General features: G+C 30.7%; 39 protein-coding genes, 4 pseudogenes and 1 riboswitch. Of the genes and pseudogenes, 31 read left to right on the top strand and 12 right to left on the bottom strand.

The features are described from left to right. Positions 1-157 precede the first annotated feature (157 nt). Together KPL50_RS22885 and KPL50_RS22880 are read right to left on the bottom strand one after the other, a co-directional pair. The gene (locus KPL50_RS22885) at positions 158-847 is read right to left on the bottom strand and encodes a radical SAM protein (protein WP_216300846.1); all 690 of its coding nucleotides are present in this window, start codon (positions 845-847) and stop codon (positions 158-160) included. Between the two features lie 18 nt (positions 848-865). Then, positions 866-1231 (bottom strand): annotated as a pseudogene (locus tag KPL50_RS22880) (phenylalanine--tRNA ligase beta subunit-related protein); the annotation flags it as partial. Positions 1232-1274: 43 nt separating this feature from the next. Continuing rightward, a riboswitch (guanidine-I (ykkC/yxkD leader) is annotated at positions 1275-1370 on the bottom strand. Positions 1371-1786: 416 nt separating this feature from the next. On the opposite strand from KPL50_RS22880, the gene KPL50_RS22875 reads away from it, so the two are divergent. The 3 genes from KPL50_RS22875 (at position 1787) to KPL50_RS22865 (ending at position 3475) form a co-directional block, all read left to right on the top strand. Beyond that, complete coding sequence (locus KPL50_RS22875) at positions 1787-2068, top strand: metal-sensing transcriptional repressor (protein ID WP_216300845.1); 282 nt, start codon at positions 1787-1789, stop codon at positions 2066-2068. Between the two features lie 18 nt (positions 2069-2086). Beyond that, positions 2087-3139, top strand: a complete 1053-nt coding sequence (locus tag KPL50_RS22870) for a DMT family transporter (protein WP_216300844.1) — start codon at positions 2087-2089, stop codon at positions 3137-3139. Positions 3140-3322: 183 nt separating this feature from the next. Next, positions 3323-3475, top strand: coding sequence for a hypothetical protein (locus tag KPL50_RS22865; protein ID WP_216300848.1), 153 nt, complete (start codon positions 3323-3325; stop codon positions 3473-3475). Between the two features lie 57 nt (positions 3476-3532). On the opposite strand, the gene KPL50_RS22860 is transcribed toward KPL50_RS22865, so the two are convergent. After that, positions 3533-3904, bottom strand: a complete 372-nt coding sequence (locus KPL50_RS22860) for a helix-turn-helix domain-containing protein (protein WP_216300843.1) — start codon at positions 3902-3904, stop codon at positions 3533-3535. Positions 3905-4081: 177 nt separating this feature from the next. Here KPL50_RS22860 and KPL50_RS22855 point away from each other — a divergent pair, with 177 nt between their 5' ends. The 13 genes and pseudogenes from KPL50_RS22855 (at position 4082) to KPL50_RS22795 (ending at position 12880) form a co-directional block, all read left to right on the top strand. Next, positions 4082-4687 carry an FMN-dependent NADH-azoreductase gene (locus KPL50_RS22855; protein ID WP_216300842.1) on the top strand — a complete coding sequence of 202 codons (606 nt, stop codon included), beginning with the start codon at positions 4082-4084 and terminating at the stop codon, positions 4685-4687. 156 nt (positions 4688-4843) lie between these two features. Continuing rightward, entirely contained in the window at positions 4844-5275 is a 432-nt protein-coding gene (locus KPL50_RS22850) for a hypothetical protein (protein ID WP_216300841.1), read from the top strand. Between the two features lie 102 nt (positions 5276-5377). Continuing rightward, on the top strand, positions 5378-7960 hold the full coding sequence (locus KPL50_RS22845; RefSeq protein WP_216300840.1) for a RyR domain-containing protein: 2583 nt from the start codon (positions 5378-5380) through the stop codon (positions 7958-7960). Positions 7961-8237: 277 nt separating this feature from the next. Further along, positions 8238-8398: pseudogene (locus KPL50_RS22840) on the top strand (DUF255 domain-containing protein); the annotation flags it as partial. Between the two features lie 236 nt (positions 8399-8634). Beyond that, a complete protein-coding gene (locus tag KPL50_RS22835; RefSeq protein ID WP_216300839.1) occupies positions 8635-9312 on the top strand; it encodes a hypothetical protein in 678 nt (225 codons plus the stop codon). A gap of 380 nt (positions 9313-9692) precedes the next feature. After that, a pseudogene (locus tag KPL50_RS22830) lies at positions 9693-9836 on the top strand (DUF255 domain-containing protein); the annotation flags it as partial. A gap of 282 nt (positions 9837-10118) precedes the next feature. Further along, the gene (locus tag KPL50_RS22825; protein ID WP_216300838.1) at positions 10119-10445 is read left to right on the top strand and encodes a hypothetical protein; all 327 of its coding nucleotides are present in this window, start codon (positions 10119-10121) and stop codon (positions 10443-10445) included. A 3-nt stretch (positions 10446-10448) separates the two neighbouring features. Next, positions 10449-10676, top strand: a complete 228-nt coding sequence (locus KPL50_RS22820; RefSeq protein ID WP_216300837.1) for a DUF3885 domain-containing protein — start codon at positions 10449-10451, stop codon at positions 10674-10676. A 145-nt stretch (positions 10677-10821) separates the two neighbouring features. Then, on the top strand, positions 10822-11037 hold the full coding sequence (locus tag KPL50_RS22815; RefSeq protein ID WP_216300836.1) for a hypothetical protein: 216 nt from the start codon (positions 10822-10824) through the stop codon (positions 11035-11037). Between the two features lie 72 nt (positions 11038-11109). Further along, positions 11110-11313: a hypothetical protein gene (locus tag KPL50_RS22810; protein WP_216300835.1), complete on the top strand. Its 204-nt coding sequence runs from the start codon at positions 11110-11112 to the stop codon at positions 11311-11313. Between the two features lie 90 nt (positions 11314-11403). Beyond that, positions 11404-11823 (top strand): hypothetical protein, encoded by a 420-nt coding sequence (locus KPL50_RS22805; RefSeq protein ID WP_216300834.1) that lies wholly within the window; start codon positions 11404-11406, stop codon positions 11821-11823. A 263-nt stretch (positions 11824-12086) separates the two neighbouring features. After that, complete coding sequence (locus KPL50_RS22800; RefSeq protein ID WP_216300833.1) at positions 12087-12434, top strand: hypothetical protein; 348 nt, start codon at positions 12087-12089, stop codon at positions 12432-12434. A gap of 290 nt (positions 12435-12724) precedes the next feature. Beyond that, the gene (locus KPL50_RS22795) at positions 12725-12880 is read left to right on the top strand and encodes a hypothetical protein (protein ID WP_216300832.1); all 156 of its coding nucleotides are present in this window, start codon (positions 12725-12727) and stop codon (positions 12878-12880) included. Between the two features lie 116 nt (positions 12881-12996). On the opposite strand, the gene KPL50_RS22790 is transcribed toward KPL50_RS22795, so the two are convergent. Beyond that, complete coding sequence (locus KPL50_RS22790) at positions 12997-13734, bottom strand: hypothetical protein (RefSeq protein ID WP_216300831.1); 738 nt, start codon at positions 13732-13734, stop codon at positions 12997-12999. 214 nt (positions 13735-13948) lie between these two features. On the opposite strand from KPL50_RS22790, the pseudogene KPL50_RS22785 reads away from it, so the two are divergent. The 3 genes and pseudogenes from KPL50_RS22785 to KPL50_RS22775 all read left to right on the top strand — a co-directional run bounded on the left by KPL50_RS22785 (position 13949) and on the right by KPL50_RS22775 (position 19162). Continuing rightward, a pseudogene (locus KPL50_RS22785) lies at positions 13949-16021 on the top strand (thioredoxin domain-containing protein). 523 nt (positions 16022-16544) lie between these two features. After that, a complete protein-coding gene (argS, locus tag KPL50_RS22780; protein ID WP_216300830.1) occupies positions 16545-18254 on the top strand; it encodes an arginine--tRNA ligase in 1710 nt (569 codons plus the stop codon). A gap of 200 nt (positions 18255-18454) precedes the next feature. Next, the gene (locus KPL50_RS22775) at positions 18455-19162 is read left to right on the top strand and encodes a ribonuclease H-like domain-containing protein (protein WP_216300829.1); all 708 of its coding nucleotides are present in this window, start codon (positions 18455-18457) and stop codon (positions 19160-19162) included. A gap of 49 nt (positions 19163-19211) precedes the next feature. On the opposite strand, the gene KPL50_RS22770 is transcribed toward KPL50_RS22775, so the two are convergent. From KPL50_RS22770 to KPL50_RS22760, 3 genes are read right to left on the bottom strand one after another with little or no spacing between them, the layout of a single operon-like run. Beyond that, positions 19212-19373 (bottom strand): FeoB-associated Cys-rich membrane protein, encoded by a 162-nt coding sequence (locus KPL50_RS22770; protein ID WP_216300828.1) that lies wholly within the window; start codon positions 19371-19373, stop codon positions 19212-19214. A gap of 41 nt (positions 19374-19414) precedes the next feature. After that, entirely contained in the window at positions 19415-21178 is a 1764-nt protein-coding gene (gene feoB / locus KPL50_RS22765; protein ID WP_216300827.1) for a ferrous iron transport protein B, read from the bottom strand. Positions 21179-21211: 33 nt separating this feature from the next. After that, on the bottom strand, positions 21212-21436 hold the full coding sequence (locus KPL50_RS22760; RefSeq protein ID WP_216300826.1) for a FeoA family protein: 225 nt from the start codon (positions 21434-21436) through the stop codon (positions 21212-21214). Between the two features lie 236 nt (positions 21437-21672). Here KPL50_RS22760 and KPL50_RS22755 point away from each other — a divergent pair, with 236 nt between their 5' ends. The 5 genes from KPL50_RS22755 (at position 21673) to KPL50_RS22735 (ending at position 26799) form a co-directional block, all read left to right on the top strand. Next, positions 21673-22350 carry a ribonuclease H-like domain-containing protein gene (locus tag KPL50_RS22755; RefSeq protein WP_216300825.1) on the top strand — a complete coding sequence of 226 codons (678 nt, stop codon included), beginning with the start codon at positions 21673-21675 and terminating at the stop codon, positions 22348-22350. A 118-nt stretch (positions 22351-22468) separates the two neighbouring features. Continuing rightward, on the top strand, positions 22469-24193 hold the full coding sequence (ade, locus tag KPL50_RS22750; RefSeq protein WP_216300824.1) for an adenine deaminase: 1725 nt from the start codon (positions 22469-22471) through the stop codon (positions 24191-24193). 314 nt (positions 24194-24507) lie between these two features. Beyond that, positions 24508-24918, top strand: coding sequence for a prepilin-type N-terminal cleavage/methylation domain-containing protein (locus KPL50_RS22745; protein ID WP_216300823.1), 411 nt, complete (start codon positions 24508-24510; stop codon positions 24916-24918). A 300-nt stretch (positions 24919-25218) separates the two neighbouring features. Further along, complete coding sequence (locus tag KPL50_RS22740; RefSeq protein ID WP_216300822.1) at positions 25219-25995, top strand: A24 family peptidase; 777 nt, start codon at positions 25219-25221, stop codon at positions 25993-25995. A gap of 165 nt (positions 25996-26160) precedes the next feature. Beyond that, a complete protein-coding gene (locus KPL50_RS22735) occupies positions 26161-26799 on the top strand; it encodes a hypothetical protein (protein WP_216300821.1) in 639 nt (212 codons plus the stop codon). 451 nt (positions 26800-27250) lie between these two features. Here the strand turns inward: KPL50_RS22735 and KPL50_RS22730 are convergent, their stop codons facing one another. Further along, positions 27251-28480 (bottom strand): 6-phosphofructokinase, encoded by a 1230-nt coding sequence (locus tag KPL50_RS22730; protein ID WP_216300820.1) that lies wholly within the window; start codon positions 28478-28480, stop codon positions 27251-27253. A gap of 291 nt (positions 28481-28771) precedes the next feature. Here KPL50_RS22730 and KPL50_RS22725 point away from each other — a divergent pair, with 291 nt between their 5' ends. The 3 genes from KPL50_RS22725 to KPL50_RS22715 all read left to right on the top strand — a co-directional run bounded on the left by KPL50_RS22725 (position 28772) and on the right by KPL50_RS22715 (position 32899). Continuing rightward, positions 28772-31099, top strand: coding sequence for a VIT and VWA domain-containing protein (locus tag KPL50_RS22725; RefSeq protein ID WP_216300819.1), 2328 nt, complete (start codon positions 28772-28774; stop codon positions 31097-31099). 230 nt (positions 31100-31329) lie between these two features. Beyond that, positions 31330-32076, top strand: coding sequence for a SprT-like domain-containing protein (locus KPL50_RS22720; protein ID WP_216300818.1), 747 nt, complete (start codon positions 31330-31332; stop codon positions 32074-32076). Positions 32077-32317: 241 nt separating this feature from the next. Further along, positions 32318-32899: a GerMN domain-containing protein gene (locus tag KPL50_RS22715; RefSeq protein ID WP_216300817.1), complete on the top strand. Its 582-nt coding sequence runs from the start codon at positions 32318-32320 to the stop codon at positions 32897-32899. A gap of 601 nt (positions 32900-33500) precedes the next feature. Here the strand turns inward: KPL50_RS22715 and ltaE are convergent. Beyond that, positions 33501-34538, bottom strand: coding sequence for a low-specificity L-threonine aldolase (gene ltaE / locus KPL50_RS22710; RefSeq protein WP_216300816.1), 1038 nt, complete (start codon positions 34536-34538; stop codon positions 33501-33503). A 255-nt stretch (positions 34539-34793) separates the two neighbouring features. Here ltaE and KPL50_RS22705 point away from each other — a divergent pair, with 255 nt between their 5' ends. From KPL50_RS22705 to KPL50_RS22695, 3 genes are all read left to right on the top strand, one after another. Then, a complete protein-coding gene (locus tag KPL50_RS22705; RefSeq protein ID WP_216300815.1) occupies positions 34794-36140 on the top strand; it encodes a DNA repair exonuclease in 1347 nt (448 codons plus the stop codon). An 11-nt stretch (positions 36141-36151) separates the two neighbouring features. Continuing rightward, the gene (locus KPL50_RS22700; RefSeq protein WP_216300814.1) at positions 36152-39055 is read left to right on the top strand and encodes an ATP-binding protein; all 2904 of its coding nucleotides are present in this window, start codon (positions 36152-36154) and stop codon (positions 39053-39055) included. 122 nt (positions 39056-39177) lie between these two features. After that, a complete protein-coding gene (locus KPL50_RS22695) occupies positions 39178-41175 on the top strand; it encodes a DNA topoisomerase (RefSeq protein WP_216300847.1) in 1998 nt (665 codons plus the stop codon). Positions 41176-41286: 111 nt separating this feature from the next. On the opposite strand, the gene KPL50_RS22690 is transcribed toward KPL50_RS22695, so the two are convergent. Next, positions 41287-43029, bottom strand: coding sequence for a phosphoenolpyruvate carboxykinase (locus KPL50_RS22690; RefSeq protein WP_216300813.1), 1743 nt, complete (start codon positions 43027-43029; stop codon positions 41287-41289). Between the two features lie 326 nt (positions 43030-43355). Here KPL50_RS22690 and KPL50_RS22685 point away from each other — a divergent pair, with 326 nt between their 5' ends. Next, positions 43356-44252, top strand: coding sequence for a DMT family transporter (locus KPL50_RS22685; protein ID WP_216300812.1), 897 nt, complete (start codon positions 43356-43358; stop codon positions 44250-44252). A gap of 520 nt (positions 44253-44772) precedes the next feature. Here the strand turns inward: KPL50_RS22685 and KPL50_RS22680 are convergent. Together KPL50_RS22680 and KPL50_RS22675 are read right to left on the bottom strand one after the other, a co-directional pair. After that, positions 44773-45060, bottom strand: a complete 288-nt coding sequence (locus KPL50_RS22680; RefSeq protein ID WP_216300811.1) for a helix-turn-helix transcriptional regulator — start codon at positions 45058-45060, stop codon at positions 44773-44775. Positions 45061-45063: 3 nt separating this feature from the next. Beyond that, positions 45064-46323 carry a D-alanyl-D-alanine carboxypeptidase family protein gene (locus KPL50_RS22675; protein ID WP_216300810.1) on the bottom strand — a complete coding sequence of 420 codons (1260 nt, stop codon included), beginning with the start codon at positions 46321-46323 and terminating at the stop codon, positions 45064-45066. Between the last annotated feature and the right edge of the window lie 346 nt (positions 46324-46669).

Raw genomic sequence — 46669 nt, 5'->3', positions numbered from 1 at the left:
ATTAGTATTACCATAAAAATAAAAAATTAGTACAGGAGTGAATTCCCATACTAATTTCAGTTGAAATATACTTGTCTAAAATTATTTACACAAATCTATAAACATTCTCTGTTAAGAACATTGGGTCGTACATTAAGAAGGTTGCTCATTAGTATAGTTAAATATTTAGTAATACTTTTGAAATTTCATCAAGTCTTTCGTCAGATATGCCAAGTTTTTTCTTGAATTTTTCATCATTCATTCTTTCAACAATTATCTTATCTGGAGACAATTCACTAATAATATTTTTTATCTTATCAATAGACTCCTCTGTATCATTATAGCCCTTAATAATAGTTACTTCTAAAATAAATTTTCCTTCAAATTGTTTATTAAATGAGATCATATTTGAAATATATTCTTTTAGTGTATATCCTTCAATTGGTCTTTGGACTTTTTGAAAGTCTTCTTCTGAAATTGCTTTTATCTCTCCAATAACTTCATCACACTTATTGGCTATACGTATATATTCATCTCTACCCAATAAATAACCGTTAGATAGTAGCCGTACAGGTACTCCCTTACTTTTGATTAGGTCAATAATATCACTAATTTTGCTATTTACAAGGGCTTCTCCCTTTGAGTTAATAAAAACTAATTCTACCTTATTATTTTCTATCATACTTTCTAATTCTCTTAATGAGTCATCCGTTTCATCAAATGATTGTTGTGTATCTACTTTATTGTATGACCTTCCAATAGGGCAGAATATGCAGTCAAAATTACAATGCTTTTCAGGCAGTATATTTACTTCCAGTACCCTTTTATCATCTTCAATATAAATCTCTTTATAACTAAAACCACCCATTACTATATCCTCCTAAGATTAATCTATTACTACTTCCTTATTATTGATATCTAAAATTGAAATTTTGCTTGTTCCACCTAAATTGTCTAGTACTGCGTTTGCTAGTTCTTTTAATGCATCCTGAAATTCTATTAATCTACTTTCATCAGTTAATTCAATACATAAAAAAGCATTAGTTGTATTTTCAGTAAGCATTGTTCTTACTGCTTCACGCCAATTCCAGTACCTGCAAATTGCTCCCTCATTATCCTTATATATTATCTCACCTTCATATGGTGGTTCACTTTTATCCGTTCCTAATGTAACAAAATTTTCATTTCCAACTGCATTAGTCAATCTTATATCAGAAGCAAATGTATCGATATCCTCACCACATATCATGGCTTATTAAAAAGAAATAAATAAGCCTATAGAAATATTATTAAATATCTCCCAGGCTTTTATCCTTCCGTGTACACAGTAAACTGTGTGTTTTCTCTCGGAGCAGCCAATTATAAATTGCGGAACCCTAGAAAACTAAACTATATATTCTTATAATTAATAGATTGGTAGGTAATTCACGCAATGTACTTGTCATTGGTGTCATGTAACCTAAACACTGCAATTTATAAAAAATGAAGACCATTGAAACTAAAAGGCTTTTAGCTGAGTTTGTATTAACTTTAAGTTTTTATATAAGTACTAACATAATTGTTGGTATTATTTTTTTGTGTTTTTTTTAAACAATTAAATATAAAAATAATAAAAGTACGTCATAAGTATTTTAATATAGCAAAACAATAGGGCATAAATGGTAATAGACTATTTATACCCTATTGATAAATCTATGTATTAGATGTTCATATAAAATTTAGTTTTAATGTTAATATTGGAATCAAAACAAAATAATGGTATAATTTCATTAACCCCCTATGGGGGATATTAAATGGAGGTTTAAATATGTGTGAACAACATAATCACGAACATGAAAATACTAAGGCGGTTATCAATAGGCTATCTAGAGCCATAGGGCACTTGCAATCTGTTAAAAAGATGGTAGAGGATAATAGAGATTGCAGTGAAGTTCTTATTCAAATTGCAGCAGTAAAATCGGCAGTTAATAATATTGGGAAAATTATTTTACAAGACCATATAAATACCTGTGTTGTAAATGCAGTAGAAACTGGAGATAAGAAGGTACTAGAAGATTTGAATAGTGCTATTGATAAGTTCATAAAATAATATTTGGGGGTATTTAAAATGGAAAATAAACAATATAAGGCAACTACTTTTGCTATACTAGCAGCGGCATTATATGGTATTAGTTCACCCGTATCCAAACTACTGTTAAAAGAAATCCCCCCTACACTGATGGCATCATTTCTATATCTAGGAGCAGGAAGCGGAATAGCCATTGTTCAATTTATTAAACATAAGAAATTTAAAGAGAAAACTGAAGCGAGACTTACTAAACATGAACTTCCATATATAATTGGAATGGTTGTATTAGATATTGCAGCACCTATATTTTTAATGTATGGGCTTACCATGACATCTGCTGCTAATGCATCACTACTTAACAATTTTGAAATTGTTGCAACCGCTCTAATTGCTTTATTAATTTTTAAAGAATCTATTAGCAAAAGACTGTGGGGTGCTATTGCTCTAATTACTGTATCAAGTATTATTTTATCTGTAGAAGATTTAAGTAGTTTTTCCTTTTCTTTTGGTTCAATTTTTGTATTGATTGCATGTACCTGTTGGGGACTTGAAAATAACTGTACAAGAAAATTATCTGTAAAAGACCCATTAGAAATTGTTGTAATTAAAGGATTTGGTTCTGGAATTGGGTCTTTACTAATTGCATTTATATTAGGTGAACAAATAAATAATATCCCTTATATCATATCAGCCCTCCTACTCGGATTCTTTGCTTATGGATTAGGTATATCCTTTTATATCTATGCTCAAAGAGAATTGGGAGCAGCAAGAACAAGTGCCTATTATGCTATAGCACCATTTATTGGGGTGGGGTTATCACTGATAATTTTTAGAGAAATACCAACATTCTCATTTGTTATAGCTTTAGTTATTATGATTATAGGTACGTATTTTGCCTCAACAGAAAAACATAAACATAATCATAGTCATAATGTAATAACTCATGAGCATAGCCATAGTCATGATGAGGGTCATCATATCCATACTCACGATAAAACTATTATCGGAACGCATAATCATATTCATAGTCATGAGGAATATATGCATTCACATAAGCACACACAAGATATTCATCATAGTCATGCTCATTAAAATTAATTTTACTTCAGCCAATAGAGTATAAACTATTTATACTATTAATTAATTTATTATACTTATGCTTATGATATATAGTCACATAGTAGGACATAATTGTAAACACTAAACAAGGTGTAAAATAATTTTAAGGTTAGACTGGTTGTTAATTTGCTAAAGGCGGATATTGAGAAATAATAGATGAAACCTGCTATTTTCTTGCAATTGATTTTGATGATGAAGGTTGGGAAAAAGATAACTTTTTCGGTTGAACGTTCAAGAGCTGGAAATGGGGCACACATAGGGTTCTTTTTTATGGAAAGGATAACTGCTTTAGCTGCTAATGGTTCATGAAAAACACTTGTCATTGGTGTCATGTTCATAAAAGATATTACGCATTAATTCCATATTTCATTTATTAAGACCCTCTTCTAGATACTCAGCTCCAAATTTATGAAACGTTTCTAGAATAGGAATTAGTTTTCTACCAACATCTGTTAAGCTGTATTCAACTTTATGTGGTACAACAGGGTAGACTTTCCTGTGTATAAGATTGTCTTCTTCCAAACTTTTTAACTGTCGTGAGAGCACTTTTTGAGAAACATTAGGTAGTTTTCTTTGAATATCGCTGAATCTGAGTTTAGAATAACTCAAGTACCACAAAATCAATATTTTCCATTTGCCGGAAATCATGTCCTGAATTAGAACCATCGGACACTTTTCATACTGAAGGCACTTTTCTTTCATATAACATTCTTCATGTCTATTTGTTAACAGCTCCATTTTAAACACCTCGCTAGTTAGTGATGACTTTTTTGTCACTGTATGACAAAAAAGTGCGTACTTGATTAAAAAATATTATAATATTACAATATAATAGTATCATAGAAAATTGATCAAAGATAGCTATCAAAAATTGATTTGTAAATATTATAATAAATTTTAAAGGGGTAGAAAAACATGAGTAAAGTATTATATATTAAAGCAAATGCAAAACCAGAAGGAACATCAAGAACTTTTAAAATTTCCGACAAATTTGTTGAAGAGTATAGAGAACTAAATCCCAATGATGAAATTATTACTCTGGATCTTTATAAAGAAGATATTAAATTTTTATCAGAAAGTGATATTAACTCTGTCTTTGGACCCAAAACTGAAGAAAGTAAAAATCATCCAATTCTAAAATATGCATATCAATTCGTTGAAGCAGATAAATATATAATTTCAGCACCAATGTGGAACTTAGGTGTACCTGCAATACTTAAGGCATATATCGATTATGTATGTGTTACAGGAATTACATTTAAATATACTGCTGAGGGACCAGTTGGTCTATGCCAAGGGAAAAAAGTGGTTCATATTGTCGGAAGAGGTGGAGCATATTCAGAGGAACCAGCTGCAGCGTATGAAATGGGAGAGAGATATTTAAGAACAATCTTTGGTTTCTTTGGGATAACTGATTTTACTACAATAACAGCAGAGGGTCTGGATGTTATTGGTGAAGATGTAGAACTAATTGTGGAAAACGCAATTAAAAAGGCTCAACAGCAAGCAAAGGATTTTTAGTTTACTTTAAAATTTTAATATTAACAAAGAATGGATAGTTAAATTCAAGCTATCCATTATTTATTAATATTACTCATTATAGATAGTAAATATGTTATAGCAACATAAAATATCCTACTTGACAATGGTAGAGTATAATTAAGAAAGAGGGAAAATATGGATTACATTAATAATGAAATTAGTAACTTACAACAAATATGTTTGGACTGTAAAGATTACGAAACACCTCAGTGCATTAAATCAAAATGTAATGTTGGATTTGCTTTAAGCGTAGTAAATTCAATTCAAAAAAATGGACTGACAATGGTTAAGGATGGATTGCAACTTATACCCAAAGAAGATATGAAACATTATGATAATATAATGGTGGCAAGATGTATAGCATCTATATGTAAAATATGTAAGGAATGTATGGAAGGTCATAATGAAAATTGCAGCGTTTCATTGGCAAGAAGGTCTATTGAAAGCATAGTCTTAAAGGAAATAATTGATTACCCTGGTAACATACTTTCATATATTATTAAAGTTGCAGAACAAAATCAGAATTTTGCTAATTTGATCAAGAATGAAATTCAGTTATTAGATTAAGTATTTGATATCAATATACAACAATTACCATTGTAAATTTAGAATAATTAAGATAAAATTTTAGACAAATAACTTATGAAAAATGTAAATAGGAGTTTAAATATGGAAAATAAAAATATAAAAATTGTTGTATCAGGAGATATATGTGTGAATTTGTTGCAGCGGATAACATATCCTCAAAGTAATACAGGTTTGAATTGGCAAACTCAGTTAAATATGCGAAGTACTTTAAAACCAGGGCAAGCTTTACTTCTATCAAAACTTGTATCTTTGGCAACAGGAGCATCTGTACTTTCACCACAGATGCATGATATAGAATTAATTCTACCAGGAGAGTATCTTAGTTCTACTGCAGAGGTAGAGCTTTTTCCTACATTTGATGATAAAAACAATAATGAAAAAGTTTATAGAATAAGTCGTTTTATGGGTTTTACAGGCCCGGTGTCTGGTGTACCGAGGTTACTTCCTATTATTAACGACGACCCGAGTGTAGATATAATTATATTAGATGATGAAAATAATGGCTTTAACTCTAATAAAGAATTTTGGCCTTTAGCTTTAAAAACATCCGGAACATCACCCATAATCTTATATAAAATGATTAATCCAATTGATTCTAGTGCTCTTTGGAAACACCTGCAAAAATTTCATAACGAAAAGACAGTAGTAATTATAAACGGTGATGATTTGCGTTCGAAGGGAGTTAACATAAGTAAAAGTCTTTCTTGGGAAAGAACAGCACAAGATTTTGTTTGGCAAATTAATAATAATCCAAATCTTGCTTTTCTCGCAAATTGTCGCCATCTTATAGTACCTTTTGGTCTTGAAGGTGCCATCTATTATAGAAATCAAGGTGTACCTGAAATTAGATTGTATTTCCTACCATATGAATTTGAAGGAGGCTTTATTAAAGACTCCCAAGGTAAAATGTATGGACTTACCTCAAGTTTTGTTGCAGGACTTGCAAGCGCTATTGTTTCAGGAAATCAAGATAATGAAGAGTTATCTGAATCAATAAGCATAGGTATACGTGAAGGGACTGTTTTTGCTCAAAAATATTTTATTGAGGGATTTGGTAAAAATGTTTCCGAATCTCCATTTCCGAGTCCTGATATATTTGTGGAAAAGGAGGATGGTTTTGTATATACGGAGCATGTACAGGATGTATTAGTGCCTACTTCAACTAATCCTAATTGTCGTGATTGTTGGTACATTTTAAAGGACAAAAGCTCTACTAACTTAGCAGAGATAGCTTATGATACTGTTAAAAATGGAGTAAAAAATGCACTTAAATTTATACCAATAGCTCGATTTGGAAAGTTAACAACAGTTGATAAAGCAGAAATAGAAAGCTATAGGAGCATTAAAAATCTTATGCTTGAGTATATCTCAACTAAAAACACAGTTCGGCCTCTTTCAATTGCAGTATTTGGAACTCCTGGGTCTGGAAAATCTTTTGGTATACTGGAAGTAGCTAATAGTATTGCGTCAAATTTAATTGAAAAATTAGATTTTAATTTATCTCAATTCAGTACACCATTAGATTTAGTAAATGCTTTTCATAAAGTAAGAGATATTGCATTGGGTGAAAAAATCCCACTAGTATTTTTTGATGAATTTGATTCAGCTATTGAAGGAAAACTTGGATGGTTAAAATATTTCTTAGCACCTATGCAGGATGGTGTATTTAGAGAAGGAGATTCCATTCATCCTATTGGAAAAGCCATTTTTGTATTTGCTGGTGGAACAAGCAGTACTTTTAAAGGATTTTGTGGAGAAGACCTTGAAAATGAAAAAGAACAAAAACAGTTTTTACTGGAATTTAAAAATGCAAAAGGTCCTGACTTTCTAAGCCGTTTAAGGGGTTACGTAAATATTCTTGGACCAAATCAAACTGATAATAAGTGGGATCATTTATTTATAATTCGAAGGGCGATGCTGCTACGTTCACTTTTGGAGCGTAAAGTACCTCATCTTATAAATGATAACGGAGAGGCTCAAATTGATAATGGGGTATTACGAGCACTTCTTAAAATTCCAAGGTATAAACATGAATCAAGGTCTATGGAAGCAATACTCGAGATGAGCATGTTAACTAATGCGAAAAAATGGGAACAATCTTATCTACCTTCTAAAGAACAGCTAAAACTACATGTAGATGAAGAACAATTTTCACGTCATTTAATGCATGATGCATTCTATAGTGAAAAAATTGAAAGTCTTGCAACAGCTATATATGAAAAGCATAAAGTGCTTAATGAAAATAACACAAATATAAATGGGGATTTTATAATGCTATGGCAGGATCTCAGTGAAGAGCTTAAAAACTTCAACCGTGATCAAGCTAAAAATATTCCTAATGCTTTACTTAAAATTAATTATGACGTTGTTTCTGTTAAAGAAAAACCAGAATTTATAGAATTTACAATTAAAGAATTAGATGTCTTAGCTGAAAAGGAGCATATGCGTTGGTATCATCATAGAAAAAAGGTTGGCTTCAAGTATGGTGAAGTTGAAGATAATAAGAAAAAAACTAATCCTGCACTTGTACCTTGGAACAAGCTGCCAAAGGACAAGAAAAACAAGGTATACCAAATGGTTAAGATTTGGCCAGAAATATTGGCGAAATCAAATTTTAAGATAGAACCATTAAAGACTTTATGTCATTGTGAGACTAAACTTTAGTTAAAGCTGAAATATGCAGATACTCAAGTTAGTGTTGAAAGAGTCAGTTTATTAATGAGTTTAAAGAAAAATTATCCCAGGGTGACTTATCTATAGAAGAGAATAATTTATATAAGATCATTATTGACTCTATTGTATGGAATCGCGGTGGAGATGATTTAAAAATAGAAATAAATTTTTTATAAGAAAAAATGCTATCGGATTATATTCGGTAGCATTTTTGGGTATAGTAATAAAAATAAGCATAGGAAGAGAGCGTGATAATATGTCAAATCAGATGATGTATGAAAAGCCTAATAGATTGGTTAGTGAAAGGAGTCTATACCTGTTACAACATGCATATAACCCAGTAAATTGGAATTCATGGTGTGAAGAAGGCTTTGCAAAAGCAAAAATAAACCAATCCTCCTTTCAAGTGGATACAGTACCTGTCATTGGTGGCAAAATGGGTACTATAACCAAGAAAAACTTTGATATATCAATACATACAACATCTTATAACGTGTAAGGTGTTTTTTATTTGCATATAATATGTGTTCTAAAAATTTATCACATAAGTTATTCTATAGTATGATATTAAAAAAAAACTAAACTATACCTTTGTATTGTCGATAATTATATAAATAAACTAAATTTTAGGAGGTATTTGACTTGTATAATGAGTATCTTCACTTATGAGTTATAGAAATAATTATAATAACATGTTAAGTACTAATAATAAAAAAACAAATAGTATTAATAATATTAATACAATCACTAATAAATATTCTTCGGGTAATTATGATGAACTTAAATTTAATAATAATGTTTTGAATGTGAGTATTGGAACAAATTATAAAATTAAAACTTTAATGCATGGGTATGCGGATATATATGTAAAAAAAAATAATAATGTAGGCTTACTTTTTTATGATATGTATCCTAATAAGGATGTTTCTGAAGCATTTTCGGAAGATGAATTTAATGATATGGCTCAATCAACTAAATTAGTCAAAATTATAGGTGGCAATTATCCTTTAGATGAGAAGTTAAATTTATTAAGAACCTTTTTCCCAAATTCGCAAGAAGTAAGGGCTAGACTGGAAAGTTTGGGTGCTGAGACTGGAAAAATGATTCAACTTGATAATGAATCTGAAAAAGTGCTTCTTGAACCAAATGGTTGGCTATATACTCAAGAGGATCTTACAAATCTACAAAATGGATATAATCGTAATGATTTTTCTCAATTTGGTTACACAGAAAATTCTAAATTTACAATAGATGGTAAAGAGTACAAATTAGATAGTACTGGTCACTTAAACATTCCTGAAGGTACTATATGTACACCAGGTAGAGTTAAAATTACTAAATAGTCATACCATATAAAATTTGACTATTCAAGGGTCATAATAGATTAAATTTGTACATTATTGAGCGAGGAGTTCAACTGGACGTTGGCCTTGATTCATTCCCCTTCATTTTTCTTTTTAGGTAAGTAGTAAAACCTCTATCTTTTTTTTATCTTTTAAGTGGATTCTACGATTATAAATTAAATTTTAAAAGTCAACATGGGGCACAGAATTAATGTGATATATATATTAGATAAAACAATACAATTGAAAAGGGCATTCGACCTAATAAAGTCTCCCTTCCTTTAAATTAATTTAAAGGAAGGGAGACTTTATTAGTTTTTACTATTTTTTTTGAATGTAACTATATGTTGTAGATACGAAACGTTAAGATGTAATCTTCTTTGATAACGCAACAACTTCTGCAACATGCTTATAATCCCGTAAACTGGTATCCATGGGGAGAAGAAGCTTTTCAGAAAGCCAGACAAGAAGATAAACCAATCTTCCTTTCACTCGGATATTCAGTCTGCCATTGGTGTCATGTCAGCTAAACACTGCAATTTATAAAAAACAACAACCATTGAAACTAAAGGGGTTAAGAATAGTTTATATTGAATTTTAAGTTTTTATATAAGCACTAACATAATTGTTGGTGTTATTTTTTTATGTTTTTTAATAAAATAAAAATAATTATGCCTAACTTAAATAACTTTGTGTTTGGAGATATTTATAAAAGTATGTAGCTTTATCTAAAATAATGCTCTTATTATTAATAAGAGTTGTTTCGCAAAGTATAATGGTAATACAATATTAAATGGAGGAAACACATGAGTAAAAAAAAGAGGAAATACATAAGTGAAAAAAAGAAGCAGGCACTGCTGTTTAAGTTTAATGAGGATGATATATTAGAGATATTAACAGAATATTTAGCAGAAAAAAGTGGTTTTGGAACTTTTACATCTAAAGCGATTTTATTAGGGACTAAAAGTGAAGATTTAAGACTTATTGCTGTAGTTGCAGATTTAGAGGAAAATTTAAAAGAATATAATTTAGAAGAAATAGATAAATCCATGGACTTTAATGGTGACCATTCTGGTGAGGTATATAAGGAAAGTTGTATGTATTTAGAACACCTTTCTAAAATTAATAATTAGGATATGTCGCAAACTAAGATTAATGAACAACAATTGCATATAATTACGTTAAAAAGATTATTTATTATTTTAGGAGGTGAAAGTTGTTGCTTAAAGAACAAATGCAACGACGATAGAGGACTTGATATTGTTGCTCATGATAAGAATACATTGATGCCACTTTATCAAGAACTAAATGCATGGATACTTGATTATGACCGTGAACAAATAGATGAAAGATTCTCGAATTAGCATCGCATAGAAACATAATCTATATTTGAAGTTATGTTACAATTGTAAAATATGACGAATTAACTGTAAGGAGGTTGTTATTTTGAAAATCAATTAAAAGATATATTCATTAGTAGATAATATATTTAGTATTGTTATTCTCATTATGGTAGGTCTACACTTTCTGAATATTGCTAATATTGGCATTGATATATTAATATTATTCATCGGATTAAAAGAAATTTTTAGTGGATTAAATAAAATTGAGTTGACACATCAAAAAGATTTAGAAGAATTTAATAAAGTAAGTAAACGTGGTGTTTTTCATGTAATTTATGGGCTAATCATTGTAATTGCTGTAATTATTATAAAAATTTTATAATATCTGATTCATAGTATTATTATAAAGTGACGGAATAGTAAAATAAGGTGCCAAAACAGGAGGTATTATAAAATGAAAATTTTTGGCTATTTAGTATTAGGATTTATAGTTTTTGGGATTGTTGAATTTCTATCCGTAAATGTGGGTAGTGCTTTAGGTTCAGGACCCTCAGAGGCAGGTGTTGTAGTTAGTGTTATATCGTTACTTTGTGCGATTGTAGTAATATGTACAACAATAATAGTTGATGCCATTAATAGTAATACTCAAGGGAAATAAATAGACCGTTAATTGTGTGAAAATTAGATGTGGATTTTAATATATTGATATATTATGAATACATAAAATTAAATAATGGGAGATGAGGGGATGAAACGTAAGTTTATTTGGGCTATTACTATATTTATAATTATTACCATTAGCATTTTGACATATTTTTATTTAGGTGGTACCGATAAATATCAGAAAGTTGATATTTATACTGCTGAAAATTTCAACAAAGAGATAAATAACCCGATTATATCTATTAATGACAAAAATACATTGAAAGAAATTTCAACAATCATGAAAAAGTCTAAAAAATTGCCAGGAATTTTAAATGTAGTAGCGCCAGAATATATATTGGAGATACATGCTCTTAATAAAAATATGCAAACTGTATATTTGTGGATAGGAAAAGATAGTGTTAAAGGTATGTATATGTATAAAGATAATACTGAAACAGGATATTCTATTTCAAAGACGTACACTCAGAAGATAAGAAAAATAGTAATTCCTACAAGCAATTAGGTCGTACTCTTCTAATATGTCGTCACAAGTAACCCCTTAACTAATGACGTGGGTGTTGATATATTTAGGTTATATTAACAAAGTGAAAGTAACACAATACCAATTGTGTTACTTTCACTTTGAGGCTATTACTCATCTTTGAAAAATTGTGAATATACTTAATTTATGATAATTATGTTATAGTTAAATATGTATTTTATGATGAACTTGTAGATTATTGCGTTTTAGATAATAAAATAATAATTAATCATATTGGAGGTACAATGGGAAAAATGAGAAGTAGCTGGAGTAAAAAACAAACAGATGAAAAAGCGCTGTCTGTACTTAGAAATGGTAGCTGGCGTAAAAAACAATGGAGTAAAAAACAAACAGATGAAAAAGTGCTGTCTGTACTTAGCAATATTTGTTCTATAAGCATAATAATATTTGTATGTACGCAGATTTTAGGTATTTGGAAAACTGAAGCAGATGTAATTGTGCCATTGATAGGTGTGTCAGCGTTAATTCAAGCCATTCAGAATTGGAAGAAGAATAAAGAAGTTGATAAAGTTAGTGTATGTGCTATGATACTTGCTTTGGTGTTTTCAATTTTTGAATTTATAATAAAATAAACTCAAATTTGTAAAATGGATTGGATTAGCGAAAGTAGCACAATAGTAATTGAGTTACTTTCACTTTGAGGCTATATACCATTCTTTAATCCTTGTAAATATAATTCATTTTAGAATTTATGATATAATTAAACAAATGTTTTATGTCATACTCGTAAAATATTGTGGAGAATGGAGTTGAGGTGTGAAATGAAAAAACAAATAATAAATCAAAATCAACATTATTATTAGGGATTCTATCAATATTCCTACCTTTTATTGGTTTAATCTTTGGTATCATGGGAATAGTCATGTCCTATAAGTCTGTTAAAGAAATAAATATTTCAGAGGAAAAAGGAATTGGTTTGGCTGTATCAGGAAGGATTATTAGCATTATAGGTATGTGTTGTCAAATTCTTGCAATCATTGTATTAGTAAAGTCTTCCTCAGTAACTTATTATCAGTAAATTCTTTTTACTTAATTCGAATTTTTCTAAATGGACGACACAAATGTTTTCTTTGCATTAATATAAGATTTCAGCAAATTCTTCCTTTGAGAAATAATTAAACTAAAGGATTGGTGTCATAAACCTTCGGAATACTCAAACGTAGTATCGTTAAGAACAAATTTGTTATCTGAAAATTTATAAGTGATAACAATCTCACCAACAAACCCTGATGGGGATACTTGTGCGCCAACTCTAACTGTTAATAAATTATTTTTTATATCATAGTGAGCCAAATTTTCAAAGTATACAGTTTCAAACCAAAAGCCGACATCAGAATTTTTTCTTTTTATTATTTTGGTTTTCTTATTGAGTGTTATTTTAATGAAAACATCATCATTTTGTTTTGTTATGGTTGTTTGAATAGTATTTTTAACGATATCTAATGGATTTGCTACTTTAATTTCTGAAAAATTATCGGGGTTAATAACATGCACTTCTTCAATGTGGATGTCGCTACCTGTTCCAGTAGTTAGAATAATAATTAATTCGCTTCTCTTATCATTATTTAAATCTGCAAGGTGTAGTTTTGGTTGAAATGTTGGGTTTGAGTCACTTTCCCAATTGAACATAGCCGACTTGCCATCTATATACAACATAAGTCCTTTATAAACACCTCCATGTTGAGGATTAATAGCAAATAGTTTTATATTGTGTTCAGGTAATGAAGCAATTAGTTTATTATTTTCTGAGAAAGTAGTATTAGACATTTGTGCTTTTTTATTTAAATAAAATAAATTACTGTTAAGGTCTGCTGCAACAATGATAAAAATAACTGTAAATATAAGAACTAATAATTTTGTTTTAATTTTCATTTAATCACCTTCTAAATTTTTAGCTGTAATTCACTAATATTTTTATCGTTTTCTTAACTTTGTATGCGTTTACTATGCAGTAAGGGTACAATAATATGTTTAGGAGTTTATTGGGTCGCATTGTTCAATCTTTATATATTGTTTCGATGGGATTATATTGGATTGCATTTTTGGGCATAGTAATAAAATAAAAATATGAAGGGAGCGTGATATTATGCAGAAAGAAAATATGCATCAAAATGCAAATAGATTGGTTAATGAAAAATCTCCATACCTATTACAGCATGCATATAACCCAGTAAATTGGAATCCATGGTCTGAAGAAGCCTTTGCAGAAGCAAAAGCAGAAAACAAACCAATATTCCTCTCTATTGGGTATTCTTGACTGTGCAACTAGTCAACTTGTCATTGGTGTCATGTAATGGAAAAAGAATCCTTTGAAAATGAAGCAGTAGCAGCTATTTTAAATAGATATTTCGTAGCAATAAAGGTAGATAGGGAAGAACGCCCAGATATAGACAGTATTTATATGACGGTATGTCAAGCATTAACAGGGAGTGGTGGATGGCCCTTAACTATTTTTATGACCCCAGATAAAAAACCTTTTTATGCAGGTACTTATTTTCCCGTGGAAGGTAGATATGGAATGCCAGGGATAATGGATGTACTGAATTCTCTTGCACAGCAGTGGAACGAAAAAAGAGAGGATATTGTAAAATCCAGTGAAAGAATAGTAGATCATATAAAAGGCATTGATACAAAGGTAAATAGGGAGCAAATAGGTGAAGAAGAAATACATAATGCATATAATAGCTTCAATAGTGTCTTTGATGTGAATTATGGCGGATTTGGTTCTTCTCCAAAATTTCCTGCGCCTCACAACTTGCGGTTTTTATTAAGATACTGGAAAAACTATAATGAGCCTAAAGCCTTAGAAATGGTAGAAAAAACACTGGAAGCCATGTATGAGGGCGGTATTTTTGACCATATTGGGTTTGGATTCTCAAGGTATTCCACAGATAAAAAATGGCTGGTACCTCACTTTGAGAAAATGTTATATGATAATGCACTTTTAGCCGCTGTATATGTGGAGGCTTTTGAAGCTACTGGTAATTTATTCTACAAGGGTGTGGCTGAGAAAATTTTCACTTATGTATTAAGAGATATGACGTCGAAAGAAGGGGCTTTTTACTCCGCAGAAGATGCTGATAGTGAAGGCGAAGAAGGCAAATATTATTTATTAACACTAAAAGAAGTGGCTCAAGTTTTAGGTGAACAATCTTATAAAGCCTATTGTGAACACTACGATATAACTGAAATAGGCAATTTTGAAGGTCTGAATATTCCAAATCTCATAGGCATGGAAAGTAGTTCTAAAATAAGTGAAACTTTGCAGCACAAACTAGAAAAAATGAGACTAAGGCTTTTTGAATATCGAGAAGGAAGAATTCACCCATATAAGGATGACAAGATATTAACCTCTTGGAATGGACTTATGATTGCAGCACTCGCTTATGGCGGAAGGGTTTTTGATAATAGCAGCTATATTCAGCAGGCAGAAAAAGCTATGGGTTTTATCTTAAGTAATATGATTAATGAAAGTGGAAGATTAATGGCTAGATACAGGGATGGTGAAATAGCACATTTAGGTTATTTAGAGGACTATGCTTTTTTAGTTCATGCACTAATAGAACTATACGAAGCCACCTTTAAGGTAGAATATCTAACTAAAGCACTTGAACTTAATGAAAATATGCTTAATTTATTTAAAGATGAAGATCAGGGTGGATTGTTTTTATATGGCATTGACGGAGAAGAATTAATTGTTAGGCCTAAAGATATATACGATGGTGCAGTGCCCTCAGGTAACTCAGTGGCTACTTTAAATATGTTAAGGCTTGCTAGATTAACTGCTAATAGTAAATTAGAAAATGAGGCATACGTCCAGTTCGAAGTTTTTGCTTCAAAGGTAAAAACTATAGAAAGTGCTCATGCTTATTTTATGACGGCACTATTATATAGCGTGGTACCAGGGAAGGATATTATACTTTCCGGACAAGAGCAAGAAGTGGAAACAAAGGCTATGATCAAAGAAATTAATAGCACTTATCTACCTTTTGCTACAGTAGTTTTAAACACTGGTGATGAAAGGTTAAATTCTATAAATTCTGAAATAAAAGCACATAAGCCCTTGCAGGGAAAAACTACAGCTTATATTTGTGAAAATTTTAATTGCAAAGAGCCTATAACTGATTTGAAAAAGTTTTCAGAGTATATTAAGGGTTAATACAATTCGAATTTCAATCAACCACCTTAGAGGTGAGTGAATTTCGCATAAAAATATTAGCAAAAATGATGCAGCTATAAAAAAAGTTGACAACAATGTACTAGTAGTAATATAATATAGTGTATTATCAAATAAATATATAATAACTAAATTCTGTGAAGAGGACAGTACTTTCTTATTAATCTTAAAGCGAGCAAGGGGATGGTGTAAGCCTTGTAAGGTATAGGAAGTTAAATGGGTGACTATTTAACAAAATTAATCGAATTAATTTTAGGAAAAGAACCTTGGAGAAGCTGCCTGAACTAGTTAGAAAAAATAATTTCTGACTCTTATAGGGTGAGTCGCGAAGAGCGTTAAAATATTGAGTGGACTTTATTGTCAACTAGAGTGGTACCGCGGAAATATAACCCGTCTCTTTATTTAGAGATGGGTTTTTTGTTATATTAAAATATACATGAGTTATTAAATTAGAAATAACAATTAAAATTGTTATTTGCCGCAAAGCGGTATAGGAGGAAATTATATGGATTATAAAAAAATAGTTGCAGAAAGAATTAAACAATTGGTGGAACTAGACATAGAGACAATAGAGAAACTAATTGAAATACCACCAAGACCTGAAATGGGTGAATTTGCTTTTCCTTGTTTTCAATTAGCAAAAACTATGAAAAAAGCACCTAATGCAATAGCCAATGACATAAAAGAAAAAATTGAGAAACAGGGTTTTGAAAAAATAGAGTGTTTCGGTCCTTACGTAAACTTCTTTCTAGACAAAGGAGTATTTATTAAAGCTACTATAGAAAAAATATTAGAAGAGGGAGAAAACTATGGCTCTTCTAAAATGGGTGAAGGTAAGAATGTAGTAGTAGAATATTCATCACCTAATATAGCAAAGCCATTCCATGTAGGACATTTATTCACCACAGTTATCGGTAGCTCATTATATAAGATACTTTCTTTTGAAGGATATAATTGCACTGGAGTCAATCATCTTGGTGATTGGGGAACACAATTTGGTAAGCTTATTTATGCTTATAAAAACTGGGTAGACGAGGAAACTTTAGAAAAAGAGCCTATTAAAGAATTATTAAGAATTTATGTTAAATTCCATGAAGAGGCTGAAATTGACAAAGCACTTAATGAGGAAGCAAAAATGTACTTTAAGAGATTAGAAGACGGCTGCGAAGAGGAAGTTGCGCTTTGGACTAAATTTAGAGACTTAAGTCTTGTGGAGTTTAAAAAGCTTTATGAAACACTAAACGTTAAATTTGATTCTTACGCGGGTGAAAGCTTTTACTGTGACAAAATGGAAGAGGTAATTGCAGATATAGATGCAAAGGGTCTACTTGTAGAAAGTAATGGCGCTAAGGTTGTAATGCTGGATGAGTACAATATACCACCTTGCATAATTAAAAAATCAGACGGAGCTACAATTTATGCAACACGTGATTTAGCAGCAGCAACTTACAGGAAGAAGACTTATGATTTTCATAAAAATATTTACGTGGTTGGAAAAGATCAAGCCCTTCATTTTAAGCAAGTATTTACTACATTAAAGCTTATGGGTAATGAGTGGGCAGATGATTGTGTTCATGTACCCTTTGGAACTGTAAGATTTGCAGATAAAAAATTATCTACAAGAAAAGGTGATGTTATTTTCTTAGATGAGCTATTAAGTGAAGCAGTGGCGAAAACTCTTGAAATAATAAACGTGAAAAATCCAGAACTAGAAAACAAAGAAGAGGTAGCTAAAAAAGTAGGAATAGGCGCTATCATATTCACTTATTTGAAAAATCATAGAGAAAGAGATATTGTTTTCAATTGGGAAGAAATGCTTAGCTTTGACGGAGAAACAGGTCCATACGTTCAATATACTTATGCAAGAGCAAAAAGCATATTAAGAAAAGTTGAAGAAAATAGCAATGGAATTATCTCTGATATAGAGCTTGATTACAATAAATTAGATTCTAAGGAAGAATTTGAACTTGTAAAACAGTTAGAGGGTTTCCAAAACTCAATTATGTATGCTATTGATAAATTAGAACCATCTATGGTTACAAGATACGTTATTGAGGTAGCTAAATCCTTTAATAAATTCTACAACCAGCATAATATAGCTAATTTAGAAGACGAATCTAATAAAAAAGCTAAAATTAAAATGTTAGAAGCTACTTGCCAAGTAATAAAGAATGCATTAAACCTTATAGGTATAGAAGTAGTAGATAGAATGTAAAACATTGAGCTTAGGTACAAACAAATAAATAACATGATATATGTTGTTTATTTGTTTGTGCATTATTGCAAGGATTTGCAATAACCTAGTTTTTAATGTATTATTAAAATATAGAAAAATGTAAAATTTATTTAGAATTACTTAGCAAATAAAAAACATTTGTTGTAATACTTTTCTTTTTTTATAGATTAGGGGGAACTATGTTTATCAAAGAATATGAAGTTAACGTTATTTTACCCAAGGAGATTTTTAGAAAATATAAGATGGACACTATTGCGTATTTAGATATTGAAGCTACAGGTTTTGATTTTGAACGTGATAAAATAGTATTGATATCACTAGGATATTACTTAAACGAAGATCAATTTAAGATTGTTCAATATTTTGCAGAATCGCCTTGTGAAGAGGAGAGTATTTTGAAAGAGCTTAAGAAATCTATGAACAATTTTGAAAAATGGTGTTCTTATAATGGTACAGCTTTTGATGAACCTTTCGTAATTAGAAAGATGAATAGATATAATCTTGGGTTTAGACTGCCTAGTGAACATATCGACTTGTTTAAGATTATAAGACCATTCCATAAAAAGATGGGAATGAAGAACTGTAGTTTAAAAAGTGTAGAGAAGTTTACTGGTATTAAAAGGCGAGATGAAATAAGTGGAGCTAGGAGCGTTGAAATATATAATGAATACCTAGTAAAACATGATGAAAAACTAAAAGAAATCCTCATGCTTCACAATTATGAGGATGTCCTAAACTTGCCTAAAATTTTCAAAGTGATTAATACTATTGAAAATGACTTGGATTCAAAGAGGAAAGAAAAATCAGCTAAAAAACAAATGTCACTTTTAAATAATAATATAAACACAAATCAGCCACTAAAAGTAGTAAATAGCCGACTATCATAAAAAACAGTCCCATAGTACATTCAAATGTACTATGGGACTGTTTTTCTTACTAACCATTATTTTTCTTAATAGCTGGCTTTACCTCACAACTATGGCTACAACCCTTACAGCCGTTTCCACAACCACAATCACCCTTTGCTTGTTTTTTTACGTTAGAATACAATATATATCCAGCTGCAATAACAATCACACCCACAATAATAAATTCCACTGGTCAATCACCTCATTATATCTTATACTATTTTTATTTTATTATCCTATTATAATACTACCTATATTAAAGATTATAAAAGAAACTATCCATGCGAGTATTAATTGATAGCTTAGTGAAAAAATAGCCATTTTATTTCCATATTCTTTTTTCATAGTTGCTATTACTGATACACAAGGGGTGTAGAGTAATACAAAAGCTAAGAAACTATAAGCAGATAATGGCGTAAAATGATTAGGCAAGACATTCGTTAAATTGCTACCATATATAACTCCCATTGTACCTACAACTACTTCTTTAGCCATAAGACCGGTTAATAGTGCTATGGAATTTTGCCATGATGCAAATCCAAGTGGAATAAATATTGGGTTTATAAATTTTCCAATAGCAGCTAAAAAGCTAGAGTTTATATCAACCATACCTGTAATGTTGAAATTTGATAAAAACCACACAATTACAGAAATTGAGAAGATTATAGTACCGGCTTTCTTTAAGAAACCTTTACCTTTTTCCCAAGTGTGTATTAACAAGCTCTTTGGTTCTGGTAATTTATATTCTGGTAATTCTATAATAAAAGGTTCTTCATCTTTTTTAAACAAGGTTTTTTTAAATAAGATACCAATTCCAAAAGCAAGTCCAATACCCATTAAGTATAATGAAAATACAATCAGTGTTTCTTTCCCAGGAAAAAATACTGATGCAAACAATGCATAAACTGGAAGCCTAGCATTGCAGGACATAAGAGGTACTAAAAGTGCAGTTAGTTTTCTGTCTTTATCACTCTCCAGGGTTCTAGCAGACATTATAGCTGGAACAGAACATCCGAAACCAACAATTAGGGGAATAAAAGCTTTACCGGATAGACCCATTTTTCTCATTAATTTATCCATTATAAAGGCAGCTCTTGCCATATAGCCACTATCTTCTAGAAATGAAATACCTAAGAATAATGCCAAGATAACTGGCAAAAATACTACTACGGAACCTACTCCGCCTACGATACCATCAATTAAAAGAGAAGAAAACCACGGGCTGTTACTCGCAAGTAACTTACTTAAATATGGAACAAAAGAATCATTGAGCAAGGTACTTAGAAAATCAGCTAATGGTTGTCCCACCCAGCTGAAAGTGAACATAAAAATTAAAAATAAACTTCCAAAAAACAATGGATAAGCAATTACTCTATTAAGTACAATCCTATCTATTTTTTCTGAAATGGAAACTTTATTTTCATTTTTTTTATTAGTGATTGATTTTAGTAAAACTTCAATGTAGGCATAAGTTTCTTTTTCATCTTTAAATTTTAGGCTATTTGAAGAGGTGGTAATATAATCCCCTTTAAGCAGACAGGCTTTAACATCAGAAATACCTTTGCCCTTTGAAGCTACTATAGGTATTATTTTTACCCCTAGTTTCTGTGATAAAAGATTATAGTCAATAACTAAACCCTTAGCTAGGGCTACATCTACCATGTTTAATACTAAAATTATTGGCTTGTTAAATTGTTTTAACTGTGTGGTAAGATATAAATTTCTATCAAGACTTGATGCATCCACAATATTAATAATTACATCAACATTGCCGTTTTGTAAAAATTCCTTGGAAACTTTTTCTTCATTTGAATAAGTATCCATGGCATAAATACCAGGCAAGTCAACAATTTTTATTTTATTATCGATAAAACCTTCTTTTTTTTCAACTGTTACTCCCGCCCAATTACCTACGTATTGGTTAGAACCTGTAAGTGCATTATATAGAGTTGTTTTACCAACGTTAGGATTTCCTAATAGTGCAGCCGTAATCATTCAAATCCTCCTCAGTATATAGCTATATAATAATTATGCCATTTTTATATTTATATTTTTAGCGTCATTTTTTCTAATGGCTAAATTAAAACCACGTAAATTTATAATTATAGGATCTCCTAGAGGGGCAGTAGCTTTTAAAGTTACTTCAGTGCCTTCTATGCATCCTAAGGCTAATAATCTTTTAGCAAATTTAGCATCACCGCAAACTGAATGAATTAGTGCTTTATCGCCTGGCTTTAAATCATAAATGCTCATAATAGTCACCCCTTAATGAAAATAATTCTCAGTATCATTTTAACATGATTATCGATTGCTGTCAATGTAAAATAAAAGGGGAATTCAATAAAATTTTTAAAATGCTTTCATATAATAGTGGAATTGTGCTAAAATGATGGAGTGGAGTTTTAAAGTAGATATGTGCAAATTTATGGGTTTGTTCTTTAGTAAACTTGCTAGAAAAGTTAGTAAACTTAGTAGAAAAGAGTGATATTGTGATTACAAAACTTAGTAGTGTTAAGGTGGGAGAAATTTCTATAGAAGGCTCACTAGACATAGACGGAAATAAACAACTCTTTAAAGATGCATTGTTTTTTGATTTAGAACATTACATTTATAAAAAACCTATATGTATTGGAGTTTTTGGTTGTTGCGTTTATGACGAAATTTCAAAAGAATTAAAGGTTACTCAATATATGGCAGAAAATAAAAAAGATGCTATAGAAATATTATCTTTAGCTAAAAATTATTTTGAAGAAATGAAAATGAAGTATAATAAAAAATACATCGTTACTTTTTCGGGAAACAATGATTTTACAGTTATAAATTATTTATTAAAAGCACATAAAACCGATTTTATACTAGAAGGTTATTTTGGGGAAATAGATTTACAAAAATGTTATGAAAAAGCCGAAGGAGCTTGTATTGGGCTTAAAGCTCTAGAAAAGAAATTTGACATTGATCGTGAAAGTGAATTAATAAGTGGGTCTAATTTAGCTAAAACCTTTGGTAAAATAGTAAAAGATGATGACTATATAAATAGAATGCCTCAAGAGAAAAAAGATAAGATACTATTATATAATCAACAAGATGTTGTCAGTTTATTTTATATCTATATAGATTGGTACAATAGAATACAATTAAAAACGGAAGAAATTATAGCACAGCAATAGCTGTGTTTTTTCATTTTTAAAGAAATTTAATATATAGCTTAGCAAAAGGAATACTAAGACCCTTTCAGTAATAATTTAATACAAGATGGTTTTATAAATTATTGAAGGGGGGAAGAGTATGGAGCGTGCTCGGAAAAACATTAATGTAGCTATGGGAAGGGCTAAAGCAGATTTAGTTCTAAAAAATGCAAATTTTATTAATGTATTTACTGAAAGTATAGATAGAGGAGATATTGCAATAGTGGGGGAGACTATTATAGGCATTGGTGAATACGCAGGGAATGAGGAGATTGATTGTACTGATTTATATGTTACACCGGGGTTCATTGATGCCCATGTACACATGGAATCCTCCATGATTATGCCGCAGCAGTTTGCCAGGGTGGTAATTAAAAAAGGTGTCACTACAGTAATAGCGGACCCACATGAAATAGCTAATATAGATGGAATGAATGGTATTCGTTTTATGCTAAAAAATAGTAAGGGCACCCCCGTAGATATTTTTTTCATGCTACCATCCTGTGTACCGGCAACAAAAATTGAGGATAATGGCTACACTCTTAATTCAGATGATTTAGAAAGTTTAATAAATGATAATAGAGTATTAGGACTTGGAGAGATAATGGATGTGCCTGCAGTTGTAAATTTAGATGAAAATATGTTGAGAAAAATAGATATGGCAAAGCATAAACATATTGACGGGCATTGTCCTAATATTTCAAAGCAAGAGCTAAACGCATACTTAAGCTGCGGTATAAGAACAGATCATGAATGTACTAATATTCTGGAAGCAGCACATAAAGTAAGCAGGGGAATGTACGTTATGCTAAGAGAAGGCTCCGCAGCAAGAAATTTAAAAGACGTACTTCCTGCTGTTAACAATCGTAATTTTGGAAGATTCTTATTTTGCAGTGATGATAGGCATATAGATGACTTACTAGAAATTGGATCTATAGATAATTGTATTAGAGTTTCTATAAAACTGGGACTGAGTCCTATAAAGGCATTTATAATGGCCTCATATAATGCAGCTAAGTGCTATGATTTAAAGGATAGAGGTGCTATAGCACCAGGTTATAAAGCAGATTTGGTAATATTTGAAGACCTAAAGGGTTTAAACATAAAAAAAATTATAAAAAATGGTAAGGAGTATGCAGAATTAGAGGATAAAAAATACGTTAATTTAAAGATAAATTCTTCAATGCATATGGATTTCATAAATAGTGAAATTTTCAAAATCCAAAGTACGCTAGAGTATATAAATGTGATAAAACTAATTCCCAATTCCCTGCAGACTAAATTGGTTCAGAGAAAAACGGAAAATGAATTTGGATATATAAAAAGGACAGTAGAAAAAGATATACTGAAAATAGCAGTAATTGAAAGGCATCATAATACAGGCAAGCATTTTGTTGCATTCATAGAAGGACTAGGATTAAAACATTGCTCCATAGCGCAAACCATAGCTCATGATTCTCATAATGTTATAGTGGTGGGGGATAATGATAAGGACATGGAGGTGGCTGTGAATACGCTTGTTACTATTGGGGGTGGTATAGCCATGGTTTCAGAGGGAAAGGTTATTGCTCAGTTAAGCTTGCCAATTTGTGGTATAATGTCCTTTGAAACTCCTTATATGGTGGCAGAAAATCTAAAGAGGCTTAGTAGGATTGCTAGAAGCTTTGGAGTACGCGACGAATATGATCCTTTTATAAGTTTATCTTTTATGGCACTTCCAGTAATACCTGAAGTTAAAATTACTGCTAGAGGATTGTTCCACTATAATAAATTTGGGTTTATACAACTTACGTTAAATAACGAGGAAAATAAAAACCAAAAATAATTCAATTATATCTAAAACACATTCCTATATTCAATAGGAGTGTGTTTTTTTAGTTAGTCCATTTAAGGGAGGTAGTTAATTTTTTAGTAGATAAAAAATAATTATAAATGTATGTTTACGATTTTAAAAAAGTGGACAGAATTTTAAAAGTCATTAGGACATAAATTCGAAAATTAGCCCTACAGGAAGTACTTGAGGTAATAGAAAATGGGGTGTGAACAGGTACTGGTGATGGAATTTTAGATAAACAAGCTAAAGTTATTAACTCCCAAAAGGAGTTAAAATAAAAATCACAATAAGAGGAGGAATTAAAAATGAAAAAAAATGTAAAAAGAAAAAAAGGATTTACCCTGATTGAGATTATAATTGTAATTTCAATTATTGTTGTATTGGCGGCGATTGCTGTGCCTAAGTATGCAAGTATACAAAAGGACGCTAAAGTAAAGGCTGATATTGCTAGTGCAAAGGTAATTGCAGAAGCCACGACTATACTTATTGGTAAAGAAGAAATTGAAGGAACTTATAAAACAGCAGCTGCAGAGGTTTCTACAGATATAGTGAAGTATCTGCAATCAACTCCTGTTGTTAAGGCAATTGAGGATGGTAAGTTTTTTGTTCACATCGATGCTGATGACAATGTTACTGTTACAGTTGTTAGCACTAAGCTTGCTAGTACATTTACTTTATATCCTACGGCAAAGGGCTATCCAACAGCAAAAGATTAATAATTAAGAAACAATTTTATAGTTTTTCAGTCTACAAAAGTTAAAAAATACATAGATACATTATCTTATAATTAGCTTTAGCGAAATTTAAGAAGGAAAAGCCCTCACGTTCATAGGTGGGGGTTAATTAGTTATTTACATATAAAGATATAACGGTTTTTGCAAAATAATGTTGTGTTGTCCCAAATAAAGTTATAAAATAAAAATGACGGGTTTCTCAGGTATACAGTGTACATTAATATTTATCTACAAAATTCTTGTGCAATTATATATAATAATATTATTAGACGAGGTGATCCAATGGAAAGTATTTTCCCGATAACTATCTTTATATTAGGACTATTAATAGGAAGTTTTTTAAATGTATGTATATACAGAATTCCAAGAGGAGAAAGTATAGCATTTCCACCCTCTCACTGCACCTCCTGTGGAAATAATATTAAAACTTATGATCTTATACCAGTGATTAGCTGGATTTTTTTAAGAGGTAAATGCAGGAGCTGTGGTCAGAAGATATCTATTAGATATGCACTGGTTGAACTCGCCACCGCTATACTTTTTTTATTGACTTACTTTCAATATGGAGTAAGTATTTTTCTATTAAGGTATCTAATACTTATACCGTTTTTAATAGTTATGGCTATGATAGATTATGATACTATGGATGTATATACTAACACCACTTGGCTCGCAATAGCTATGGGGATTATTTTACTTGGGGTGAATTTTTATCTAGGAGAGTTAGTAGTTACTTATGTTTATGGTGCTTTATTAGGTGCAGGTACCATAAGTATTATTATTATATTATCCAAGCTTATTCTTGGAACAGAGGGTATGGGCTGGGGGGATGCAGAAATTTGTGGACTTTGTGGCCTGTTTTTGGGTTTTAAATTAACCCTTCTGATGATGTTTTTTTCTTTTATAATTGGTGGTGTGGTTGGTGTTTATTTATTGAGGTTTAAGAAGAAAAATGGTAGATCGGAAATGCCCTTTGGACCTTCTATAATAATGGCTGCTTTTTTTGTTATAATTTGGGGGGATAAAATTTTAAACTGGTATATGGGCTCATTAAAATAAATTAGTTGTAAGTTGCGGTCTAAACATAAGGACTTTAACGGAAACTCGAGGATAACTTGAATAGTTTCAATAATTCTTGAACTATCTAGAATGGCTCTATTTGGCTATTTACAGTAATCGGTGTATAATGAGACATAACTCAATTGGTTATGAAGGGTTGATAATATGCAAAATGTATTGCAGAACATGAGTAGTAAATGGAAGAAAAAAGCTATGAAAGCGAAGAAAAGTGATTATCTTCAAAAAATTTACGAGAAAAATAATAGTACAGGAAATTACGTTATACAGGTGGCTTTAGATAAGTATAATGATATATTTAATGACTGGGATAATGCTCCTTTTAAAAAAAGAGACATGGATCCGGATTTAGCAAATTTTCTTGAAAACTGTTTTGAAGAGATTCCCGCTAAACATGGAGTAGATATATGTTTCTACTTACCAAAAGAAGGAAAAGACGTAAATAGAGAAGAATTGCTAATTGCAGGTATTAAAACCTACTACTCTTTTTATCTACACCAAGAAATTAAAATTTTAAAAAATAATTATAAAAAGCTATTTAAATATTTACTCACAGCACTTAGTCTGTTAGCAGTGTCTGTTTTTTTAGGTACAACTGTTGGGGGAAATATAATTTTAGGAACGGTGCAACAAGGATTTAATATAGGCGGATGGGTGTTTTTATGGGAAGTTATATCAATGGGTGTTTTTAGAGGAAGAGAAGTTAGCTCTGAAATTAATAAATATCAAAGATTTCTGAATTCATTAATTTATTTTAAATATGGTAATGAAAATCCATTATACTAATATATGTAACTTAAAAAAACTCTATGAAAATCTTTCATAGAGTTTTTTTAAGTTTGAAAAATGAAAAAAATGAATATATTTAATATAAGATATATTCATTCCACATTTAATATAATTACAAAAGGCAAATCTTTAATTGTATATACTGGAGTTGAAGTTAAATGTAAAGTTATAAAATTTAAAAAAATGATTTTTCACAAAAATAATATATCATTTTTGTGAAATATCACATATGCAAATGGTTACATTTGTGATATTATAAACATAGACAATTTAGTAAATAGTTATATAATGCAATGTAAATATTTAATAATTTGTTTTTACTAAAAATCCTCAACTCGGTAGCGTAGATATATATCTGTGCTATCATTTTTTTTAGTATATTTAAACACCGCGCTTGAGAATTTGATTATATGAAAAAAATCACCTGGAATTACCAGGTGATTTTGCTTTAAAGTTTAAATTGCTCCTCTAAAAACGTGTATTTTGGAAGACCATTTTCTATAGAAATTTTTGGTTCCCCCATTATTAATGGTAAGGTATACTCATAGGCTTCACGAGTTACATTATTACCTTCCTCATTAATCCATTCTAGAGGGAAATATTTAATGTTATTTGCAACTTTTACGGTTTCAAGTACAAAAGGTTCAGATTTATACGGCGAGTTTGAAAGCCTTCTTATACCTATCATGTTTCCACTTATTCCATCAATAGAATAAGTAGCAGCGGCTTTACCTACTTCATAGGCTTCATCAATGTCTGTTTGTGATGCACAGTGCATTGAGCATCGCTGAATTGTTGAAAGTTCTAAAACTCTGACTTTTTCAGCCGTATTAGTTGTTAAAATTAAATTCTTAAGGTAAGCACAAACGCCACCTAATTGAGCATGACCAAATTTATCAAGGCCAGTTTCGGAAGTTTCGCCTAGAAATTTTCCGTCTTTAGTTCTGATGCCCTCAGAGACTACTACGAAAACATGATTTTTCTCAGTAAGTTTTCTACTTACATCCTTTAAAAAATTCTCTGAACTAAAAGCAACTTCAGGAAGATATATGAAGTCTGCAGCAGGTTTACCATTAATAGTTGCAACACAAGCACTAGCTGCTAGCCATCCAGTATCCCGGCCCATAGTTTCAAGTATGAAGACACCTTTTGCAGGATATACACTAGCATCTAGGAAGTTTTCAAGAACAGAGGTGGCAATTAGCTTAGCTGCACTACCAAATCCGGGAGTATGATCCATAATTGGTAGGTCATTGTCTATAGTTTTAGGTATACCAATAAATTTTACATCCTTATTATGTTCCTTAGCGTAGATACTAAATTTATTAACAGTATCTTGTGAGTCATTACCTCCGATATAAAAGAAGGTTTTGATTTCATATTTTTCTAATATTTCGAAAAGCTTTAAGTACTCTTCAGGGCTCTTTTCGTAGGATTTTAACTTATATCTGCAAGAGCCAAGACCAGAGGAGGGAGTGTATTTTAATCCCTTAACATCCTCATAAGGTAAGCTAGATAGGTTTACGATATGGTCGTTTAAAATACCTTGTATTCCGTTTATGCCAGCATAAACGTTATCATAATAGTGAGAGTTAATATTCTCGTCTAGCACTCCCACAGCACTAGCATTTATTACAGAAGTTGGACCTCCTGATTGCGCTACTATACAATTTTTCATTTTAGAATTTCCCCTTTCCATAGGAATTAAATTGAGATTGCAATTTATAGAATCTACTAATTAATTATAAGGTATAAGTTTAAGTTACTCAAGATGGAAATGAATTTTAAATGATTCATTTGAAAATAATAAGTATAAATACAATGAAAAATATTAATAGTAAAAATATGGAATAATTTTAAAATTATTTTAAGAAATTCAAAGACTAATTTTATTATTAATGATAAAATATATGTATAATATTTTAAAGATTTTGGTAAATCTTTGCGATATAAAATCAGGAGGGGTACAATGGCAAATTATAATGCAAACCATGGAAAAGAATTGAAGAATAACATTATTTTAAAAGAAGTTAATATAAGAGGAAATTTGTGTGGTGAATTCGCTGAGTATACTATTGATCATGTATATGAAAATAAAGGAACAAATGATGTAGAGGCAATTTATACTTTTCCAATTCCAGAGGGAGCTGTTATATCAGGGTTTGAAGCAGTTCTTGGTGGGAGAACTATAAAGGGGTTAATACAAGATAAAGAAGAAGCAAATAAGATATATGAGAATTTCAAAGATGAGGATGATAACAATACCATCTTGCTCGAAGAATTTAATGATAATATATTTAGAATAGTAATTGGCAAGATTATTTCTAATGAAGTTGTAAAAATTAAAGTGTCTTATATAGAAGAACTTACCTATGAAAATAGAAACTTGAAATTAGTTATTCCAACAATAGTACCACCAATAAATCTTTCAGAAAACAGTACGTTACTTTCTACTGTTGATGGTGGCACTAGTAAACCCCATCCTTATAAATTTACTTTAAGGCTATTAGTTGAATCTTTGACAAAATTAGAATTTAAGTGTTCTTCTCATAAACTAAAAGTTGAATATGAAGATAATAATCTGTATAAAGTAACTTTAGATGGAAAAAATCAAAGAATGGATAAAGATTTAGAAATTACACTAGAGGAACAAGAAAAATTGGAAACTACAGGAATGATATATGATTACCCTAGGGATGAAAAAGGGATTTTATATTTAAGATTTATTCCTGAAATCGAAATAGAGCAAGAGGTATCCGGAGCAAATTATATATTCCTTCTAGATTTATCACAGTCAATGGGGGGAAATAAGCTAATAGAGGGTAAAAATGCTCTTCAACTATCTTTGAGAAATTTAAATTTAGGAGATACCTTTAATATTGCTGCCTTTGGAGATGAGCTTCATTACTTTTCTAAAGAGACAAAAGTTGATTTTAATGAAGAAAACTTAAGTGCTGCGAGCACGTGGATTGAAGGACTTAAGGCAGAAAAAGAAGCAGTGATTTTTGATGCAATAAAGTATGCACTACTGGGAAAAAGTGAAAAAGAGGAAAATATAATATTCTTATTTACAGATGATTTAGTGGAAAATGAAAAAGAAATATTGAACTTTGTAGAAGAAAACATTAAAGAAAGTCGAATATTTCCTTTTGGAATAGATACTTCTGTAAATAGCTATTTTATAAATAAATTAGCTCGTATTTCTTATGGCGCTGCAGAAGTTATTTACCCTGGGGAAAGAATTGAAGATGTGGTACTTAAACAATTCAATAGAATTAAAAATCCACAAGTTACTGATATCGAAATTGATTGGGGTAAGATGAAGGTGGAAACAACATTCCCAAGAACAATTAAGTATATGTATGATAAAGAACCCTTTTCAATTTTTGCTAAAATTAATGGGGAAGTAGAGGGAGTAGTAGTTTTAAAAGGAAAAGTTGGAAAAAATAGAATGCAAAGAATAATTAAGCTAAATGACCTTGAACTAGAAGAAAACGTTAATTTAATTGAGAAAATATGGTACAAAAAACGTATAGAATCGCTTCAACATAGAGTTAAATATGAACGCGGGGAACTTCAGGAAGCAATGATTAATAAGATTGTTGAAATTTCTAAAAAGGTTGGCATAATTTGTAAAGAAACTTCTTTTATGCTTTATGAAGAGATGGAAGATCCAATTGTAGGTATAAGAATAAGGAAGATATTACCTGTAAAAACTACCCAATCATTAGAGCTTTCCTATGAAAGTTTGGATGAGGAATCTGAATCAACAGCTTTCTACTATAAAGATCTATCAAAACTAAAGGAAAATCATGATAAATATTCCAATTTTAAAAGAAACGAGGTATTACGAGTTTTAGCCTCTAATCAATTTGCTAGTGGAGCCTTTGGTATAAATGTGGATGATAGCCTGGAAAGCAATATAAATTACACTGTAAAAGCAATGTTAGCATTTATAATGGGTAGTGAAGACGTTAAGATGTATACTAATCAATTAAATAAATCTTTAGAGTTTTTAAACAAATCATTAAGGGAAACTGATTTAGATTTAAATAATGAAGAATATCAAAACTTATTGTTAGTTTTAAAGTTATCTATTAAAAAAGATGTAGCACTATCTTTCCAAAAGGGAAATATTGAAAAGAAAATACATGAAATAGAAGAAAAATTTGAGTTGCATAATATTGACTTAGTTCAGATTCAGAAGGAATTTATTAATGCTGTAAGGCAGCAGTCTAATGAGCCTAAAGACACACTTAATTTTATAATTCATGCTGCTATTTTAAAAATTGTTTAATAACATTTCAGCAATCTAGCTGAAGATTTAACTTTTATTATAGCATTTAAATGCAAAGATCCCACAAGTTCTATATGTGGGATTTTTGTTTGCGTATTTATAAAAGATGGATAGTTATTATTCTAGAATCATGATATATTATATTTAGAAATTATTAGTTAAAATAAAGCACCTTAAGAATGAGCACTTATTATTTTTTAAAGGTACTTAAGTATAAGGAAGTAAGGACAATGACAGGACAGAATATAAAAGATTTAAAATACAGTGAGCAGGAAATAATTAAAAAGCGGGATACTATAAGAAACAAATTTATGGCTAAATCTGAAAATGTGAATACAGGAAATATACAATGTATGTCAGATGAGGACGTGAAAATTTTATTTCATATGTATGATGAAGAATTTTTTGAAAATTATTTTAGAGACAATTTCAAGGAAGGTATAACTTTTTCCCTATCCACTAGGATGACTTCTGCAGCAGGGAAAACCATATATAGTAGAAAAACGAAACTATTGCAGGAAACCGAAAAAACTTATGAAATAAGAATGGGCATAAAGTTCTTTTTCCAATATTATAAGGTAGAAAGAGATAAGATAGTATCCGGTATAAATACAGCGGATTCCTTAGAGGCTTTTCAAATAGTTTTTGAACATGAATTATGCCATTTGATGGAATTTCATCTTTATAGTGAATCTAGTTGTAAAAAGCGTAGGTTTAAAACCATGGTTAATAATATATTTGCTCATACAGAAGTAAATCATCAATTGCCAAGTCAAAAGGAGATAATTTCATTGGACTACGGCTTTAAAATAGGACAAAATGTATGCTTCCTTCAGGAAAATAAAAAGTATAGTGGATTCATTTATAAGATAAATAAAAGAGCAACAGTTATGGTGAAAGATAAGAATGGTACTTATAAAGATGGGGAGGGAACTAAATATTCTAAATGGTATGTAAACTTTGAACAATTAGTATGAAGTAAAAAGCTGCTATATAAAATTATTATTTACTAAAAATTGCAATAAAAAATATTAAGGTCGGGTTTAGCTAAAACCTGCCCTATCCTATAATATATTTAGTAAAGGTAATTTTAAGAAACATTACCACATATGGTTATAATTTATGATATAATTTATATATAGTTGCTAATATACTTAAATATTCATCGTTAGCTTATATTAATTATTAATATAATATTTTATTAGGAAGGTGACAATAATGAAGAAAATTCTTTCAGTAATATTATGTAGTGTACTAATGTTTACATTGGTTGCTTGTGGAAAAGACCAGGTAAAAAAAGAGGAGCCAAAAGAATCCTCTAAAGCAGTAGTAGGTGCCGTGGAAACAAAAGTAGAAGGTAAAACCGAAGAGATTAAAAGTAGTGAGATGGTACTTTATTTTAGTGATGATCAAGCTATGAACTTAGTAGGTGAGAAAAGAACTTTAGCAAACCCTACAGCTAAGTCTGTTGTAGGCGAATTAGTAAAAGGACCTAGTGCAAAAAGCACGGACACAAAATTAATTGCAACATTGCCTGTGGATTTAGAAATAATAGATGTGCAAGTCAAGGAAAATATTGCTTATGTTGATTTTAAGAGTAGCGGAGCTGAGAAAATATCCGGTGGCTCTACAGGAGAGGGAATGGCTTTGTTTTCAATTATAAATACATTAGTTTTAAATAAGGAATTAGGGATAAATAAGGTTCAATTTCTTGTTGAAGGCAAGAATGTAGAGAGTATTAAAGGTCATTTTGATGTTAGCAAGCCTATGCTTGAAAATCTAGAAATGATAAAAAAATAAAATTAATAGGCCATAACATTTTCACATAAAAGATTAAAATAAATAACAAGTCAAATATGCTAGCATACTGACTTGTTATTTATTTTTGTGTATCTAAAATAAAAAAGACAAGTTATTATAAAATAACTTGTCTTTTAACCCAAGGGATTTTTTGACAACTCAAAGCAATCTACGCTACAACATATATACATCCTTACATACCCATTTGAGCATTACAGCACATATATACATCTTTACTTGACCATATAGAACACCTTGGGAGCTAAAAACAATCTCTCGATTAAGAATAACCCCTAGTCATATACTAATAAAACCTGCGGCAACCTATATCATCTTAGCTCGACTATCATACATCCGGGAGAACCATATATGTACAGTTAGGCACATATACAGCTGTTAAGAACCCATAATAATCTTCCCTCCGGCATATAAAAAACCTTAGTAGATATCGTATACACCTTTGGCCGAATACTCTAAAACTATTTCCAGTCTAGGAGCACTCTTGGCTCAACCACTTTGAATCATCTATTAACATTATTGTATGCTTTTTTTAATTTATTATACTATATGTCATCAAAAGATCATTGGAAAAAACCATGTATTATTTGCCAGTAAGAATTTCTTTCATAGAGGTTATAATAAATTCAATATCTTCTTTAGAAACCCAGTTATGTGTAACGAAGCGCATTAAACCATCTTCTACTCCATTAATCTTTATTCCTCTATTATAAAATTCTTCTACTAATTTATCGCTACTAAATCCAGTAGCGCTCATATCAAAGAATACCATATTAATATGTGTATCTTCTTTATTTACTGATATGCCAGGAATTTTTGATAATTCTTCTCCAAGAAATAAAGCATTCGCATGATCTATTTTAAGCTGTGGAATCATTTCGTGCAATGCCACAAGTCCTGCTGCAGCTAAAATACCCACTTGTCTAAGGCCACCACCTAAAACCTTTCTTTTCTTTCTTGCCTTGGCAATAAAATTTTTATCACCAGCAAGAATAGAACCTATAGGTGCACAAAGAGCTTTGGATAAACAAAACATTACAGTGTCACAATATTTAGTAATTTCTTTTGCATCTACATCTAGGTATGCAGCAGCATTAAAAAGTCTTGCGCCATCTAAATGAACAGGGACATCCTGCTGCTTTGCTAAATCGTAAATGTTTTCCATGGTACAAAGTGGTATTACTCTACCGCAAGAATGAGCATTTTCGATGCATATAAGACCTGTACTAGGATAATGAATATCCTCATCCTCTTTTCTTATTCTAGACTGGATTTGTTTAGGGTCCAGTTCTCCCTTATTACTGATTAGAGTTCTAAGCTGAACTCCAGCAATTATTGATGAACCAGCAACTTCATGTACCACTATGTGGCAATCATCACCAAGAATAACTTCATTACCACGAGTACAATGGGTAAAGAGCGCTAGCTGATTTCCAAAAGTACCACTTGGAACAAACAGTGCAGCTTCTTTTCCAACAAGTTTAGCAGCATATTCTTCTAGTGCAATTACAGTTGGATCATCACCATAAACGTCATCTCCAACCTCAGCTGTAAACATAGCTTGTCTCATATTTTGTGTAGGCTGTGTTACTGTATCGCTTCTTAAATCTATAAATTTCATATACATTTCCTCCCCTTAGTTCTCTCGGGTACATAATAATTATTAATTGTTATGCCCCTCGTGGTTCGCTTAAGTACATAACAATTATTAATTGTTATGACACCTATAATCCTCTATAAGTACTATTATAACTTAAAATTTTTTCGAATTGTAGCAAATTATTAAATTTCAATATAGTTGAGTTATATATACATTTGGTTTTTATGGTAAAATATCTATATTGACATCTAAAATAAAATAGGTGGTGGAAAAGTAATGAGTGGAACACTTCGCTTTATTCATGCTGCGGACTTGCATATAGGATCATTTCTTAATATCAATGGGAAACCCCCGGAAGAAATACAAGCCCTTTGCAGCGAAGCTGTATACGGAGGTTATGAAAGAATTTGTAATATAGCCATTCTTTATAAGGTGGATTTTATATTGATTTGTGGTGATGTATATGACAGTTATTTAAGGTCTGTACGAGGGAATAGATTTTTTATTAATCAATGTACAAGACTAAGTGAAATAAACATACACGTATATGTTATTTACGGTAATCACGATGCTGCAAATGAGAAACAAGAATTGTTTGATATGCCCATAAATGTTCATATTTTAAGTTCTGATAGTGCAGAGATTTATGAGGTATGCAAAGATGATGAAATTATAGCAAAAATCGTTGGGAAATCTTATAAGCTTCGATCTGAAAGAGAAAAAATCTATGAAAACTATTTAATGGATAATGATAGCTTTAATATTGCAATGCTACATACTGCATTGGAGAGGGATAATAAAAATTATGTTCCTTGCACCTTAGAGGAACTTAAGGCGGTACCTAATATAGATTATTGGGCTCTTGGACATATTCATAAAACTAATATTTTAAGTTCTATAAAGCCTATTATAGCTTTTCCAGGAATTCCTCAAGGACGTGATATGGGAGAACAGGGACAAGGTGGAGTTTTCTACATTGAGGTATGCAAGAAAGATATTATTAAAATGGAATTTTTGCCTATAGCAACTATAATATATAAAAGGGTAGAAATAATAATAGTTGAAGAGAGCAAAATAGAAAATTTTAGTGATTTGATGGGATTAATTTTAGATAAAACCAAAGAGGTAACATATGGTCTTACTAAAATCTATAATGAATTTGAGCAGCCTAAAGAAGCAATAAATGATGAATTTAAAGGACATATTCTACAATTAGTAATAAAAGGAAGAACAGAGCTTCAGGATAAAATAACTCATATGAAGGAAGAGGATTATAAACAGTTTGTAGAGGATATAAACGAAGAACTTTCCACAGAAAAATATTTTATGTGGGTAGATTCCATAATATTTAGAACCGCACCGCTTATGCAAGATTTTGAAAGTCTCAAAATGCAAAACTCTATTTTCGCTGATTTAGATGAGGTAATTAGCTTATATAGGGAAGAGGGGGAGCATAGAGTAGAACTGGTGAAAAATTGGGGCTCCATTTGGAAGAAGCAAATTTATACGGAAAACATGAATGAAGATAAATTTGATATTGATGAGGAAATTATTGAAGATATTATATCGCAAGCAAGGGAACTAGTTATTGAAAAGTTAGTTGAAGCTTTAGAAATAATGTAGGAGGTGATAATTTGAAAATAACACAGTTGGATATTAGAGATTTTGGGGTGTTTCAAGGTGAAAAACTGGAAGACTTAGGGGGCGGTATAATAGTTATTGGTGGAGCAAATAGATCCGGCAAAACTAGCTTAATGAAGGTAATTAGAAATATACCCTATGGTTTTTCACAAAATAGTAACCTACCACCTCCTAAATTCCAATATGATGTGCGATGCGATTTGGAATCAGAGGAGGGCAGTGAAGTAAATTTATTGTTAAAAGGATTTAGTAATCCTGAGATAGTCTATAAAAACGCCACAGAGGCTAAGGATAACAAGGGGTTATATAATATAGATAAGGCGACCTACAGAGAGCTTTTCACTATAAGTCTTGATGAACTTAATAAGAGTTCAGATAAGGAAGACAGCAATCTTCAGTCTATGCTACTTGGTGCAGGCTTTAAGCACATTATAAAAATACCAGGAGTTGCAAGAGCGCTAAGAGAAAAAGCTAATGTGGTTGGTGGAACTCGTGGAAATCCCTATACTAAAATGTTTAAGCCCTTCGCGGAAAATATTAAAAAAAGCGTAGAAGGAAAAAGAAAATCTATGGAACTTTTAGATACCTATATGCAAAAGAAAAAAATATATTCAAAGCTTGAGAGCACTATAATTTCAAAGGAAATGGAACTTATAAATAGCAATAATAATATAATTAAATTAGAGATGTTAAAGCATAATTATGAGCTTAATGAAAATAAGAAAAATCTAGAAGGAGAGCTTCATAATTATTTTTTTAGTCCAGAAGATATAAGAGAATATAATATAGAAAAAGCCAAGGCTCTAAAAACCCAATTTACTAAAGAAGTAGAACAGTATAATAATGTAAAGGATGAATTTCAAAGTCAAACATCCAAGGATAAGAGCATTAAAGAGTTGCTTCTTGAAAGCAAGGTAGAGATTACTTGCTTTTATAATGGGCTATCTGGCATTAAAGAAATGATAAAAAATCTACTCATTATTAAAAAGGAATATTCTGAAAAGATGCAATCGCTAAAGAAAAAAATTAGAAAGGCTAACGATAATTGGGCTAGTTTTAATATTGTGGAACAAATTAATTGTGATGAGGTACAGCAAGAGGTTTTAATGCGTAACATAGAAAAATTTAGAAAAACAGAAGACGAAATAGCAGTTTGTAATAAAAAAAATGAAGACTATAAAATTCAAAGAGAAATTTTAGAAAAACAAATTAAACCTTATGATACTATTGTTTATGCCAAAAAATATTTTTATTTTACACTATTAACTATAATTTTAGGACTTATATTGTTTTTTATAGATAAACTACTAGGAGCTTCAATAATATTAATTGGAGCATTAGGCACAACCACGTATTTATTTATAAATTACTCTAATAGCAGACTATTACTAAATAGAAATTTAGAGACTAAAGCTAGCATTGATAACTTAGAGTTTCTTTTTAATAAAAATACTGGGGAACTAAACAATTTAGAGGAAAATTCAATAGAAATGAATAACATCATGGATGAGTACAGGGATATTTTAAAGCTTGATGCCAGAGTAACAGCTGAGGGTATTAAAGATTATTTTAAAATTGCAGCTTTTTTGAAGGATGAAATATCCGAATATAATTTATTAAAGAAAAAGCTAGATAATGAATTTAGTGCTACTCGTGAGTATTTGAATGATATTAATGTGCTGCACAATAAATTTACTTATTTTAATATTAAAAATTCAGAACAAATAAGCACAAAGGAAATAGATATAGATATAGATAATATTAGTAGTATTTGCAATGACATATTACTAAAGGTAGAGCTTTTATATAAGCATTTGATGCTAGGAGAAAAAACTGAAAAGAGCTTTTCAAGATTAAGGTTGGTGGAGCGTGAAATTGAAGAGTTTCTGGCTAGAGATCATTCAGCTGTAAATATTCCTGGGTGGAGCAATTCAAAGGAAAATCAGCATGAAAATATAATTTTATCCTTAGAAAAATATATAAGTGTGGGTGAAAAGTATATAAAATATGCTAGTCACAAGAATGAATTAAAAATTATTAATGATAAGTTACTGCAAGGTGTAAAAAGCCAGCGTGTAGGGCGATTACTATATGATGAAAGAAAAGAAGTGGAACTAAATCCGGATGAAAATGAAAAGCTATTAGAAGTGCTGGATGATTTGTATAAGCAGTATGTTAGCATTTCTGAACTAAATTATGATTATGAGGTTTTGAATACTGAAAATAGTGAATTGATAAGACAATTAGCTGATTTAAAGAATGAAAAACAGAGTACAAAAGATGAGATCCAAGCCTTGAATTCTGATGACAAGTTATTACAATATGAGCAAAATATTATAGAAGCAAGAGGACAGTTAAGACCTCTTGCAGAAACCTATGCAGTTTATAATACAGCGGCCTTATTCTTAGAAAAAATTAGAGAGAGATTTTTATCAAACACTAAGGATAAGCTCTTAAAGGGAGCTAGTGATATTCTAAGTGAAATAACCTCAGGAGAATACAAAGATATTATGCCTATGGAGGATATAATGCAGGGAGACTTTAAAACAATACTACGGGATGAGAGTATTGTAGCCAGCTCAAAAGAGTTAAGCAGGGGTACAAAGGAGCAATTATTCTTAGCAGTCCGCATAAGCAGAATAAAAGAAATTAAGCCTTGTTTACCAGTTATACTTGACGATTCCTTTGTAAATTTTGATATAGCACACACTAAAAATACAGTTATGGCCTTAGAAAAACTCGCAAAGACACATCAGATTTTTGTGCTCACTTGTCATGCAACCTTAGTAGAATTAATAAGGGCGCAATGCAAGCAGGCTCAATATTTCAAATTAGATAAGGGTAAATTCACAAAAAGCACTGGGGGAGATTTACAAGAATATCTAAAGACACTATAAGACACATTTAATTTCTTTTGAAATAGTTGTATAGATAATGGTATAATTAATTTTTAAAGGATTAACAACGACATTTTAGACAGAGACTATTATGTAATTAAACGGAAAGTGAAGTGGTACATATCAGTAAGGCATTATTTATTACAGAAAAACCAAGTGTTGCTGCAGAGTTTGCTAAAGCCTTAAAAATAAATGGGAGAAAATCGGATGGATTTATAGAATCTGATAAAGCTGTTGTTACATGGTGTGTGGGACATCTAGTTACTATGAGTTATCCAGAAAAATATGATGTAAAATTGAAAAAATGGTCTTTAGATACCTTGCCATTTTTACCTAAAAAATATAAATATGAAGTTATAGATGGAGTAAAAAAACAATTTAATATAGTTAAGAACCAACTACTCCGCGAAGATATTGATAGGATTTATGTTTGTACAGACTCTGGGAGAGAAGGAGAGTACATATATAGACTGGTTGATGATTTGGCTGGGAGTCCTAATAAACAAAAACGGAGAGTTTGGATAGATTCACAAACGGAAGAGGAAATTATTCGCGGTGTAAAAGAAGCAAAGGATTTGAAAGAGTATGATACACTATCTGAAGCTGCTTATTTAAGAGCAAAAGAAGATTACCTAATGGGAATTAATTTTTCAAGGCTTCTAAGTTTAGTATATGGAAAAACTGTAAGTAATTATCTAGGGAAAAATTATATAGTTATTGCAGTGGGACGCGTAATGTCTTGTGTGCTTGGAATGGTGGTTCAAAGGGAAAGAGAAGTTAGAGAGTTTATTGTTACTCCTTTTTATAAAATTATAGGAAGTTTTAAGGTAGATGAAGGGTCTGTTTACGAGGGAGAATGGAAAGCGGTAGAAGGCTCAGAATATTTTGACTCACCACTTCTATATAATGAGGGTGGATTTAAAAAACAAGAAATGGCAGAGAAGTTAATAGGCGAACTTCGTGATGCTAGTCTAGATGGTAAAGTTGTAGTTGAGAATGTTACCAAGAAGAAAGAAAATAAGAATGCTCCTCTACTCTTTAATTTAGCAGAAATACAAAATGAGTGTTCTAAAAAGTTTAAAATAAACCCAGAACAGACACTTAGTCACATTCAAGCTCTATATGAGAAGAAAATGCTTACATACCCAAGAACAGATGCTAGGGTATTATCTACAGCTGTGGCAAAGGAAATAAATAAAAACATTCAAAAACTAATAAATTTTAAGGCAGATGAAGAAATAAAAAATATAGCTGGAAATATCCTAGATAAAAAGTGGTACAGTAATATAGCTAAAACAAAATATGTTGATGATAGCAAAATCACAGATCACTATGCTATTATTCCAACAGGGGAAGGTCTTCAAAGCTATATGGCGTTAAAAGATATAGAAAAGAAAATCTATAATTTAGTGCTACGACGGTTCCTTGCAATATTTTATCCACCTGCTGTTTATAGCAAGGTTTCTGTTATAACCAAGATCAACAAAGAAAGGTTTTTCACATCAGACAAGGTTTGTATTGAACTGGGTTATTTGGAGGTTTTGAAACCTGATAATGACACTAATGATAGTGAGAACGTGAATATGAAATTTTTAAGTACTTTGAAAAAAGGTCAAAGTGTGAATTTAGAAGACTTAATTGTAAAAGAAGGCAAAACTTCTCCTCCTAAAAGATTTACCACAGGTTCAATAATTATAGCTATGGAAAATGCAGGTAAACTTATTGAAGATGAAGAGCTAAGAGAGCATATCAAAGGCTCTGGAATTGGTACAAGTGCTACGCGGTCAGGAATTTTAACAAAACTTGAAAAAATAGGATATATTAAATCTAATAATAAAACTCAGGTAGTTATGCCTGCGCTCCTTGGGGAAATTATTTATGATGTGGTAAAAAATTCTATACCAACCTTATTAAATCCAGAATTAACAGCTAGTTGGGAAAAGGGGTTAACCATGGTTACCCAAAATGAAATAGCAGGGAATTTATACATGGATAAGCTTGAGAATTATATTATTAAAAATACTGATAGAGTACTTAAACTAAACAATGCCTTAAGGCTTAAAAACAATTTTGATGCTGTAAGTTCATTTTACAAAAATCCTCATACAGGAGCGGAGTAGTTTCTATTATTAATACAAATATTGGTAAAATATAAAAAAATCGTATATTGGGTAGAAGGAATAGTCTTAGAATTACTTGCGACTATTCCTTCTGTTCAATATATGATTCTTTTATTTTATAATTAATTCAAATAATTTTTTAGCTGCTTTTTTAGGACCATCTTTTTCCTGACCCTTTATACCTAAGGAAGTTCTAATTTGTCCAACTTTTACTCCTGTTTTGAAGAATTCCTCAAAATATTGATCTATAAGTACATCCACTAGTTCTTGTTTTTGAAGAGGACCAAAGGGATTTGCAAAATAAGAGGTTACGAGACCGAGTTCAGTAGTTGTACCTTTTGCCATTCTTGCTCCTTTTTTGCAAACATCAATGGCGTCCAGTGGATTTGCAAAGAAATTGATTTCTTCATTGCCAGGTACTACCTCCTCGTAATTGTTTGCGTAGAGAAATAAATCTATAGGGTAGCCCTTAATAATATCTTTATAGCTTGCTACAGGCATAACAAGTCTTGCATTAATTTTATCAGGATTCATAAAAATACTTCTATCAATTTCTTTAAAAGCATAACCAGCATCTAAATCATCTAGTCTTACGAAAGCACCAATTTCTGTTCCAAAACCTAAGGGTTTTTCACCGGCGTTCATGGTTACAACACCCATGTCATCAAAGACAATGGTCATGTCACTTACGTAATCTTCACTTAAACTCCTAAAGGCTTCTAAGCATTCAGATTTACCTGCACCACTATCCCCCATAATAACAACATTTGCACTTTTACCATTATTCATAACCACGTTTACCATGGCACCGTGTATCGGTAAATAACCTCGTTTAATCATTATCAAGTTATGAAGCGTTAAGGTCATCTTTTTTACATATCCGAAGTAATCAATTTCTTCACCATAACTTATATATCCAAGCATAATATCATTTTCTGAATCGTCATAAAATACTGTTTTGACTTTAGGAGAGGAATCTTTAGCTCCAAAAACAAAAACTATATCCGGTTTTATGCCCCTGTATTCTTTTTCTCTTGCCATTTCAAATAGGTTACATAGAGTTATTGCATGCGCCATAAAATCTCTGTGAACATAAATGAAGGCAAGTAGTGAGCCTACTTTAGCAGGATAACAAAACCAATGGTCAGTGCTTAGTGTACAATGCTCTAGTGGGTTTTCAAAACATTCATCAAAAATACCATCACGAGTGTTTCTTTTAGGGTAGCTTATATAAGGTAAATCCAGCATTATTGATTCAATAAAGGGAACGTCCTTTAATTTTTCATATCCAGAGGGTATAGGCCAATGTGCATTATTAACAATAAGACCAGCATTGCCACCAGCAGGGAGTTGTCTGTAAACCATAGGTTTATGACCAACTACATTCTCCTCAATTTTTCTGTATAAATTAAGTATAAGCATGGAAAAATCATTGTTAGCTTCAATAAAGCTTGTTTTTTCTAAGCCATCATTAATTTTATTGTTTTGAATTACAGTGTATCTTTCAAGTTTTCTCCAAAACCCATAAAAATCTTCAATAAAATCAATAAAAATATCCTTACTATTTATAAAAGAGCTATATTTAGTATTTAAATTTATAATTTCATTTACATTTAATATAGATAAAAGTTTAAATAAATGTATCATGAAAACATCTAAATCCTCATTTTCTATTTGAGCATTTTGGATTAAATATTTATAGATATTTGAATTTTTCTTCTTTATTTTCTTAAGATAAGCGTTAAAAACCCTTCTAAAACCATTACTTTCCAATAATTTTTCAGGACTATTACAGTATTTTGCCGTGAAATTTATCAATACATTATCGTTACTTAGAGAAAATTCTTTTTTCAAATTGGCACCTCCATATGGTTAGTACATAAATTAAAATCAGTAAAATGAAGTTTAGTGAAGTTGATATTTTCATAAACAACAGTTTATATTTCAATACTATACTATAATACTCTAAAAATGAAATATTGACAATGATAAAATTGCAAAAAACGTATTTTAATATATTATATTAGCTCGAGAAAATAAAATTAAAGTGTAATTTTGGGAAATTCTAAGATATAATAATGCTAGGTATATGAAAGTAAATGACAAGTCAGAATAGATTTGCATAAAGGCTTGTTGTTTGTTTTTGTGCGCAGTAAAGAAAAAATAAGGAGAGTGATATATTGACAAACAAAAGAATTTCTCATGTAATGGCAATAATCTTAATGTTTATATGGAGCTTATCTTATTTAAGCATAAAGGTTGTATCAGAAGAGGTAAGTCCAACATTATCAGCATTTTATAGATTTATGTTAGCCTCAATATTTTTATTCATAATATTAAAAGTAAAATTTCCTGAAGAAAAAGTTCTAAAAGTGGACAAAGTCAAATTTGCACTGGGCGGACTTTTTGGAGTAGCAGTATATTTTGTCTTTGAAAACTATTCTGTAGCATACACCTCTGCGTCAAATGTGGCAATTTTAATTGCGACTATACCAGTATTTACTATATTCTCTCAACGAATAATTTATAAAGAAAAACTAACCTACGGAAAAATATTTGGTGCTACCTTAAGCTTAGTTGGAATTATTATAATAATTGTATCCAAGGGTAGCGCAAGTTTATTATCAAAAGGGAATGTAGGAGATTTGATGGCACTGGGAGCAGTATTTTCTTGGATTATTTATAATATGGTTTGTAGTAGCTTTAAAGGAACTTATAAAGTTATTACTATAACTACTTATCAAATCATGTGGGGATCATTGTTTCTAAGTCCTTCACTGTTTTTTAGCCCACTACAAATTCCATCTACAAAAGTTGTACTTAATTTACTGTTTTTATCTATTTTTTGCTCTTGCATTGGATATGTAATGTATGTGCATTGTCTAAAAGATCTTGGAGCAACTGTCATTACTACATATATAAATTTACAACCTATTATGAGTTTAATTGCTGCTGGAGTAATACTCCATGAAGTTGTAACGATTTGGCAAGTAGTAGGGTGCATAGTCATAATAATGGGGGTAACCTTAGTTAGTTTAGATGGGAAATTCAATTTTAGAAAACTCAAGGGAGTATGAAAGTTCTCTTGCGTGCCTTGCAAAAGAACTAAAAACTAGAAATTCCATTTAGAAATTCTAATCTTTTGCTCATATAATATTCTCTAACGCTCACATTCGGCGTCCTGCCTAAGGTTCGCTAGCTTGCACGTCCTGTGCAAGCTTACGAGAATTTTATATTCGCAAAAGAAGAATTTCTAAATGGAATTTCAATAGTTTCGTCGTTTCTTATTGCAATTCACTCCAGAGAAATTTCATACTTCTACATGATTTCATTCACGAATATATTTTTTGAAGTAAATTGGAGTAAAAATAGTTTAGGTATACAGCTGTAAGCTATTAATTAGTTTCTAGATATCTTATACATAGCATAAGTGAAATAAATAAAAACCATTGAAAAGAAACTGATAAATATTATAGTGTTGTTTAGTACCCCCCAATGTAGTTCTTTTTCTCATAGTATACTTTTGTTTTAGAATACTATGAGAAAAGGCACGCAGTACTAATTTTTTAGTACTACGTGCCTTTTGATAAATTTGAACTAAGGTTCATCAGGAAACATTGCGTTTACTATGTTTACTATGGTTTCATTACAAATTTTATAATTAATTTGTAGCCCATTTCTTTCACCTTGGATAATTCCTAAAGCTTTTAACTTTTGAAGGTGTTGAGAAATGGTGGATTGAGGGAGGTTTAGGCAATCCTGCATATAGCTAACGTTGCAACTCCCCTTGTTCATAAGCCCTCTTATAATACATATTCGCACAGGATGAGCAAGAGCTTTTAATAATTCTGCAATTTCTGTATATTGTTGAAAATCTTTATTCATTTTTTATCTCCTTCTAAAACTCATACTTCTACCACCACGGTTCTTACGTTTTCTAATTGAAGAAATTAATAATACAATTAAAGCTAAAACTACAAGTAGCAAAATAGAAGCTATAGCATAGATTACTATATTGTCTTTAATAAGGGCAGATTTTGAAATCATTGGATATAACTTATAGCTTTTTTGTGCATCTCTTTGTTTATAATCTAAAGTTCCAACAGAGGTCTCTTTGCTAAGCTTCCATGGATTTATCCCCTCAGCTTTAACAATAGTTTGTGGTTTTACTTCATTAGTATAAGAAGTCACATCTTCTTTTGACTCTAATGGAATATTAATTTTTCTTTCTGGTCCTATGAATGGAATAACCTTATAGGGTACAGAAATTGTTTTGACTACAGTATTTTTTTTAATAAGTACTTCTTTTTTTGCAGCATAACTCCAATCAATTAATTTCTGCATATCTTCAAAGACTTTTGTATCTTTTGGGTCGTTCTCAGAATTCATAACAACTCCTATGATATGGCGACCATTACGTTCATATATAGAAACTAGGCACCTTCCAGCCTTTAGCGTATAGCCAGTTTTACCACCTATGTTACCATCTACCCCAAGGAGTTTATTTCTATTTACAACGATAGCTTCAGGGCCATTAGTAGATTTTACTGCGCTAGTTTTTTTAGCCATAGATTCCCGTACTCTAGCGTTTTTGTATGCAGCTCTACCTAAGATAGCTAAGTCATAAGCGGTTGTAAAATGTTGATCATTTTTATCATCCAAGCCATTTGGAGTTATAAAGTGAGAATTTTTCATTCCTAACTTCACAGCTTTGTCATTCATCATTTTAGCAAAAGCGGTTTCACTTCCCCCAACATTATCTGAAATCATATATGCTATATCATTTCCAGAATAGAGAAGAAGTGCATCCATTACGTCATCAGCTGACATAGTATCACCAACTGCTATAGGATGAATATTTAGGTTATAGGAATAAGGTGGTTGTGCTTTTGCAGTTTTTGTATAAGTCAAATTTTCAGTTGATTTCTTATTTTCAGCAAGTAGCAAGGCTGTGATAAGCTTAGTAATACTTGCAGGGTACATCGTATCATCAATGCTTTTAGTGTAAATAATTTCATTAGTATCCATATCTACAGAAATAGCAGCTTTACCAATTAAGTCTAGTGGTTTCACAGCAGCAAAAACAGATGTAGAAAAAATCTGTGTAAATACTAGTGCAAATAATAAAAGTCTATTTATTTTTTTCAATTTTCATCTCTCCATTTACGTTAGATTTTATATTTATCTACTGATAAACACAAAATTAGTATATCATTTTAATATATTAAGAACAAGGTACATTGAATAATGGCTAATTATAACATTATCTTAAATTAAGAGTTTTTTCTTATATTATGCTATAACGAAAAGTATATATTGCTAGGAATGCAGTCGCTTCGCTAAGTAATTCTAAACTAAATTTATTGAAAGATACTAAAAAGTTCAAACTCGCTATAAAATGTACCCTATAGAGTAGACGATTTAAAAAAACCTACGCTATAGGGTTTTTCTATGTATAATGGAATAAAGATTAGAGGTGGATAAATGAGCATTA

It is taken from the genome of Clostridium sp. CF012 (genome assembly GCF_018861755.1).
In the GTDB taxonomy this organism is placed as follows: Bacteria; Bacillota; Clostridia; order Clostridiales; family Clostridiaceae; genus Clostridium_AD.
This window is presented reverse-complemented; position numbering and strand designations above follow the sequence as displayed.

Bases quoted from the DNA above. Each gene is read 5' to 3' on its own strand.
- KPL50_RS22885 (WP_216300846.1), bottom strand. From the start codon at position 847: ATGGGTGGTTTTAGTTATAAAGAGATTTATATTGAAGATGATAAAAGG.
- KPL50_RS22875 (WP_216300845.1), top strand. From the start codon at position 1,787: ATGTGTGAACAACATAATCACGAACATGAAAATACTAAGGCGGTTATC.
- KPL50_RS22870 (WP_216300844.1), top strand. From the start codon at position 2,087: ATGGAAAATAAACAATATAAGGCAACTACTTTTGCTATACTAGCAGCG.
- KPL50_RS22865 (WP_216300848.1), top strand. From the start codon at position 3,323: ATGAAACCTGCTATTTTCTTGCAATTGATTTTGATGATGAAGGTTGGG.
- KPL50_RS22860 (WP_216300843.1), bottom strand. From the start codon at position 3,904: ATGGAGCTGTTAACAAATAGACATGAAGAATGTTATATGAAAGAAAAG.
- KPL50_RS22855 (WP_216300842.1), top strand. From the start codon at position 4,082: ATGAGTAAAGTATTATATATTAAAGCAAATGCAAAACCAGAAGGAACA.
- KPL50_RS22850 (WP_216300841.1), top strand. From the start codon at position 4,844: ATGGATTACATTAATAATGAAATTAGTAACTTACAACAAATATGTTTG.
- KPL50_RS22845 (WP_216300840.1), top strand. From the start codon at position 5,378: ATGGAAAATAAAAATATAAAAATTGTTGTATCAGGAGATATATGTGTG.
- KPL50_RS22835 (WP_216300839.1), top strand. From the start codon at position 8,635: ATGAGTTATAGAAATAATTATAATAACATGTTAAGTACTAATAATAAA.
- KPL50_RS22825 (WP_216300838.1), top strand. From the start codon at position 10,119: ATGAGTAAAAAAAAGAGGAAATACATAAGTGAAAAAAAGAAGCAGGCA.
- KPL50_RS22820 (WP_216300837.1), top strand. From the start codon at position 10,449: ATGTCGCAAACTAAGATTAATGAACAACAATTGCATATAATTACGTTA.
- KPL50_RS22815 (WP_216300836.1), top strand. From the start codon at position 10,822: ATGGTAGGTCTACACTTTCTGAATATTGCTAATATTGGCATTGATATA.
- KPL50_RS22810 (WP_216300835.1), top strand. From the start codon at position 11,110: ATGAAAATTTTTGGCTATTTAGTATTAGGATTTATAGTTTTTGGGATT.
- KPL50_RS22805 (WP_216300834.1), top strand. From the start codon at position 11,404: ATGAAACGTAAGTTTATTTGGGCTATTACTATATTTATAATTATTACC.
- KPL50_RS22800 (WP_216300833.1), top strand. From the start codon at position 12,087: ATGGGAAAAATGAGAAGTAGCTGGAGTAAAAAACAAACAGATGAAAAA.
- KPL50_RS22795 (WP_216300832.1), top strand. From the start codon at position 12,725: ATGTCCTATAAGTCTGTTAAAGAAATAAATATTTCAGAGGAAAAAGGA.
- KPL50_RS22790 (WP_216300831.1), bottom strand. From the start codon at position 13,734: ATGAAAATTAAAACAAAATTATTAGTTCTTATATTTACAGTTATTTTT.
- argS (WP_216300830.1), top strand. From the start codon at position 16,545: ATGGATTATAAAAAAATAGTTGCAGAAAGAATTAAACAATTGGTGGAA.
- KPL50_RS22775 (WP_216300829.1), top strand. From the start codon at position 18,455: ATGTTTATCAAAGAATATGAAGTTAACGTTATTTTACCCAAGGAGATT.
- feoB (WP_216300827.1), bottom strand. From the start codon at position 21,178: ATGATTACGGCTGCACTATTAGGAAATCCTAACGTTGGTAAAACAACT.
- KPL50_RS22760 (WP_216300826.1), bottom strand. From the start codon at position 21,436: ATGAGCATTTATGATTTAAAGCCAGGCGATAAAGCACTAATTCATTCA.
- ade (WP_216300824.1), top strand. From the start codon at position 22,469: ATGGAGCGTGCTCGGAAAAACATTAATGTAGCTATGGGAAGGGCTAAA.
- KPL50_RS22745 (WP_216300823.1), top strand. From the start codon at position 24,508: ATGAAAAAAAATGTAAAAAGAAAAAAAGGATTTACCCTGATTGAGATT.
- KPL50_RS22740 (WP_216300822.1), top strand. From the start codon at position 25,219: ATGGAAAGTATTTTCCCGATAACTATCTTTATATTAGGACTATTAATA.
- KPL50_RS22735 (WP_216300821.1), top strand. From the start codon at position 26,161: ATGCAAAATGTATTGCAGAACATGAGTAGTAAATGGAAGAAAAAAGCT.
- KPL50_RS22730 (WP_216300820.1), bottom strand. From the start codon at position 28,480: ATGAAAAATTGTATAGTAGCGCAATCAGGAGGTCCAACTTCTGTAATA.
- KPL50_RS22725 (WP_216300819.1), top strand. From the start codon at position 28,772: ATGGCAAATTATAATGCAAACCATGGAAAAGAATTGAAGAATAACATT.
- KPL50_RS22720 (WP_216300818.1), top strand. From the start codon at position 31,330: ATGACAGGACAGAATATAAAAGATTTAAAATACAGTGAGCAGGAAATA.
- KPL50_RS22715 (WP_216300817.1), top strand. From the start codon at position 32,318: ATGAAGAAAATTCTTTCAGTAATATTATGTAGTGTACTAATGTTTACA.
- ltaE (WP_216300816.1), bottom strand. From the start codon at position 34,538: ATGAAATTTATAGATTTAAGAAGCGATACAGTAACACAGCCTACACAA.
- KPL50_RS22705 (WP_216300815.1), top strand. From the start codon at position 34,794: ATGAGTGGAACACTTCGCTTTATTCATGCTGCGGACTTGCATATAGGA.
- KPL50_RS22680 (WP_216300811.1), bottom strand. From the start codon at position 45,060: ATGAATAAAGATTTTCAACAATATACAGAAATTGCAGAATTATTAAAA.